Here is a 56988-nt window from a genome sequence, read left to right as displayed (position 1 = left end):
GTCCGATCTCGACACGGGGATCAAGCTCAGCGTCCGCGGCCGCATCAGCCATATGCGGACCGAGAGTTCCGAAGGCGGCAGTCCTTCTTGCTTCATCACGGTGACGGTCGATGAGTCGCCGCCGCGGACGATCGTATTCCTGGTGGAAAGCCGCTTGTTCCATGCGCTGCTGCCGCAGGATGCGGTGCGCATCGTCTACGCGCCAGTCAGCAAGACCATTCTGCATCTGCGGACCGACTCGTACAGCTACTCGCTGCGGGAGTCGGATCGGGCGCGATAGCTAGCGTTCGGCGCCGTCGCCTTGCTCGCGACGATTGGTACGGGTATCGCCCACACTTTCATTGATCGTCGACGTTTGGCGCGCTCCGGCGGTCGAGGTCGTGGATGCCTGCGCGGCGCTGCGATTACGGGGTCGTCGGTTTGTCGCCGGCAATGGCGATGCATTCTGGCGTGGGGTTCAGGCGTAGCGGCAACGGTCGTGCGAAACCTTCGCTGTGGCGGCGGTCGGCGCGACCTTGCTCTTTACAGTGCGCCGGGCCGGTTTGCGTCATGCGCGGGGCGCGTACCGGCCAGGCACTGCGATGTCCGATAAGTGTAGTCGTGGCCCCAGGTGCGGAACCCGGTGGTGTCGATGTGCAGATGGCGCGCATCGTAAAACCCGAGTCCGAAGCCATTCGCCGCGCCGTGACGACGCCAGAAAGCGCACAGCGCTTTCGTATCCGCATCGCGGGCGAGATCGAAATCGTAGGCACCGCCGCTCATGTGGCGACTGCGCGAACTGCCGCCTTCGCAGCGATTCAGGGGCGCATCGCGATAAGCGGACGCGATGTCGGCGCCTTCGAGCAGGCCCGCGGCGCGCAAGTCGGCGATCAACCGCAACGTGCGCGTCGTATCGGGCCACATCGGCTTCGGTGGCAGCGCGAATTCGGCCGCGCCGCAGCGTCGCCAGCGTCGTCCGGAACGCAGCATCTGCTGCATCGGCGGGAGATCGGCGAGGCCTTGCGCGCGCAAATAGCCCCGGTATTCGGCGACCTGCTCGCGGTGGCCGCCCGCGAGCCAGCGTTCGTAGCGCTCGGTGGGCGAGGGCGCGCGACAACCCGCGATCGCGGTCGCCACGAACAGCAACAAAAGCCGCGCCGCGACAAACCAAGTGCTCAAGCCGCGCGCGTTCTTTCGCAAGCTCCCTGTAGGCGCGACGCGAGTCGCGACCGCGACCTCGGAGCTTCGACGCAACCGCGAGGTCACGGTCGCGGTCGCGACTCGCGTCGCTCCTATAGTCGGGACAGTTGGATCCGCACCAGACGCGGTGTCAGCGATCCGTGTCGGACAGGCAGCGCCCCGGCTCACGCGCCGAGCACGAACCCCGCGACCACTTTGCGGCCTTCGCCGGCCAGCACGTTGAAGGTGCGCGCGGCGGCCGAATTGGTCATGGTTTCCAGGCCGACGCCGCGGCGCAGGCAGGCGGCCAGGGTCGCGGCGGGCGGAAACGCCTGCGCGGCGCCGCCGCCGAGCACGATCAGCTCCGGCTCCAGCGCGAACAGCGGTTCCAGGTCGTCGATGGTCAGGGCACGCACATCGCTCACCGCCCAGTCCTCGATCAGCCGGTTCGGAGCGAGCACGAAACTGCGCTGCAGCCGCCGGTCGTTGACCAGCGCGACCTGGCCGTCGGCCCCGCGCAGGAAGAATTCGTGGTCGGGGCGTTCCAGGGTCAGTTGCATGGGGCGGGGATTCGGGATTGGGGATTCGGGATTCGAAAAAGCGCGGCAGAAGGCGGTTTTAGCTGGCTGTGCGGAGTTCAGGCTTTCGACAAATCCCGAATCCCCCAATCCCGAATCCCGGCCGTCAAGACCGCGGCAACACGATCTGGCGCTTTTCCTTGCTCGGGCGGTACAGCACGGCGGTGTGGCCGATCCGCTGGACCAGGGCCGAGCCGGTCCGTTCAGCTATGTCGGCGATCATGGCGTCGCGGACCTCGCGGTCGTCGGCGCCGACCTTGACCTTGATCAGCTCGTGGTGCTCGAGCGCCTGGTCGATTTCGGCCAGCAGCGCATCGGTGATGCCCTTGCCGCCGACCTGCAGCATGGCCTTGAGGTCGTGGGCCTGTCCGCGCAGGAAACGGGTCTGGGCGGAGGTCAACAGGGTGGGCATCGGGTCACACGTACTAAGCGTAAAGGGCGCTCAGGGTATCATGGCCTCCCTAACCCCCACCGGGACGGCCGCCCGCTCATGGCGACCCGAAGCAAATCCAGCCAACGCTGGCTCAAGGAACACTTCTCCGACCCCTTCGTAAAGAAGGCCAAGGCCGAAGGCTTGCGCTCGCGCGCGGCCTACAAACTCGAGGAACTGGTCGAACGCGACCGCCTGCTCAAGCCCGGGATGATCGTGGTCGACCTGGGCGCCGCCCCGGGCGGCTGGTCGCAGTGGCTGCGCAGCGAGCTGGACCGGCTGAACCCGCGCCAGCCCGGCCGGGTCATCGCCCTGGACATCCTCGACATGCCCGGCCTGGCCGGGGTCGAGTTCATCCTCGGCGATTTCCGTGAGGACGAGGTCCTGGCTCAGTTGGAGACCAGCGTCGGCGGGCAACCGGTGGACCTTGTTCTGTCCGACATGGCCCCCAATATGAGCGGTGTGGACGCGGTGGACCTGCCGCGAGCGATGCACCTTTCGGAGCTGGCGATGGATTTCGCCGACCGGCATCTGAAGGTCGACGGCACGTTCCTGATCAAGCTGTTCCAGGGCGTGGGCTTCGACGATTACGTGCGCGAACTGCGCCGTCGCTACGCCAAGGTCTCGATCCGCAAGCCGGCGGCGTCGCGCAAGCGCTCGCCGGAGGTGTACGCGCTGGCGCAGGGCAAGAAGGCGGCGATGACCTGATCCATGACGATCGGGTGATTGCGCCGAGGGTCCCACCGGCCGAATCTCGGCAGGTGCGTGGCGCGGCTGTATGGCAATCTGGGCGTTACCGCCGGCGCACAAGGCGCCGGAGGACACGAGACTTCCCACTTCGGGTGGGGTCGCAGGGTAGGAAATACATGAACGATTTGGCCAAGAATCTGCTGCTCTGGGTGATCGTCGCCGTCGTACTGATGGTGGTGTTCCAGGCGTTCGGTCCGCGTACCGCGGGCTCGGAAGTGCTCGCCTACGACCAGTTCATCAACCAGGTCCAGACCGACCGCATCAAGGAGGTCAAGATCTCCGATGACGGCACGACGATCACCGGCAAGCGCAAGGACGACAGCACGTTCACGACCTACAGCACGCGCGACCCGTACCTGATCAACGACCTGATCAACCATAAGGTCGTCACCGAGCAGACCCCGCCGTCGAGCAGCCCCTCGCTGATCATGATCCTGATCAACGTGCTGCCGTGGCTGCTGTTCATCGGCATCTGGGTCTATTTCATGCGCCAGATGCAGCAGGGCGGCAGCAAGGGCGCGATGAGCTTCGGCCGTTCGCGGGCCAAGCTGCAGGGCGAGGACCAGGTCAAGGTGACCCTGGCCGACGTCGCCGGCTGCGACGAGGCCAAGGAAGAAGTCGGCGAGCTGGTCGAGTTCCTGCGCGATCCGTCCAAGTTCCAGAAGCTCGGCGGCAAGATCCCCCGCGGCGTGCTGATGGTCGGCCCGCCCGGTACCGGCAAGACCCTGCTGGCCCGCGCCATCGCTGGCGAGGCCAAGGTGCCGTTCTTCTCGATCTCCGGTTCGGACTTCGTCGAAATGTTCGTCGGCGTCGGCGCCAGCCGCGTGCGCGACATGTTCGAGCAGGCCAAGAAGCACGCGCCGTGCATCATCTTCATCGACGAAATCGACGCGGTCGGCCGTCATCGCGGCGCCGGCCTGGGCGGCGGTCACGACGAGCGCGAGCAGACCCTCAACCAGTTGCTGGTCGAGATGGACGGTTTCGAAGGCGGCGAAGGCGTGATCGTGATCGCCGCGACCAACCGTCCCGACGTGCTCGACCCGGCGCTGCTGCGTCCGGGCCGTTTCGACCGCCAGGTCGTGGTCGGCCTGCCCGACGTGAAGGGCCGCGAGCAGATTCTGCGCGTGCACATGCGCAAGCTGCCGCTGGCCGACGACGTCGAGCCGATGACCATCGCCCGCGGCACCCCGGGTTTCTCCGGCGCCGACCTGGCCAATCTTTGCAACGAGGCGGCCCTGTTCGCCGCGCGCGAGAACGGCAAGGAAGTGCGCATGGAGCACTTCGACAAGGCGCGCGACAAGATCCTGATGGGCGCCGAGCGCCGTTCGATGGCGATGAGCGAGGACGAGAAGAAGCTGACCGCGTATCACGAAGCCGGCCACGCCATCGTCGGCCGCGTCGTGCCCGAGCACGACCCGGTCTACAAGGTCACCATCATTCCGCGCGGCCGCGCCCTGGGCGTGACGATGTACCTGCCCGAAGGCGACAAGTACTCGATGAACCGCGTGGCGATCGAATCGCAGCTGTGCTCGCTGTACGGCGGCCGCGTCGCCGAGGAGTTGATCTTCGGCGTCGACAAGGTCACCACCGGCGCGTCCAACGACATCGAGCGCGCGACCAAGATGGCCCGCAACATGGTCACCAAGTGGGGCCTGAGCGACGAGATGGGCCCGATCGCCTACGGCGAAGAAGAAGACGAAGTCTTCCTCGGCCGTTCGGTCACCCAGCACAAGAACGTGTCCAACGAGACCGCGCGCAAGATCGACGAAGTGGTGCGCGGCATCCTCGACAAGGCCTACGGCCGCACCTCGGAAATCCTCAAGGACAACCTGGACAAGCTGCACGTGATGGCCGAGGCGCTGCTGCAGTACGAAACCATCGACGCGACCCAGATCGACGCGATCATGGCCGGCCGCGAGCCGGGTCCGCCGGCCGATTGGGCCAAGTCGGGCCGAGTGTCGAAGGACGACAACCGTCCGGGCGCGATCGGCGGGCCCGCGGCGCAGACCTAACCGAAGTTGCTGTCAACACCATCGAACAAAAACGCCGGGCACTCCCCGGCGTTTTTGTTTTTCCACACCGCCGTTTCCCCATTCCTTCCTGTAGGAGCGGCGCAAGCCGCGACCACGACACCCGCCCAACGACGCAGCCGCGAAGTCCGCCCCTAGAACGACAGCCACCGCCGCACATGGCCGGCCGGCGCCGCCGCGACTTGCGCGGTTGCCGCCACAAGCGCCCGGCCCGACCCGTGGCAAGCGGTTAGCATTCGGGATCTCCACGTCCCCCGGAACCGCCCATGTTCGACCTAGCCCCGACCCTGGACTGCAACGGCCGCCGCCTGCTGCTCGATCGCCCGCGCGTGCTCGGCATCGTCAACGTCACGCCCGATTCGTTCTCCGACGGCGGCGCCCACGACACCACCGACGCCGCGGTCGCGCACGGCCTCAGGCTGGCCGAAGAGGGCGCCGACGCGCTCGACATCGGCGGCGAATCCACCCGTCCCGGCGCCGACGAGGTGCCGCTCGAGGAAGAACTGCGCCGCACCATCCCGGTGATCGAACGCCTGGCGCGTGAAACCGCGCTGCCGATCAGCATCGACACCTCCAAGCCCGAGGTCATGCGCGCCGCCATCGATGCCGGCGCCGGCATGATCAACGACGTCTACGCCCTGCGCCGCGATGGCGCGCTCGACATGGCCGCGTCGCTGCGCGTCCCGGTGGTGCTCATGCACATGCAGGGCGAGCCGCGCTCGATGCAGCACGAGCCGAGCTACGACGACGTGGTCTCCGAAGTGCATCGTTTCCTGGCCGAGCGCATCTTCGCCGCCGAGATGGCCGGGATCGACAAGAAACGCATCGTGGTGGATCCCGGATTCGGATTCGGCAAGACCCTGCAGCACAACCTGACTTTGCTCGCGCAGCTCGAACGCTACGCCGAACTCGGCGTGCCGGTGCTGGCCGGGCTCTCGCGCAAACGCAGCATCGGCCAGCTCACCGGCCGCGACGATCCGCGCGACCGCGTAGCGGGCTCGGTGGCCGCGCACCTGATCGCGGCCCAGCGCGGCGCCAGGCTGCTGCGCGTACACGACGTCGCCGCGACCGTCGACGCGCTCAAGGTGTGGGCCGCCGTGACCGAACAGCAAACGCCCAAGCGCGCCGCATCGCCTTCGATGCCGAAGTGGCCGGACGACGAATAAGCCGGCGTCGCGAGTGCTCGGGCTTGTCGTCGATGAGGCCGGTCGCGGCGGTCGATCCACGGGCGGATGCACGCGTTGATGTGCGTGGCTAAAAATTAGCCAATATTGCGCATGCCTTGCGGCGCAACGCGTGGAACCCGATTCAAGGCGTATGTCCGCAGGCTTGTCCACAGGCGTTGTGGACATTGCGCCGGCCCGACGATCGTCGCACGTCGGATTCGAACATCGCCCTTTTTTGCACGCAGCCGCGAAACTTTGAGTGCCCCTGTAGGAGCGGCGTAAGCCGCGACCGCGACTTCGCACCTACGTCGTGGGCATGGTTCGCGGTCGCGGCTCACGCCGCTCCTACAGGGAGATACGAAACGCTTGACTGTGCTGGCGGAATTTGGGTTGCGACCCGATACCGGCCAGTGATCAAAATTTCGCCAAACTTATTCGACCCTTGCCCCACAAGGCGTGAAACCCGATTGCAAGGTGTGTATCCGCAGGTTTGCCCACAGGCAATGTGGACATTGCGATGGTCTGACGACGGTGGTTGTCGGACTAGACGCGCCCAGCCTTTGCCGCACACCTATCCGCGAAAACCCGAGCGCCCCCTGTAGGAGCGGCGTAAGCCGCGACCGCGACTTCGCACCTACGTCGCGGGCATGGTTCGCGGTCGCGGCTCACGCCGCTCCTACAGGGAGACACGAAACGCTTGACTGTGGCGGCGGAATTTGGGTTGCGGTCCGATATCGGCGAGTGATCAAAATTTCGCCAAACTTATCCGGCCCTTGCCCCGCAAGGCGTGAAACCCGATTGCAAGGTGTGTATCCGCAGGTTTGCCCACAGGGAATGTGGACATTGCGATGCGCTGACGCCGGTAGTTGTCAGACGAGACGCGCTCAGCCTTTGCCTCATACGTTTCCGCGAAAGCCCGAGTGCTCCCTGTAGGAGCGGCGTAAGCCGCGACCGCGACTTCGCACCAACGTCGCAACCATGATTCGCGGTCGCGGCTTACGCCGCTCCTACAGGGAGGTACGAAACGCTTGACTGTGCGGGCGGGATTTGGGTTGAGGTTCGATATCGGCGGATGATCAAAATTTAGCCAAACTTATCCGGCCCTTGCCGCGCAAGGCGTGAAACCCGATTGCAAGGTGTGTATCCGCAGGTTTGCCCACAGGCAATGTGGACATTGCGATGGTTTGACGCCGGTGGTTGTCGGATGAGACGCGCCCAGCCTTTGCCTCATACGTTTCCGCGAAAGCCCGAGTGCTCCCTGTAGGAGCGGCGTAAGCCGCGACCGCGACTTCGCACCAACGTCGCAACCATGATTCGCGGTCGCGGCTCACGCCGCTCCTACAGGGAGGTACGAAACGCTTGACTGTGCGGGCGGGATTTGGGTTGAGGTTCGATATCGGCGAGTGATCAAAATTTAGCCAAACTTGTCCGGCCCTTGCCCCGCAAGGCGTGAAACCCGATTGCAATGCGTGTATCCGCAGGTTTGCCCACAGGCAATGTGGACATTGCGATGGTTTGACGCAGGTGGTTCAGATGAGACGCGCCCAGCCTTTGCCTCATACGTTTCCGCGAAAGCCCGAGTGCTCCCTGTAGGAGCGGCGTAAGCCGCGACCGCGACCTCGCACTTGCGTCGCGGCCATGGTTCGTGGTCGCGGCTTGCGCCGCTCCTACAGGAGACACGAAACGCTTGACTGTGCTGGCGGAATTTGGGTTGCGACCCGATATCGTTGAGTGATCAAAATTTAGCCAAACTTATCCGGCCCTTGCCCCGCAAGGCGTGAAACCCGATTGCAATGCGTGTATCCGCAGGTTTGCCCACATGCAATGTGGACATTGCGATGGTTTGACGCCGGTGGTTCAGATGAGACGCGCCCAGCCTTTGCCTCATACGTTTCCGCGAAAGCCCGAGTGCTCCCTGTAGGAGCGGCGCAAGCCGCGACCGCGACATCACGCCTACGTCGTGGGTATGGTTCGCGGTCGCGGCTCACGCCGCTCCTACAGGGAGGTACGAAACGCTTGACTGTGCTGGCGGAATTTGGGTTACGACCCGATATCGGTGAGTGATCAAAATTTAGCCAAACTTATTCAGCCCTTGCTGTGCAAGGCGTGAAACCCGATTGCAAGGCGTGTATCCGCAGGTTTGCCCACAGGCAATGTGGACATTGCGATGGCTTGATGCCGGTGGTTGTCAGATGAGACGCGCCCAGCCGTTACCTCATACGTTTCCGCGAAAGCCCGAGTGCTCCCTGTAGGAGCGGCGTAAGCCGCGACCGCGACATCACGCCTACGTCGTGGGTATGGTTCGCGGTCGCGGCTTGCGCCGCTCCTACAGGAAGATACGAAACGCTTGACTGTGCTGGTGGAATTTGGGTTGTGACCCGACATCAGCGAGTGATCAAAATTTCGCCAAACTTATCCGGCCCTTGCTGCGCAAGGCGTGAAACCCGATTGCAATGCGTGTGTCCGCAGGTTTGTCCACAGGCGTTGTGGACAGGCGCGCACGGCCGCGGGGTCCGGCGAATCGCCGGCTCGGGAACGTTCGAAATGCTTGCATTCGCCAAGCGCTTCTGCATCGCGCGCCGCCATCGCGGCGATGCCGATCGGCGCGCGCACGTCAAGCGAAAATCGCTGGCGAAATTTTCGCCAAACCTCTTGCAATGCTTGTACCGCAACGCTTCGAAGGGGGTGATCTGGAAACTGTCCGCAGGCTTGTCCACAGGCTGTGTGGACAACCGTAACGGCGCGGTCAAAAAACCGACAAACAGTCTCCGGGCGTTGCGCCGCAAGGGCTCGATGGGCTTATCAACAGCCTTGTACGGGTGGTTCTCCACAGCTTTTGTGGGCAAGCGCGGCGGTCCCCCGCCGCGGTTGTCCACCGCTCGCGCCGGCCGATGCGGCGCTTTCGCCATCAACCGGGCTGTGCGAGTCTGCCGGCTGATTCCGCCGCCGCCCGCCAGCACCGCGCATGACCCCGCACCGCGAATGAACGTTTCCGCCGATCCACGCCCGCTCGCCATCGCCCTGATGGGGCCTACCGCCTCGGGCAAGACCGCGCTCGCGCTGGAATGGGCGCAGCGGCTCGATGCGGAGATCGTCAGCGTCGATTCGGCCCTGGTCTACCGCGGGCTCGACATCGGCGCGGCCAAGCCGTCGGCGCAGGAGCGCGCGGCGGTGCCGCATCACCTGATCGACGTGCGCGAGCCGTGGCAGCCGTATTCGGCCGCCGAGTTCGCGCTCGACGCGCGCCGCGCCATGGACGCGATCGCCGCGCGCGGGCGGATGCCGATCCTGGCCGGCGGCACCGGGCTGTATTTCCACGCCTTGTTGCAGGGGCTGTCGGAGATGCCGCAGGCCGATCCGGCGATGCGCGCCCAGCTCGGCATCGAGGCCGAGCAACGCGGTTGGGCCGCGCTGCACGCCGAACTGGCCCAAATCGACCCGCGCGCCGCGGCGCGCATCCACGCCACCGATGCCCAGCGCATCCAGCGCGCGCTCGAGGTCTATCGCCTGTCCGGCCGCGGCATCAGCCACTGGCGTGAGCAGGCGCCGCCGCCGCGATTGCCGTATCGGGTGCTCAAGCTGGTACTGGCGCCGGCCGAGCGCGCGTTGCTGCACGATCGCATCGAGCAGCGTTTCGATCGGATGCTGGAACAGGGCTTCCTCGACGAAGTCCGCCGTCTGCGCGCGCTGCCGCAGTTGCAGGCGCATCCGCAGCCGCTTGACCTGCCGGCGATCCGCGCGGTCGGCTATCGCCAGGCCTGGGAGCATCTGGACGGTGCGTACCCGGCGGCCGAGTTCCGCGATCGCGGCATCTACGCCACCCGCCAGCTGGCCAAGCGCCAGTTGACCTGGCTGCGCGGCGAACTTGACGCGCGCTGGTTCGATCCTTTGCGCGACGCGGCCGGACTGGAGCATGCGTTGAGGCTGTTCGCTGGCGCCCGGCTGCGCGGGGCGGGGCACGCCGCTTAGAATGGAGCGCGCAAACCCGGAACCGGGTCGCAATGTTTGCTTGGACTTGCGTTAACATCGGGCGGTCGCCCCTGTGGGGACAACAGCCGGCGATACGGGAGTACCTGCCTTCGGGGCACCGCAAGGGCAGGGCGCCGTTCCTAATAACTAGAACATGCTGGGGAACTAGAAGATGTCTAAGGGGCAATCCCTACAGGATCCTTTCCTGAATGCGCTGCGTCGCGAACGCGTACCGGTGTCGGTCTACCTGGTCAACGGCATCAAGCTGCAGGGCACGATCGAATCGTTCGACCAGTTCGTGGTGCTGTTGCGCAACACCGTCAGTCAGATGGTCTACAAACACGCCATTTCCACCGTCGTCCCCGCGCGCAACGTCCGCGTCGGCCCGGGCGGCGGCTATGTCCAGTCGGCCGACGGCAGCGACGGCGGCGACGAAGCGGAATGATGCGAGCCGCGGGCGGGGAGAATTGAGAAACCGGTGCGTCGCCTCCATCTGCATTAGTTCTCACTCTCCACTCGTTGCCCATACCCGATGTTCGAGCGTTCCAAGAAGGGCGAACACGCCCTGCTGATCCAGCCTCATGCCGGCGGTGCGCCGGATGAGGACCTTCTGGAAGAATTCGCCGATCTGGCGCGATCGGCGGGCGCCACGGTGGCCGCGGTCATCACCGCGCGCATCGACAAGCCCAATGCGGCGATCCTGATCGGCAGCGGCAAGCTCGACGAGGTCAAGGCCGCGGCCGACGCCAGCGGCGCCGACCTGATCCTGGTCAACCACCGGCTGTCGCCGGGCCAGGAGCGTAATCTGGAGAAGCTGCTGGAGCGGCGGGTGGTCGACCGCACCGGCCTGATCCTCGACATTTTCTCCCAGCGCGCGCACAGCGCCGAGGGCAAGCTGCAGGTCGAGCTGGCCCAGCTCAAGCACATGTCGACCCGGCTGATCCGCGGCTGGACCCACCTGGAGCGCCAGCGCGGCGGTTCGATCGGCCTGCGCGGCCCGGGTGAAACCCAGCTCGAAACCGATCGCCGGCTGCTGCAAAAGCGCCTGGAGCAATTGCAAAAGCGCCTGGACAAGGTCGAAGTGCAGCGCACCCAGATGCGTCGCGCGCGCATGCGCAGCGAGCTGCCGCGGGTGGCGCTGGTCGGTTACACCAACGCCGGCAAGTCAACCTTGTTCAACGCGATGACCGGCGCCGACGCGTATGCGGCCGACCAGTTGTTCGCGACCTTGGACCCGACCGTGCGCCGGATCGATCTGCCCGGTGGCGGCGCGGTGCTGGCCGATACGGTCGGTTTCGTGCGCGATCTGCCTCATGACTTGGTCGCCGCGTTCCGTTCGACCCTGTCGGAGGCGCGCGAGGCCGATCTGCTGCTGCACGTGATCGACGCCGCCGACCCGCTGCGCGACGAGCGCATCGCCCAGGTCGACGAGGTGCTGGCCGACATCGGCGCCGGCGATTTGCCGCAATTGCTGGTATTCAACAAGATCGACCGGCTCGACGATGTCGCCCCGCGCATCGACCGGCCGGGCGAGGGCAAAAACCGGGTCTGGGTGTCGGCCCGCGACGGCAAGGGCCTGGACCTGCTGCGCGAGGCGCTGGGCGAGGCCCTGCAACTGCGCCACGTCACCGGCAGCGTGCGGATCGCCTCGCAGGACGCGCGGCTGCGCGCGCGCCTGCACGAGCTCGGCGCGGTGCGCTCCGAACAGGCCGACGAGCACGGCTGGGTGGTCGAAGTGGACCTCGCGGTGACCGACGCAGAGCGCCTGTTCGCCCAGCCCAATGGCGAGGCATTGCGCCCCTTGCTTGAGACCGTTCAGGCCCCCACCTAGAATCGACAGGTTCGCGCGCGCTTGACCGCGCGCGTATCTCCGTGGCGCCCCACGCCACGGTCCGGTGCCGGCCCCGCCGCGGGCCGGTGCAGCAGGCGGAACATCGGATGTTCCGCCTGGCGTCCACTTCTTTAGGAGCAGGCATGGCCTGGAACACCCCCGGCAGTGACAATTCCGGCGACAACCGACCGTCGCGGCAACGCAAACCCCAAGGCCGCGGCCTCGACGCGCTGATCGATCCGCTGCGCGGACTGTTCGGCGGCGGAGGCGGCGGCATCCTGCGCTGGGTCGCGTTGCTGGTCGGCCTGTGGCTGGTGTTCAACTGCTTCGTGCTGGTGACCGAGCAGGAACGCGGCGTGGTCCTGCGCTTCGGCGTGTTCTCGCGTGTGCTGCAGCCCGGCCCGCACTTCAAGGCGCCGTGGCCGATCGAGAGCGTGCGCAAGGTCAATGCGACCCAGAGCAAGGCCTACAGCGAGACCGTGCCGGTGCTGACCCGCGACGGCAACATGGTCAACGTCGAGATCAACGTCCAGTACCGGATCGAGTCGCCGTACCAGTACCTGTTCGGTTCGCGCGAGCCCGAGGAAGTGCTCAAGCAGGCCGCGCAGAGCGCGGTGCGCGAGCAGATCGGCCGCTCCGACCTGGACACCGTGCTCGGCGCGCGCAGCGTGCTGACCACCCAGGTGCGCCAGCGTCTGCAGGGTTCGCTCAAGGATTACGAGACCGGCCTGACCGTCACCGAGCTCAACCTGCCCAACGCGCGCCCGCCCGACGAGGTCAAGGACGCGTTCGACGAAGCCCAGCGCGCCAACGCCGACAAGACCACCTCGATCAACGAGGCCCAGGCCTACGCCAAGAAGATCGTGCCGGAAGCGCGCGGTAACGCCCAGCGCGTCCGCACCACCGCCGAGGGCTACAAGACCTCGACCGTGGCCCGCGCCGAAGGCGAGGCGACCCACTTCTCGCTGCTGGTCGACCAGTACAAGAACGCGCCCGACGTGACCCGCAAGCGGTTGTGGCTGGATACCGTGCAGGAAGTGCTGAGCCAGAACCGCAAGATCGTCGGCGGCGATTCGCGCCAGGTGCTGTACGTGCCGATGGCCGATCGCAACGGCGTCGCGGTCACGCCCGGCCCGGTCAGCGTGCCGCTGACCCAACCTGAGTTGCTCAATCCGGTGACCGCGACCGAAAGCACCGTGCCCTATGTCGGCCGACCGACGCGCCCGAAGACCCGTGACGAGGTGATGCGATGAGAGTTCCCGCCCTGATTGCCGCGGGCGTCGCCCTGTTGTTGGCCCTGATGGGGTCGATGTTCGTGGTCAACGCCGGCCACAGCGCGATGATCTTCCGCCTGGGCACCGTGGTCCGCAGCGACCTCGGCCCTGGCCTGCATTTCAAGTGGCCGCTGATCGAAAGCCAGCGCGTGTTCGACCTGCGCCTGAAGATCCTGCCGGCCGAGCCCGAGCGTTACCTGACCGCCGACAAGCTCGACGTCAGCGTCGATTTCTTCGCGGTGGGGCAGATCAAGGACATGCGCCGTTTCTTCCAGGCCACCGGCGGCGACGAAAGCGTCGCGGCCGAGCGTCTGGCGCCGATCATCCGCGACTCGCTGCGCAACGAGATCAACTCGCTCAAGCTGCTCGACGTGGTCAAGGGCGATCGCGAAGCGGTGATCGGCAAGCAACTGGTCGCGATCAACAAGGGCGCGGCGACCCTCGGCGTGCAGATCAAGGACATCCGGATCAAGCGCATCGACCTGCCGCAGGACAGCAACGTGCTGGCGTCGGTGTACAACCAGATGAAGTCGCAGCGTCTGCAGGTCGCCAGCCAGTTGCGCGCCGAAGGTTTCGAGCTGGCCCAGGCCATCCGCGCCACCGCCGACCGCGACAAGACCGTGATCCTGGCCGAAGCCGAGCGCGACGCCCAGCGCCTGCGCGGCGAGGGCGATGCCGAGGCCACCCGCATCTACGGCCTGGCCGCGAACAAGGATCCGGCGTTCTTCGCCTTCCAGCGCAGCCTGGAGAGCTATCGCAAGTCGTTCGCCGACGGCCAAAGCGTGATCGTGCTGGACCGCGACGATCCGTTCCTGCAATACCTCAAGTCCGATCGCTGATCGGACATGGCCGGTGAACTGATACGAGCGCTGTGCCTGGTCGCGGTGCTCGAAGGCCTGTTCCTGTTCGTCGCGCCCAATGGCTGGAAGCGCGCGGCCGAACAGTTGCAGGCGCTGCCCGACAAGCAACTGCGCATCGTCGGCGGCATCGTGGTCGCGGTCGGGGTGATCGCGCTGTGGGTGTTGCGCAGCAGCTGACACTGGTCGCGTCGTCTCGATAGCCCCTGTAGGAGCGGCGCAAGCCGCGACCGCGACAACCACGGCTACGACGCGAGTACCGCGAAGCGTGCGCCCGCACCAGACGCTGCGATCCAAAGCTTGCGATCCAAGCGCGGTGTCGCGGTCGCGGCTTACGCCGCTCCTACAGGAGCATCGTGTTGGCGCTTATGCCGTCGACATCCGGCCATCGGGCCGATGGCTGTCGCCTTCGCCCGGGCTTGCATGACGCTCGCACGGCGGTTCGGATAACCCCCTGTAGGAGCGGCGTAAGCCGCGACCGCGACACCGCGGCAACGACGCAAGCACCATGACGCCAGCGCTTGCGCCAGGCGCTGCGATTGAAAGGTCACGACCCAGGCGTTGTGTCGCGGTCGCGGCTCACGCCGCTCCTACAGGGAGTAGCGGGTCAGCGTTTATGCCGTGAATACTCGGCTGTTGGCCTGGTGGTGGTCGCCTTCGGCTGCCCAGCCAATCGGCGCTTGCGCGCTCCACACCAAGCGCGACTCGCTCACCGTGACTAACCAACTCCCGACGCCGGTCATGCCGCCGTCGCGACCGCCATCACCCTAATGCCGCGGCAAACGCGAAACCTTCCCGCGCTGTCCCGGCTCGATCCCGGTTTCGTCCTGTCGCCATCGCACGCATGCGTCTAGAACCAGTCGCGGCAGGGATGCACGCGGCGACGGCAACGGCCGTTCGCGACGCGCGCATCGCGCCGCTTCCGTCGCGAGCGGCGACGTCAGGCCACGCGACTCGCCGCGTTCGCGGCGGGTCCCGTCGCCGCGTCGCGACGCATGCCCATGCAGCACCTACACGACCATGGAGTCGCGTCATGAAGGAATGCGTACCACTGCGGCGCACCGCGCTCGCGCTCGCCCTGCTGTCGCTGAGCGGATCGGCGCTCGCGGCGACCTGTCCGGCCTACAACCCGTCCAACAAAGCCAACAAGCTGTATCTGGTGTTTCCGACCGCGCCGATCGCCTACCCGTCGTTCGGCTTCTCGGCCGGCTCGGTGACCAACCCGGCGGCGGCGTTCAGCGCGGCCGACCTGCCGAGCTACACCGGCACCACCGCGGCCCTGCGCGGCGCGGTCAAGCACGTGGTCGAACTCGACTACTGCGAATTCAACGTCCAGGTGCTCGACACCACGACCCTGCCGCCGGCGACCTTCCCGCGTCGCAATATCGTCGCGGTGACGACCAAGTCCGACATCGCCGACGGCCTGTTCGGCCTGGCCCAGGCGGTCAACACCAACGACACCACCGCGGTCGACTATTCCTATGTCTGGGGCAAGACCTACCAGGACTGGACCGGCGGACCGGGCGGCGCGCTCAACGGCGCCAACTCGACCCTGGACCGCTGGGCCAACGCGATCGGCGGCACCGCCGCGCACGAGGCCGGGCATAACTACGGCCTGGCCCACAACACCATCGTCGGACCGGGCGAAGACACTTACAAACACCACGTGATGCCCGCCGGCGGCAGCCTCACCGCCGAGGACCGCGCCGGCTACCGGCGCCATTTCAGCGACAACGAATTCTCGATCCTGGCCGCCAACCTGGGCCTGTCGCTGCAGACCATGTGGAACTGGGACCTGGTCAATCCGAACGCCAATCCGGCCCATAGCCTGGAACTGCGCGTGCTGTATCCGCTCGCCACCGCGCCGACCATCGACTGGTTCTACGGCGGCTGCAACAGCCCGTGGATCAATCCGACGGTGATCGGCCCGATCGGTCCGTCCGAGACCTTCCAGGGCGGCACCTACTATCCTTACACCGTCAAATGGAGCACGCCCAACCCGAACTGGGCCACCGGCGGCTGCGTCGGCCTGCCGGGTCCTCCGGGCCAGGCGCCCGGCGGCGTGATGTTCCACATCGGCGCTTCGTTCGCGGGGGTGAACTTCAACCTGTCGACCTTGAACCCGATCGTGATCAAGGACATCACCCTGCGCGACAGCGCGAGCAATCCGCTGGCCTTGAACCCGCGCCTGCATGCCTTCGACGCCGGTACTCTCGACACCATCAACGGCAACCTCAACCTGGGCGTGTTCAACGTCGCCGGTCCCGCCGCGGTGCCGCTGCAACTGCAGAACCTGGAAGTGCGCGAACTGCCGCGCGTGCTGGCGCTGGACCAGATGGTCGCCAACGGCCGCATCGCCGATTTCACCGGCCAACCGTTCGAACCGTGGCCCAACACCACCCGCACCCTGGTGCGCGAAAGCACCCTGTCGCCGGGCAAGGGCCTGAGCGTGCCGATCGCCAAGCTGACCCAGGCGCGCCACGTGTACGAGGTGATCACCGCCGACGACTGCAAGCGCGCGCAGTCCGACAGCTTCCTCAACGGCCCCGATACCGCCGACTGCCGTCCGGGCACCAACATCGACCTGTTCCCGTCGACCACGGTCTACTTCACCGCCAACACGGTCGACCCGAACGCGACCTACTGGGACCCGGGCAAGCGCGCCTACGTCAAGGGTCCGCTGACCTCGCGTACTTACTACCAGCTCAGCGGTCGCCGTCTGGATCAGAACCAGAACGGCGTGGACGACTATGTCGACGCGCGCGCGCAACCGGCGCCGCAGACCCAGGAGAAGTAAACCGCGGCATCGCTTGAGGTCGCCGGGCGCGTCGGACCGCCCGGCGACGGCGGGCCCGGCGCAAGGCCGGGCCCGCGTTTTGCCGAGTGATCCGGACCGGGACTGTCGGGCCTCGATCGGGGCGCCGGCCCGGGCTTTGCGTGGCCTGTGCATGAACAAAGCCACGCGGATGCCGCCGATCGGCCAAGATCGGACCGTTTTGGGGTGGCCTTGGCCCCCCGAAGTCCGGATAATGCACAAAAGCCGGACGGGGCCATCCCCGCCGGCTTTTTTCCGTTCATGGCCCTGTGGCGCGGCATCGGCTGCGACTGGACCGGACGGACCTCGCGGCAACCGCCGCTTCAACAGCAAGCGCAGGAGTTTGGACTCATGGGTCAGTCAGTCGTCGTTCTCGGTGCCCAGTGGGGCGATGAAGGCAAGGGCAAGATCGTCGACCTGCTGACCGAGCGGATCGGTGCGGTGGTGCGTTTCCAGGGCGGCCACAACGCCGGCCACACCCTGGTGATCGGCGGCAAGAAGACCGTGCTGCACCTGATCCCCTCGGGCATCCTGCGCGAAGGCGCGCTGTGCCTGATCGGCAACGGCGTGGTGCTGAGCCCGGCCGCGCTCAAGAAGGAAATCGGCGAGCTCGAGGAAACCGGCGTCGAGGTGCGTTCGCGCCTGAAGATCAGCCCGGCCACGCCGCTGATCATGCCGTACCACATCGCGCTGGATCAGGCCCGCGAGAAGGCCGCCGCCGGCAAGGCCATCGGCACCACCGGCCGCGGCATTGGCCCGGCCTACGAAGACAAGGTCGCGCGTCGCGGCATCCGCGTCGCCGACCTGCATTACCCGACGCAGCTCGCCGAGCTGCTGCGCAGCGCGCTGGACTATCACAACTTCGTGCTGACCAAGTACCTCGGCGTCGACGCCGTGGACTATCAGCAGACGCTCGATGAAGCGCTGGCGTTCGGCGAATACGTCGAGCCGATGAAGTCCGACGTCGCCGGCATCCTCCACGACCTGCGCAAGCAGGGCAAGCGCGTATTGTTCGAAGGCGCGCAGGGTTCGCTGCTCGACATCGATCACGGCACCTATCCGTACGTCACTTCGTCCAACACCACCGTCGGCGGCGCGCTCGCCGGCACCGGCGTGGGCGCGGATTCGATCGACTACGTGCTCGGCATTGCCAAGGCCTACGCCACCCGCGTCGGCGGCGGCCCGTTCCCGACCGAACTCGACGACGAAATCGGCCAGGGCATCCGCGATCGCGGCCAGGAATACGGCGCCACCACCGGCCGTCCGCGCCGTTGCGGCTGGATCGACATCGTCGCGCTCAAGCGCGCGGTCGCGATCAACGGCATCACCGGCCTGTGCATCACCAAGCTCGACGTGCTCGACGGCATGAAGACCTTGAAGATCTGCATCGCCTACGAATACCGCGGCAAGCGCACCGAATACGCGCCGCTGGACGCGGCCGGCTGGGACGAATGCACGCCGGTGTACCTGGAATTCCCGGGCTGGGACGAAAACACCCACGGCATCACCGAATGGGACAAGCTGCCGCCGGCCGCGCGCGCCTACCTGCGCGCGCTGGAAGAACTGGCCGGCTGCCAGCTGGCGATCGTCTCCACCGGCCCGGACCGCGACCACACCATGGTGCTGCGCGATCCGTGGGCCTGAGTTCGCCGCGATAGTTGGTACGAAAAACCCCGCGAAAGCGGGGTTTTTTGTTGCGCGCGGATCGCCGCACGCGATGCGTCGTCAACGAGACATCGAAGCCTGCTGCGAAGGTTCGGCCGGGTTTTGCCGCGCGGTTTCGTTCTGCAGCGATTGAGTCAGGCGCTGCGATTCCTCGACCGGCGTCGCCATGGCTTCGGCGGTCGCGATGACGGCGCGATTGGCGTAAGGGTCCGGACTCGTCGAGCGCCCTTGCACGCAGATCAGTTCGCCGGCGGCGTGGTCGGCGGTGGCGCGATTGGGCGCGACCGCGACGATGTCGTCGAAGCCGTGTTGATACGCCAGGCGGCCGACGCAGGCGGCCACGCGTTCGCTGTTGCCGTTCCAGGCCATGCCCAGTCCGGCCTCCATTTGAGCGACCGCTGCATTCGACTGGTCGTGCAGGCGCACGGCGCGCGGATCGGACAGCGACGGCGCCGCATCGGCCGAGCCCGGCGTCGGTGCAGGTGTCGTCGACGGCGCCGCCGGTTTCTGCGACGGCTGCATATCCATTTCCGGGGCGGGGTGGTAGTTCTTGCCTCCGCGCCCCGCCTCGAATGCGTTCGCAGGCCGTACTTCGTCGATCCAATGTTCGCGATCGGCGTAGTCGTACCGGCGCAGCTTGTCCTTGGGGTCGAGCAGGTAATAGGCCACATCGGTGCGATCGCCGAACGCCGTCTGCGCGGCATCCCAGTCGGCGGGGTTGTTCTTGTCGTGGGGACGCGATGACGGCAATTGTTCCATCGCCTGCGCGGTGGATTTGTCGAACTGCATGTCGACATTTTTCTGCGTGTGGTTATGCACCACGGCGAGCACCTTGTCCTTGCCGCCGGCCGCCGCGATGGCGTCGCTCAGCGGCGCCGAGTTGTAGCTGCCCTTCGAGAACAATTGCGTGGTTTTCAATTCGTCGCCGTCCTTGTACACCACGGCGACGTATTCGACCTTTTCATGATCTTTCTTGGCCTCGATCTGCCTGGCCAGATCCTTGGCGAGTTCCTCGGTCTGGGCCAGGTCCGGGTTGGTGTTGTTCTGTCCGATCTTCGCCATGGCGGGCTCCTTGCATTCGATGGCTGGAATCAATCCAAAAACTCTACGGTTCCTTCGCGACGCACGATGAATTTCAGACGCGGCGAGCGCGCGATACTGCCGTCGTCGCGATCGACGAAACGCAGTTCGATCCAAGCGCCGCTGCCGCTGCAGGTCAGCCACGGACGTTCCTGGTAGGCCTCGGCGGGAATGCGGCGGTTGATCTCATCGATCCAGCGTTTGGCGAGCGGCTTGGCGCCGATGCGCAGTTCGCTCACTTGTGAGCGATAACCGTGATCGTCCACCCATTGGGTCGTGCCGGCGATGCGGAACTTGCCGGAAGGCGGGCAATCGAATTCGAATTCGTAGCGGGTCGTGGTTGCCGCGGTGTCTTCGCTCGGATCGGCGGTCGACGAGCGGGCGTCGACCGCTGCGCAAGCGTTGAGCGCCAATAGCGATAGCACAAGTACCGATCTTGCTGGAATCGATCCGCGCATGGGGCGTGCGTCCTTGGCCGTGCCGCTGGAAGGTGCGGCATCTTGAAGTGAACCCCGACCGGCATGGCCTGTCAACGAGACTTGGCCGGCTCAAGCCCGCGCCGGCGTTCTCCTCAAGGTCTGGGCACAAGGAGCGCGCCATGGCCGCGCATTCATCATTCGGCGTCAAACGCTGGCTGCCGTTCGCGGCGTTGATCGGAATCTACCTGTCGGCGGTCGCGCCCGCGCGCGGCGCGCAGTGCGACATGCGTTTGTCGTTTCAACAGGCCGACGGCAACGCGCGCGGCGGACGCACCGCGGTATGGGCCGATGCGAACGCGTCGTCGCTGTTGTTCGTCGAGGGCTTGAACGTCAACACCGACGGCACCCGGCGTTCGTACAGCGTCGACGATTTCTGGGGCGAGCGGCATGCGCTCAACAACTTGTGCAATGCGATGAGCGACGGCTGCGCCGGCTTGTCCAGCGCGCAACTGCGCGCGCGCCGCATCGCCACCCAGCAGGCCGCCGCCGCGGGCTGGCCGGCCGATCAATTGCGCGCGACCAGAATTTCGCCGTCGATCATTCCGTTCCGCAACGGCAAACCGTGTCCGCCGGTGGACGGTTTCCTGGTATCGGCCACGGCCTTGCACGCGCCGGTCGTCGCCGATGCCTGCGATATCGCCAACTACGTCGATGCATTGGTCACGCCGGCGCTGGTGATTCCCAAACGGCCGTCGGCATTCGCCGGCCGGGCGAAGATCGGCGATCTCGCGGTGGCGATGGTGCCGGGCAGCGGGCGACCGGTATTCGCGGTGATCGGCGATTCGGGTCCGTCGGGGCAACTCGGCGAGGCGTCGATCGCCTTGAACGGTCGCCTGCTCGGACGCGAGGCGGCGCCGCAAAATTATCTGGAGGTGCGCGGCAAGCCGCCGTTCGCGGGGCGCGGGTGGACCGTGCCGAAAGCGGTGGTGCTGATCTTTCCCGGCAGTGGCGATCGCGCGGCGCCGTTCATGACCCCCGAGCGGATCGATCCGGCGGCGATGCGACGGTTCGAGGCGTGGGGCGGGGTGGAACGGTTGTCGGCGTGTGTGGCCGATTATGAGCGTTGATGAGGTTTGGATTCGCGGCTCATGATTATTGCTGTTGCTGTTGCTGTTGCTGTTGCTTGGGCTTGAAGTAGCGTAGTTCATCCAGCGCTGCGAGGCTGGTAACTCGCGCTAGCACCAGCGCACCCGAAGGGCGGCGTGCAGGATGCACGCCGTGCGCCATCGGGACAGGGATGTCCCATGTGGCGCATGCCCGCGTCAGGAACGCGCGCGCGGGCCCTTGATTCAAAACAAGCGTTTTTCTTTGGCGCGTGTCATCCACGGCTGCAACACCGTTTCCAGATCGATATCGTCGCTCAGCAGACGATAGCGATCGTCGAGTTGACGCCGTCCCGCGGCGCTGTCGATCCAGTCGAGAAAGTATTCGTGGCGTTGCCGCGGCGTGTCGCCGCGCAGGCTGCGGCGATGGCGCGCGATCGCCAGTTCCAGCAGCAGGCTGCGTTGCCAGACAGCGCTCGCGCGTCGGGTCTATCGAATCGCATTGATGCGGAAGGATCGGGGTATCGTCGAAGGCCGGATGCCAAGCGGGCTGCCCCTCGCGGTGCAGCCCGCATCGAGCACAGGAACGCCAGCGTCACTCGCGGCAGTTGCGGCAGCTGGTGTAGACGCAGGACAGGCTGAGCAGATTGCTGGACAGGTCGGCCGGCTTGTCGTCGCTCAGATCGGGCGAGGCGATGCTTTCGACCAGCAGACGGTTGAGGAGGTCCTGTGAGATTTCCACATTCATGGGCATGAAACTCTCCTGAGCCGTGCGTGCTACGCAGCGTTCGCGGCGACGCGGGCGGGTTCGCGTGGCGTGGCGGTGCGATTGCTGGACGGTGAAGGTTGCAACTCTTCTGCACATCCGTCCGTATGCGTCAAACGCTCGACCGTGCGTTTTTCATCACGTTGACACCGGGCATCCGCACGCGGCATCACACAACGTCAGGTGCAACGGTCTATGCATGACGCCCGTCATCGTGGCGGGCCGCCAAGCGCACGCATCGTCGCTAGTCGCTCGCGTCCGCGACAGACAGCGACGGGCGACATGGGGCGCAATGAAATCCGATCGCGGCGCACGCGATCATTCGCCGCATCGCCGCACGCCTGCCATCTTCGACAGAGATGCTGATGCGCGAGCGACAGGCGCGATGTCGGCGCAGTGAAACCCGCGACGCCGCCGCGCATTCAGCTTGCCGTCCGTCCAATTTGACCGCCGACGCAGCTGAACTGTGACAGGCGTCATCCAGTGAGCACGGCATGTGCCGACAGGTTCTTGCTAGGCTCCCAAAGCCACGGTACGGAACCGTATGTGCTCGTCACTACGGCAGGGGAAAGCACCGTGCGCGTCGCTCGATCTCCCGCTATTGGCGGGGTGCGCATCACGTCCCGCCTGCCGGCGGGCTTAGGGGTAGTCCAGCAGGTGCTCAGGAGGAGTCCACAATGGCAGCGGTAGATATTCATGAAGTATTCGCCGATCCGGCGGTGGCCGATCTGGCCGAAGCCGTCGCCGACGGCGACGTGGCCGACATCCGGCGTCTGTCCGATGGCGTGGATTTGCGCAGCCACGGCGACAAGAACGTCACCTTGCTCGAATGGGCGGTGCTCAACAAACGTCTCGACGGCTTGAACGCCTTGCTCGACCTGGGCGCCGATCCGGCCGAACCGGGCATCGACGGCAGCACCGTCGTGCATCTGGCGGCGATGGCCAACGATCCGGCCTATCTCGATGCGTTGCTCGCGCACGGCGCCGATCCGGACACCGTGCATGCGCACACCGGCGCGACGCCGTTGAGCGCGGCGCTGATGGGCGAGCGGCCGGAGCAGTTCAAGCGCCTGCTGGCCGCGGGCGCCGACGTCAATCACGCCGACCGCATGGGCAACACCGCGTTGCACGTGGCCGGCAAGATCAATCAGCCCAATCACGCGTTGACGCTGTTGCAGGCCGGCGCCGACGCGCGCGCGCGCAACGCTCAGAACGTCACCTTCCAGCGTTATCTGTTCATGACCCCGGCCAAGCTGTTGAACCCGGCGACGCGGCAGGACCGCGAGGCGCTGATCGCCTGGCTGGGCGAACACGGCGTCGCGGTGGAAGGCTGACAGTGCGCAGGCGCCGCGCCGCGACAGCGCGGCCGGCGCGGCGATATTTTCGAAGCGAGCAGGAATTCCAAGGATTCAGGGAGATCGAAGCATGAGCCAGCAGTCCGTCCCACCCGCCAGTGGCGAGCCTTCGTTCGCGGATCAGGTCCGCGGCCTGGACGCCAAACCGATCGACAAGACGCTCGCCCGGATCATGGACGACCTCTACGATCAGGGCCCCGGCATCGACGGCTTCAAGCCGCTCAGCGCCGAACAGTTGCGCGGCGCGGGCATCGATCCGTCGACGCTGGAAAACAAGGATTCGGGCTTTCTCGCCCGGGTCTACGGCGACGACAAGGGCCATTACGTGCTGGCCTATTCGGGCACCGACGAAGGCAAGGACTGGCTGACCAATTTCCGCCAGGGCCTGGGTTTCGAGGATGCGCAGTACAACCAGGCGATCGCGCTGGCGCGCGAGGCCAAGGTCGCGTTCGGCGACGAGGTGGTGATCACCGGCCATTCGCTCGGCGGCGGCCTGGGCGGCGCGGCGTCGATCGCCAGCGGCATTCCGGCGGTGACCTTCAATTCCTCCGGCGTGCACGACAAGACCCTGGAGCGGCTCGGCATCGATGCCGACGCGGCCAAGGACGAGGTCAAGGACAATGGCCAGATCCGCCGCTATTCGGTCAAGAACGAAATCCTGACCGAGCTGCAGGAGCACAGCATCCCGCTGAAGTGGGCGATGCCCGACGCGGTCGGCCACAAGATCGAGCTGCCCGATCCGGACCCGCAGTCGTTCTGGAAGCGGATGATCCCGGGCAACGGCATCAAGCACGGCATCGACATCCACTACATCGACGCGGTGATCAAGGCGCAGGAGATGGCGTCGCCGGAAACCGCCCGCACCGGCATCAGCGCGAGCGATCCGACGCGTGCCGACATGCGCGGCAACTTCAACGCCGAAGTCGGCATCGCCGCGACGGCGGGATCGCGCGGCGAGGCGCAGACGACGGCGCAGTTGTCGCATCCGTCGCATCCGAACCACGGCCTGTACGACCAGGCGCTGCGCGGCCTGCACGGCATGGATGCCAAGGCGATGGATTTCCGCGGCGAGCAGGGCTATCGCAATGCCGCCACCCATGCGGCATTGGACGCGCGCGCCAACGGCATGGATCGGATCGATCACGTGGTGCCCGGCCGCGACGGCGGTGGTTTCTTTATCGTCCAGGGCGGCCTGGCCGACCCGGGCAGCCGTCGCGCCTTCGTCGATGAAGCGCGTGCGTTGTCGCCGCCGCCGCAGGTCGCCGCGCAAGCCCAGCCCGCGCCGGCCGAGACGCAACAGCAGCAGGAAACGCGGCGCGCGGTGATGAGTTGATCGGCATCGCTTGATACGAAATGCACGGCAGCCTTCGGATTGCCGTCGCTCTGGAACACAGCAAACGGCGGCCCTCGTGGTCGCCGTTTGCGTTTATCTCGTTCAGTTTTTGTAACCGCGCTTAAGTCGAGGGGTTCGGGAAATGCGGCGCCGGTTCGTCTGAACTAAAACGTCCATCCCCGAAAGGACTCGATCGCATGACGGACCGTGCCCTCGACGATCTGCCCGCATTGCGGGCCGAACTACTTGTTCCCGATTCCAGCAACCGCAACCGCCGCCGCGTCGCCGGCGACGGACTCAAGCGTTTTCCGCGCGATCCGGTGGTGCTGTACGCGTATATCGCCAGCCATGTCGGCGATGCAATTCAGTGGAGCGCGCCCGACGGCGACCGAAGCCGTTATCCGTGGACGCTGGGCCGCGCGTTGGCCAGCGCCTTCGAGTTGCTGGCCCAGCCGCCCGCCGCGACCGGCGCGATCCGTCCGGCGCTGCTGCGGGTGAGCAATGTCGCCGCCGCGCTGTTGGCGCTGGAAGACCGGCCCGATGCGGCGAGCCTGGAACAGGCCAGTCGGCGTCTGGATGCATACCGCGCGCTGCGCGATCATCCGTTGAGCGCTCACGAGAAGGCCGACTGGTTTCCCGACAGCCACTACCGCGCCGCGCGCGGTCGTCTACGCGCATGGCAGGCGGTGCTGAAATCGCCGCGCGAGGCCGATGAGGACTTCGCGTTCCTGTCCGATTACCTGGAAGCGCGCGACCTGCGTTGGGCGTTCGATCCGTTGGTGCTGTTGCCCGAGTTCCAGCATTGGGCGCTGCAGCGCATCCGCCGTGAGCGCGAGGCGCACGGCGTCCGGTCCGCGCGCGCGACGATTGAATTCGATTGCGTGGAGTCGTATCGCAACCACGCCACGGTGTCGGACAAGCAGATGCCGGCGTTGATCCTCGGCCGCCTGCTGGCCGCGCTCGTGGTCGGCCGGCCGAACCTGTTATCCAATGCTTGGCGTTTGAGTCAGTTCAAGTTGCCGTGCTCGTCCGCGTGCCTGCAGGCGCTGTTCGCGGCCGGGCTGGATCCGGATGCGAGTCTGAAAGATGGGCAGACCTTGTTGCGCGATGCGATCGGGAATGACGATGTGGATGTGGTGCAGGCGTATCTCGGTGCGGACGCGGGTGCTGCGTCATCTTGTGCGTCGATTGAGACGGCTTCGGTGCGTGGCGCGGGTGGGGCGATGGCTGCGGCGGTGGGGGTGCGGTCCAGTTCGACGGCCTGAGCGTGTTTGCTGGGTTATGTGTTGGTGATGATCTGTATTGATCGATCGTCGCGTAAATCATCGCCCACTTTGTAAAAGGGGGCGGGCGCCTGTCGTTGCTGCGATACAGGTGAAGCGAGCGGCGCTGGGGATTCGCTCTTGCTCTCGCGTTCACCCCACAACCCTCAAACCTTCCAAGACCCCACCGGCTGCCGCACCGCCACATTCAACCGATTCCACACGTTGATGTTGGCGATCGCGACGATCAGCGCCGACAGCGCGGTGTCGCTGTAATGACGCGCGGCCTCGGCCCAGATTGCGTCGGACACCGGCTCGGGCCGGTCGTTGATCCGGGTCAGTGCTTCGGTCAGCGCCAATGCGGCGCGCTCGGCGTCGCTGAAGTAGGGCGCTTCGCGCCAGGCCGCGACCGCAAACAGGCGTTCGTCGGTTTCGCCGTGCTGCTTGCCGATCTTCGCGTGCATGTCCACGCACACGCCGCAGCCGTTGATCTGGCTGGCGCGCAGTTCGATCAGGATCAAGGTGGCTTCGGCCACGCCCTTGTTCTCGACCGAGGCTTTGAGCGCCCACAGCGCCTTCATGGTGTCGGGCAGGATCACGGCAGGGTTGTGCATGCGAGGCGTGTGGTTCATGGCGGTGGCTCCGGGGTGGTGGGCGTTTGCAACGCGGGTCGTTATCGGTTCGACGAACGACCTGGCGCGGGTGTGACATCCGCCAACGATCACCCGGTACTCGCGACACCAGCCGCGCCATCGGGCGATGGCGCGACCCCGACGACGGCCTACTTGAGCCGTCGCAGCAGTTCCTTCGCCACATCCACCGCCGACGCCGGATTTTGCCCGGTGATCAATTCGCGATCGATCACCACGTTCGAAGTCCACGGCTGGGTGTTGCTGCGATAGCGCACGCCGGCCTGCTCCAGCGCGGTCTGCGGATAAAACTTCATCTCGCCGCCCTTGAGCTGCGGCTGGGCGATGGTTTCTTCCTGGTTGCTGATGACGGTGACTTGATAGCCGGCGTAGATCCAGTTCGGCGGCGCGCCAGCCTTGCCGGTCTGCGCCAGTCGCGCGCTGAACTGATGCGCCTGCGGCAAGGTGGACAGCAGCGCGATCGGGCCGTGGCAGACCAGCGCGGTGGTCTTGGTCTTGGCGTGGAAATCGCTCAGCAACCGGCCCAGCGCGGGGCTATCGAGCAGATCCTGCATCGGCGCGTGGCCGCCGGGGACATAGACCGCGTCGAATCGGTCGTAACCCAGTTGCTCGACCCGCGCCAGGCTCATCACCGGCGAGGTGTCCGGCGAGGTCAGCGCGAGTTTTTCCAGCAGGGCCTGATGCGTCTGCAATGCGACCGTGTCGCCGCCGAAGTACATCGCATCGACCGAGCCGCGGTCCAGGGTCGGCGCGCGGCCGAGCGGCGTGGCGAAGCTGACTTGATGGCCGGCGTCGAGCAACAGCTTGACCGGCTGCATCAGTTCGTTGAGATAGAAGCCGGTGGCGAATGTCTTGCCGTGCTTGAGCTCGAGTTGGTCGGCATCCGACAGCACCACCAGCACGTGGCCGGCGTGGGCGCTGCCGGCGGCGAGGATCAGCGCCAGCGAAGCGGCGAGGGCGTGAAAGGTTTTCATCGGAAGTTTCCTATGTGGTATGCGAGGTTCACGCCGAAGCGCGCGCGAGCAGGCTGTCGCGCAGGGCCGCGCCGACGCCACCGGCCGATTGCGGGTTCTGTCCGGTGATCAGGCGGCCGTCGACCACGACCTTCGCGGTCCAGTCCGGCGCCGGCTGGTGCAACGCACCGCGCTGGCTGAGCGTGCTCGCGAGCAGAAACGGCACCTCGTCGGCCAGACCGACCGCGCGCTCTTCGTCGTCGGTGAACGCGCTCACGCGTTTGCCGGCGACTAAGTATTCGCCGCTGGACAACGTCACGTTCACCAACGCCGCCGGTCCATGACACACCGCCGCAACGATGCCGCCGTTCTCATAGATCTCGCGCGTAACCCGTTGCGCTGCTGCACTTTCCGGAAAGTCCCACATCGCGCCGTGGCCGCCGGCGAAGAAGATCGCCGAGTAACGCGACGCATCGGCGTCGTCCAACTTCAAGGTCGTACGCACGGCCTGACGGAAGCTCTCGTCGTTCCAGTAGCGCGCGTTGATCGCATCGTCCACATCCAGGCCGTCAACCGGCGGCTCGCCGCCCTGGATCGAGGCGAACTCGACCGCGATGTCGGCGGCGTCCAGTTCGGCCAGCGGGTGGGTGACTTCGCCGAGGTAATAACCGGTCGCTTGGCCGGTCGCGCCCTTGAGCGCGTGGCTGGTCAGCACGAACAGCACAGGTTTGAGCGAGGCGGCGGAATTCGGGTTCATGGTCTTGGCCTGCGGGGAGTGAGCGGGCACTGTATTGCGCCCGTTGGCGGCGATAAACTCGGCCAAGAGCAAATAATTTGTTCTTTGGAGGCAAAGATGAGCCGTCGATTCGACCACCTGGGCGACGTGGAGGCCTTCATCGCGGTGATCGAGCACGGCTCGTTGACCGCGGCGGCGGTGGCCCTGTCGACCACGCCGTCGGTGATCAGCCGGGCGATCGTGCGGCTGGAAACCCGCCTGGGCACGCAACTGCTGCGGCGCACGACCCGGCGCCAGGGCCTGACCGAGGCCGGGCGCCTGTATCAGGAACACGCCCGCGCCGCGTTCGCGCTGATCGACGATGCCGAGCGCGCGATCCAGGGCCAGGACGGCGAACTCAGCGGACGCGTGCGCCTGAGCGTGCCGACCACCTACGGCCATTACCGCTTGCCCGCGGTGTTGCAACGCTATCTGCAGCGCTATCCGGGGGTGCAGGTCGAACTCAACATCGCCAATCGCAATGTCGATCTGGTCGCCGAAGGCTTCGACCTGGCGATCCGGCTCGGCGCGTTGCCCGACAGCGGGCTGGTCGCGCGCAAGCTCGAGGACGCTGCGCTGTGTGTCGTCGCCTCACCTTCGTATCTCGAACGCGCCGGCCTGCCGCGCGATCTCGACGATCTGTCCAAGCACGCCTGTCTGCCGTTCGAGATGCCGAGCACCGGCCGCATCGCGACGTGGTTGTTCCGCGACGGCGAACGCGATATCGACTGGACGCCGCCGTCGTCGCTGCGCGTGTCCGAAGACGTGCTCGGCGTGGTGTCGCTGGCCGAGCACGGCGCCGGCGTCTGCCAGAGCTACGACTTCATCGTCGAAGAACGCCTGCGCCGCGGCGTGCTGGTCGAACTGCTGCCGCAACTGCGCGGAAGGTCGCGGCCGTTCTCGCTGATCTACGCGCCGCATCGGCGTCTGTCGGCGGCCTCGCGCGCCTTGATCGACATGCTGACCGGCGAGGCCTAGGCACGGCGTGTCACGACGCGCCGCATCATCGCGACGCGGTGATGCGATCGCTGCGATTGCACACGACGTCACAGATCCAGACCGGGCACCACGACGCGATTGCTCCGGCGTGCGGCATCACGGCCGATGGATACGCCAAGGTGTGGTCGCGCATCCGCGCCGGAGTTTCCACAACGGCCGCTAAACCCGCGCCGCGTTGCCGGACTTATGGCCGAGCAAGTCGGCGGTTTTTTAAAGAACTCTTAAAGCCCGCTCGCTAGTTTCGCGGGAGTGCAGCCGCCGCCGTCGCACTGGTTCATTCCTCCCCCCACTTCAGGACGTCCCCCATGCGCCTCGTTCGCGTCGTAACGCCGTTCGTGCTTCTGCTTCCGTTCGCGGTATCGGCCCAGGTGCGGCAGGAGGGCGAGGAACGCGCGGATGTCGCGCCGTCCAACTGGAGCATCGGCGTCGCCGGAGGAATCCGCACCGAGCTGTACGCGGGCGAGGGCAACCACACCCGCGCGGTTCCGTTCTTCGGCTACGAGGGCGAGCGTTTCTATTTCCGCGGTATCAGCGCCGGCTATCACCTGATCCAGAACGAGAGCTTCGTGCTCGACGCGTTCCTGTCCGGCCGTCTGGACGCGATGGACGCCAACGACTTCGGCCGGCGCGAGCTGGCCCGCCGCGGCATCAATCGCGACTTGCTCGAAGACCGCGACGACAGCGTCGACGCCGGCGTGTCGGCGAGCTGGCGCGGCTCGGCCGGCGAAGTGCAGCTCGAACTCAAGGGCGACATCGCCGATGTCAGCGGCGGTTACGAGGCCGACCTGAGCTATCGCTACCCGATGAAGACCGCCGGCCTGCTGATCACGCCCACGGTCGGCGTGAGCATGCTGTCCAAGGATCTGGCCAACTACTACTACGGCACCTTGGACGAAGAAGTCGCGCGCGGCGTGGTCAGCTATCGCCCCGGCAGCGTGACCATTCCGTATGTGGGCGTCAGCCTGGCCAAGCCGTTCGCGGAGAAGTGGCGCTTCATCGCCAACCTGACCTATCAGGTGTTGCCCGATGAGATCAGCGACAGCCCGTTGATCGCCGAGGACACCGATGGCGTGGGCCAGGCGTTCTTCGGCGTGTCGCGCAGTTTCTGACGCGGGCGCCACGGCGGGCGCGAGGTTTCTTCAGCAGTTTCCTTCGCCGGCGTTTGTTTCGCGCGGCCGAACGCGGGCGCCTGAGCGGCGCGTATGTGCGCACCGCTCACGCACGATCGACGCGTAGCGCGCCGACCGTCACCGGCATCACTGAGCCAGGAGTTCATTGCGTATGCGACAAACCGCGGTTCCCCTGTCATTGCCGCAAGGCGCCGGCCTGATCGAACGCGCCTTCACCCGCCTGCTGATGCGCATGGTCCAGGTCACTGACGTCGAGGCGCCACAGCCGGATTTCCGTTTCATCACCCTGCAGGGCGATTCGCTCAGGCACTACGACTGGATGCCCGGCGACAAGGTCCAGATCAAGCTCGACGGCGGCCTGCAGACCCGCACCTACACCCCATTCGACTTCGATCCGCACAGCGGCCGCATGCGCATCGTCGGTTATTGCCACGGGCGCGGACCGGGCGCCGATTGGGTACGCGGCGCGCGCGCCGGCGAGGCGAGGGCGCTGTTCGGTCCGCGTGGTTCCTTGAACCTGCAGAACCTCGCATCGTGCACGGTGCTGTTCGGCGATGAGACTTCGTTCGGACTTGCCGCGGCCTTGCGCCGCGACGAACCGGGTTTGCATTGCGTGTTCGAAGTGGTCTCGCCGACCCAGTCGCGCGCGGTGCTGCACGCGCTGGGCCTAAGTAACGTACGCCTGATTGAGCGACGCGACGACGACAGCCATATGGATGAAGCCATCGATGCGGTGCGACGCAGTGCCGAGATCCGTACCAGCTTCGTGCTGACCGGACGCGCGCCGGCGATCCAGCGGATCGGTCGCGCGCTCAAGGCCCACGGCGTCGATGCGACGCAACTGCGCAGCAAGCCGTACTGGGCGCCGGGACGCAGCGGACTGGATTGAGCGCCGCGACCGCGACGACGTTCAGTACAGCGGCGTGCCCGCCTCGTAGGCGTCCACGAACGCCTGCCAGTCCAGTTGCGTCTGCGCCGCGTAATCGAAGGCGAACGCGCGCAGTTCCGACTTGAAGCCACTGCGGCTCGTCACCGCCTCGGTGACCTGTTTGTCGATGCTGTAGCTGACCACAGTGGCGTCGTAGTCCTGATCGGCCAGGGCATGCGCGCTCGCCAGCGCTTGGCCGACGTACTGCGCGGCGGTGTTGAACTTACCCGCGCTGTCGAGCTTGGCGACATCGAAGTCTTCCTGGAACGGCGACTTCTCGTGCACGTAGAAGGGCAGGCCGGCGATGCTGGCATGGCCGATCAATACCTCTGCATTGACGACCTGAGCCTTGGCCGTGCGCGCCACCCGCATGCCTTGATGACTTTCGTACGCCGAGGACGGCAGGCGCCCGGGCGCGGCGGTCGCCACCGCGCTGACCGCCTGCTGCTTGAGTTCGAGGATCACATCGTCCGAGGACGACGAGGTCGCGCCCTCGATCAGCACGTAATAACGCAGCTTGCCGAGGCTGCCGACCCCCGAGCCGAGTTTGCGATGCACGTCCTTCACCGTGTAATAGCTGCTCGGATAGCGCTTGGAGGCGGCGATCGAACCGACGTAGGCGGGCATCGCCGCGGTCACGTCGCTGTAGGTCGCCGCCGGCACCGCGATCAGGTTCGACAGGTTCTGGAAGCGTCGCGCCGTTCCGCTGAGCGCGGTGTATTTCGCCAGCAGGTTCGCGCGGCTCTTGCCGTCGGCCTGGTCGATGGTGTCGTCGACCACGCCGGTGGTGGTGTCCTTGTCCAGGCGGAAGCTGGCTTCGCCATTGCTGCCTTTGAACTGCGCCATCTGGTCGAGATAGGCGCCGAGCATAGTGTCGATCGCGGCGCCGATGTCGGCGTCGCTGCGACCGTTGTCGCGGCCGGCGAGGACCATGCTGGCGGCGAGCCGGCGCAGGTCCCACACGTACTGGCCGAGGTAGCCTTCGTCGAAATCGGCGACTTTGAACACGGCCTTGCCGCTGCTGTCGCGCGCGGCGTCGAAGTTGCCCAGGTGGGTGTCGCCGCCGATCCATGTAGTGCCGGTCTGCGCGGTCGCATACGCCGAGGCCGGACGGGTCGCCATGTCCTCGAAGAAGATGTGATCGCTGCCGCGATAGAAGTCGTAGGCGCTGCGCGCCATCGTCGCCAGCTTGGTATCGAGTTCGCCGCTCGCGGTGGCCGCATACGGATGGTTGTAGTCGCGGATCTGCGCGACCACCCAGCTGTCGCGCGCGCTGGCCGCGTCGGCGTGGCCGCCGACGGCGCAGGCGGCCAGGGTGAGGGCGAGCAAGGCGATGCGGGGTGTCGGCATGGGCGGGTTCCTGGGCGTGAGTGGGCCGGCCGAAGCGCGGCCGGCCCGCACAGTCCAGCATCGGCCTGTGTCAGCGATGCGTCGGTGCCGCGGAATCAATCGATGCGGCGCGAGCGATGCGACCTCATCGATCGAGTCGGAGTTAATTGACTCGGCGTCAATCGATCCGATACACCCGCGCCTTGGGCATGTCCTCGTCGACCTGCATGAACCAGCGCCCGGCAACGCCGGGGACCACGACGATCTCCGGCGTGACCATCGGCTTCTTCAGTTTCATGCTGCCCTTGAGCACCTTCCACTGCTGGCCGTTTTCCAGTTCGAACACGGTGCCCGGTTCCCAACCGCTGACATCGTGCTTGAGCCGGCTCTTGATCGGCTCATCGTTGAGGCCGATGAACTGACCCGTGCCGGGCGCGCGCACCGGCGGCGCGCCGGCGCCGACCTGCGGGCCGTCGCTGGCTTGCGGCGCCGGCTCGGCGACCGCTGCCGTGGACTTGGCGTCGGCTTCGCGCAGCATCCGGTTGAGCGTGGCCAGTTGCTCGGCCGACAGACCGACTTCGCGCAATTGCTCCGGCGTCAGCCGCTGCTCCAGTTCGACATACGGCGGTTTGGCCTGAAGCGGAGCGGACAACAGCAGGGTCAGCAGCAGAACCAACGTGAAATAACGCATTGCGGGAAGGGCCTTGATTGAGTGCGCTCGACAGGTCGGATCGCGGACCACGCGCAGCGGGATTCGATCAATTTATGGCTGTTTCGTGACAAATCGGAGACAGCGGGGCTGGAGGCTAGGTATCGGTGGTGCTGAAGTTTTTTTGTGGGATTGCTTTCAAATCCGATGTGCTTGTTTCAGATTGCGGCGATCCGAGCGAAAAGTGTCGAGGCGCAAGCCCCACCCACAAAAGATGCCGATGCGGCGAGGTCTGTTGTGGGAGGGCTTTCAAGCCCGACGCTCTGGTTTCAGTTCGCGAATCGGTTTGGATGTCGCGCGCTTTGATTGCTCACAACTTCCAGCCGATCACATTCCAGACCCACATCGCGTACGCGGTCAGCAAGTAGATCGCCACCACCAGGGTATGGCGCAGCCTGCGCCATACGCCGAAGTCCTTCGACCGCCACACCGGCCATAGCAGCGCGGCATCGAGCAGGCTCAGCAGCAACGGCAGCACACCCAGCCACAAGGCCAGACGCAGCAGGCCGGTCGGGTAGCTGTAGATCGCATCGTTGCCGGCCGAGACGATCTGCGCGAACGACACGCCGAATGCGATCGCGAACACCAGCCACGCGATCGCGGTGATCGTCAGCCAACGCGCGCCGCGATGCGCCGGCGAGGACGGATGCTTGGGCGATGCGCGCCGCCGCAGCCAGGCGCCGGTCAGCACGCCGAGCGAGGCGAGCACGCTCAATGCCAGCAAGCCGTACAGCGCATTCGCCGTATCGAACACACCGGCGCGCGCCAGCACATCGTGGCCGTACGGCGACACGAAGCCGGCCACCGCGCCGTTCTCGCGCAGGAACACCAACCGCCCCGGGCCTTCGACCGCGCGGAACACGTCGGCCTTTTCCTGCACCCAGCGCGAGGTCTCGCCACCGGCGGTCAAGGTCAGATAGCCGTCTTTCGTCACGCCGACATCGCCGTTGGACGCGGTCAGCAGTTTCTCGAACTGGCGATGGTTGCGGCGCTCGCTCAGGTATTTGCCCAGGTAGGGCGCGAGCGCGGTCGCCGCGTCTTTCGCCGGCTTCGGCAGCGCGGCCGGACGCGCGCGTTCGAAATAGTGCTGCAGCAACAGCGCCGGCAATTCCGCGGCCAGGCGCGCGCCGGTGTCGGTATTGGTCGACACGAACACGCCGAAGCCCAACTCGGGCACCGCGAGCAGATTGGAATGGAAGTACAGGGTCGCACCGCCATGTTCCAGGCCATGCACCTGGCCGTACTGACGACGGAAGAAACCGTAGGCCAGGCCGGTCGCGTCGGGCGCGTTGCGGAACAGCGGCGCGCCTTCCAGCTTGGCGAAGGCTTCGGCCGAAACGATGCGGCGGCCGTCGAGTTCGCCGCGATTGAGCAGCATGCGCAGATAACGGCTCATGTCGGCGGCATTGCTCGACACCGCGCCGGCCGGACCGACCTGGGCGATGTACTCGAAGCCTTTGGGTTCGAACCCGCCCGCGCTGCGCTGATGGCCGGTCGACCACAGACCCTTGAACGCGGCGCCCGAATCGCGCGGATCGCCCGCGCCGAGCGGTTCGCGGAAGGTGGTGCGGTGCATGCCCATCGGCGCGAGCAAGTCGCGTTCGATCAGGGCTTCGAACGGCACGCCGCTGACCTGCGACAACACTTCGCCGAGCAGGGTGACGCTGTAGTTGGAATAGACCGCGCGGGTGCCGGCCTCGCGCACGCGCGCGGGGCGATGCTTTTGCAGGTAGTCGTGCAGGCTCAGCGCTTGCTTCGGGTCCTTGGCGAACAAGTGGCCGAAGGCCGAGTCTTCGTAACCGGCGGTATGGGTGAGCAGATGGCGCAGCAGCACCGGCTTGTAACCGTCGTCGGGCAGTCTCAGCTCGGCCGGCAGGTAATCGTTGACCGGGGTGTCGAGCTTGAGCTTGCCGGCGTCGATCAGCTTCAGTGTTTCCAGATAGGTGAAGGTCTTGGACACCGAACCGATCCGGAACAAGGTGCGATCGGCGCTGACCGGACGCGGCGGGTCCTGCGAGGCCACGCCATAGCCGCGCAACAGCAGCGGCCCTTGCGCGTCGACCACCGCGACGGTGACCCCGGCGATGCCGAAGCGGCGCTGGTAGGACTCGACGACGCCGTCGACATACGCCGCCAGTTCCTGCGGGTTGAGCCGCGCGGGCGCGGATTCGGCAACGGCGGGCGCGACCGCGGGCATCGCGGCCGCGGGCGGGGCCGGCGACAACGGCGCCGGCTGCGCGTGCGGGGCGCCGATGCCGGCGACCAGCAACAGCGAGCCGGCGAAGGATTTCAGACGCGACAATTTCATGGACGTCCTCCAGAGGAATGAGCGAGGGGTGGCGCCGCGGTCGGCGGACGCAGGCGCCCGCTACACAACAGCCAAAGACCCCAGGTGAGCAACGGCACTACGTAGACGGCGAGCAACAGATAGGACAGGCCGCGGTAACCCTGGGCGATCAGGGCGACCAGGCCGAAGCGGTCGGCGAGGAAGATCGAACCGATCAGCAAGGCCGCGGCGATCGCCAAACGCGCGCGCTTGGGCAGCGCGTCGCCGCGCCGCGCGCGCCACACCGCGGCCACGCGTTCGTTGATCGCATGCACCGCGCCGGTTCCGCTTTCCAGCAAGGCCGAGAAGATCATCAATTGGAACACGCCGTGCAGCAACGGCATCTGCAGGCGTTGCAGCAGGAAATCCGAGGGCAGGGCCTCGTCGGTGATCCGCGGGTAGTAGGCGATCATGCACACGAAGAACAGCAAAGCCGGCAGCATCGCCAGCGGTCCGGCGATCAGGCCGGCGGCGAGCGCGTCGCGACGGCCGCGGAAGTGGCGCGCGATCGGCAGGATCACCACCGCGCCGATGATGTTGTACCCGGCATAGGTCAGGCCGTTGAGCGCCCAGCCCTCGCCGCTGTGCGGCAGGGCGAAGTTGGCCGCGATGCGATCGCCGAAGCGCGACAAGGCCAGCAGCACGAACAAGGCGTAGATGCCGTACAGAAAGAACGAGACCCACTTGAACAGACGTTCGACCGCTTCGTTGCCGAAGCTGACGAACGCGGCGATGCCGACCATCAGGCACAGGCTGCCGGCGAGCGCGGGCCAGCCGAACATGGCCGCGCCGATCGCGCCCGAGGCCGCGCCGAACACCGCCAGCAATACGATCAGCAAGGCCAGGTAGGCGAACTCGAACAAGCCCCACAACGGCCCGAGCAACTGCTTGAAGAAACTGCGGTAGTCGTAGGCGTGGGCGGTGTGGGCGAACACGAAGGTCGCCATGCACACCACGCTCCACAGCGCCATCGCCAGCAGCATGCCGGCGACGCCGCCCCAGGGTCCGCTGGGCAGGAAGAATTCGGCCAGTTCGCGCCCGGTCGCATAACCGCCGCCGATCACCACCGCCTTGAATGCGAAGCCGGGCAGCAGATAACGCTGGAACCACGAGGCGCGCTGGGTCGGATCGCTCATGATGCGCGGCCTTCGCGCGGCGTGTTCACGGCGACGTATCCAGGCAGGCGCGCGCCAAGGCGCGCAGGGCCGCGCCGCCGCGGATCGGATCGGCCACCGGCAAACCCAGACGCGCGCTTTCGCTGGCGATCAGCGTCTGCGCGTCTTGTTCGCTCAATTGCGAGGTGTTCAAGCTGATGCCGGCGCAGCGGATCGCCGGATTGGTGCGGCGGCCCAGCGACAGATTCAGTTCGATGGTGTCCTCGATGCTCGGCAGCCGATAACCCGGATAACCGAGCATCTCGCGGCGGCCGGGCTCGTGGCAGACCACGATCGCATCGGGCTGACTGCCGTGCAGCAACGCCAGCGACACGCCGGCGTAGGCCGGATGCGACAACGACCCCTGGCCTTCGATTACGTCCCAATGCGCGGGATCGGCGTCGGGGCTGAGCCATTCGGCGGCGCCGGCGGCGAAGTCCGACACCACCGCGTCCATCGGCAAGCCGCGTCCGGCGATCAGGATGCCGGTCTGTCCGCTGGCGCGGAAGTCGGCATCGACACCGAGTTCGCGCAGCGCGCTGGCCAGGCTCAGCGCGGTGTATTTCTTGCCCAGCGCGCAGTCGGTGCCGACGGTCAGAACGCGCTTGCCGCTGCGCTTGCGTCCGCTCGCGGCCGGCAGCGACGGCGGTGGTTCGCGCACGTCGATCAGGCGCCGGCCGAGGCGCTGCGCCTGTTCGCGCAAGGCAGGGATGTCGCTTAGTCGCATATGCATGCCGCTGATCAGGTCCAGTCCGTTAGCCAAGGCATCGAGCAGGGCCGGCATCCAGTGATCGGGAATCACCCCGCCGACATTCGCCACCCCGATCACCAGCGCGCGCGCGCCGGCTTCGCGCGCTTGCGACGGCGTCATCGCCGGCAGGCCCACGCTGACGCCGGCCCCGTGCAAGCGCTGTTCGCCGACGCAGCGCTCGGGCGCCCAGTCGCGCAGGCCCAATGCGGTCTTCGCGTAGGCCGGGTGGCTCACGTCGCCGAGAAACAACAGATAAGGCTGGGGCAGATCGAGCGATTCGAAAGGGGGCGTAGCGGTTGCTGCGAAAATCGACATGCGGACATTCCGTTGTGAGGTCGGGCCGTGGCGAGGGACGGTCGCCGGTGAGGCTGCGAATGAGAGCGGCGAGCGCCGCTCGGGTTCGATGACTGATGCACCGCGATCAAGGGATGCGTGGTTCGCGGCGCGCGTTGCGTTCAGAACCAAACATCGAATTCCAGCCCGATCGTGCGCGGCTGGATGCGGTTGGCCTGCCACTCCACGATCGCGCCGGTGGTGGCGCTGGTGACCGGGCCCAGCGAGGTGATGTCGCGTTCGTTGGTGAGGTTGCGCACGTACAGGCGCAGCGTCCAGTGGTCGTGCGACACGTCGGCGTTGAGGTTGAGCTGTCCGCTCGCCGGCAACGGCGCGGCGTTCGGGTTGTGATCGACATTGGTCTTGCGCTTGCCGATCCACTGGTAACCGGCGCCGACATGGCCGTTGAAACCGGCGCCCCACTGGAAGTCGTAATCCGCGCTCAGCGCCGCCGTCCAGCGCGGAATGCCCGGCAGAGTGTCGCCGGACAGCCCTCGCAGCGAAGGCGCGTCCTCCATCAGGGAGGCATCGGTGAACGAACCGTTGAAGCCCACGCGCAGGTTCGGCGTGAGCTTGAACGCCGAGGTCAGCTCCACGCCGCGGCTGCGCGCCTTGCCGCCGTTGGCCGAGTAAGTCAGTCCATCTTGAGTGGACGCAGACAATTGGATGTCCTTCCAGTCGATCAGGAACGCGGCCAGGTCGATCGACGCGCGCTGATCGAGGAACAACGATTTCCAGCCGAATTCGTAATTGACCAGGCTGTCGGAATCGACCGAGGGCGGCACGCCCGGCAGTGCGACGTTCGGGCCGCCGGGACGATAGCCGCTGGCGATGCGCGCATACAGCAGGCTGTCATTGTCCAGATGCCAGCGCGCGCCGAGCAGGTAGGTGGTGACCTCCTCGGACGACTGGCCGGTGGTGGTGCCCAACGCAAGCAAGCTGCCGGCGGTGGCGATCTGCTTGAAGTCCTGATCGTTGCTGGCGTAACGCAGGCCCGCGGTGATATCGAAGCGTTCGCTGAACTTGTAGGTGAGGTTGCCGAACAGCGCGCGTTCTTTATACGTCGAGGGCAAGTCGACGATCGCCAGCGGGTCGAGCCCGGCGACCGGCGCGCCGGCGAAGGAACGCGCGCTGAGTTCCTGGTGGTTGGCCGAGGTCTCATGGGTGTAGAACGCGCCGAGCATCCATTCGATGCGTTCGTCGGATTTGGATGCCAGGCGGAACTCCTGAGTCCATTTCTTCAGGTCCAGGCTGAGCGGAAACGTCGACACGCCCTCGGGCGCGCCGAACAACGGAAACAACGGGCCGTAGGTCTTGCTCTGATCGTTGAGTTGGTAGGTCTTGGTCCTGGAATAGCTGGTGGCCGAGACGAAGTCGGCCCACTGCAGGTTCCAGTCGACGGTGGCGGCGAAGAAATCGACCTTTTTCTCGAAGCGCTCGCTGGCCGGCTTGTCGGTGCCGTCCAGGCCGAAGCGCGGACGGCGGTTCGCATCGAGGATGGACAGGCTGTTGTCGTCGGCGTCGACCGTCTGATGCAGGCCGGTGAACTTCACGCTCAGATCGTCGCTGGCCTGCCACAGCAGCGAGACGTGACCGCTGCGCTGGCGCGTGTCGTTGATGTCCTTGCGGCCGGTAAACGCGTTGTCGACCCAGCCCGGAGTGAACTCGTTGGCGAACGAGGCGCGCAGCGCGAGTCTGCCTTCGATCAGCGGCGCGTTGATCCCGGCGCGCACATTCCAGCCGTTACCGCCGGCACCGTCGATGCTGGACACGCCACCGCCGAGACGGCCTTCGAAACTGTCGAGATCGGGATCCTTGAGCACGTACTTGAGCAGTCCGCCCATCGCGCCGGCGCCGTACAGCGTGCCTTGCGGGCCGCGCAGCACTTCCACGCGCTGGATATCGTAGGGCAGCAGATCGAGCACGAAACCGCTGGAGCGGGCGAAGTTGCTGCTCGATCCCAGCGGCGTGTCGTTGAGGTAAGTGCCGACCACCGCGCCCGGGCCGAGGGTCGGAATGCCGCGCAGCGACACCGCGGTCTGGCCGGGCGTGCCGCGATCGGTGATGGTCATCGCCGGCAGGTAGCCGTTCAAATCCGCCAACTGGGTGACGTGCTGGTTTTCCAGTTGCTGCTCGCTAACCACGCTGATCGAGGCGGGCACCTTGCGCGCGTTCTCGGTGCGCTTCTGCGCGGTGACGGTGACCGCTTCCAGGGTCGCCGACGGTTGTGCGCTCGGGCGCTCGGGCGTTTTTTCCCCGGACGCATCCGATGCGGTCTGGGCCAGGCCGGCGCCCGACCACGAGGTCAGGGCGAAGGCGATCGCCAGGCCCAGGCCATGGCGTGCGGTGTGGCGCGTATCGAGCTGCGGCATGGTTCTCTCCCCGAAGGCGGTCGTGACGATGCTTGAACGTGGTGTCGCGTTAGTCGGTTATCGCGTTGGGCCGGGCCGGGCGCTCATCGCCAGACCTGTCCGAGCAAGCGGCGGAAGTTGCCGCCGAGCACCGCCTCGATATCGCCGTCGCTGTAGCCGCGGCGGATCAGCGCTTCGGTCAGCTCAAAGATCTTGGTCGGGCGATCGAAGCCTTCGATGTCGATGCGTTCGCGAAATCCGTAGCTGGCCTTGTACGAATCGCGCAGTGCCTTGAGCTGATCCGGCGGCAATGCGTCGTAGCCATAGAGGTCCGCGTCCGAGCCGATGCCGACATGTTCGATGCCGACCAGCTTGGCCACGTGGTCGATGTGATCGACCATGCTGTCGAGCGTGGTCGGTTCCTTGGCGCTGACGAACATGCGCACACCGGTGATGCCCATCACCCCGCCCTTGACGGCGAGCTTGCGGATCGCCTCGTCGGTCTTCAGGCGCGGGTGGTCGTTGAGCGCGCGGCAGTTGGAGTGGGTGATCGCGATCGGTCCCTTGGCCAGTTCGATCGCGTCCAGGGTGGTGCGGTCGCCGCAATGCGAGACGTCGATCAGCAGGCCGACCTTCTCCATTTCGCCCAGCACGCTGACGCCGTAGTCGCTCAGTCCGCCATCCTCGCGCTCGGTGCTGCCCGAGCCGATCACGGTCTGGCTGTTGTAGGTCAACTGCGCGCAGCGCAAGCCCAGGCCGCGGAAGAACGCGACGTCGTCCTTGCTGCGGAAGTGTTCGGCGTTCTGCACGCCGGCGATCACCGCGATCTTGCCCGTGGCCTTGGCGCGATCCAGATCGGCGGCTTTGTCGACCAGACAGAACAGGTCGCTGTGGCGGGCGATCCAGCCGTTCCAGCCGGCCAGATGCTCGGCGACGCGTTCGCGCGCGTCCGAGCCACCCAGTCCCCACGAGTTATGGAACACGTCGATGCCGCTGGCGCGGAAATCGGCGAGGTGTTGGTCGCTCAGCGGCAGCGCGTACGCGTCCGCGCGCAGGTCCAGGCGCAGCGGCGCGAGCATGTCGATCACCAGCGCGCGTTCGACGATGGCGCGGGCGCGCGGCGAATACTTGGTCGTGGTCGGATGCGCGTTCGTGCCTGGATTTGCGGCCGGTTTGGCGGCGGCCAGGGCGTGCAAGGGCAGGGCCAGAGTCGCCGCGGCGGCGGAGGCCTGGAGCAGACGGCGGCGGCTGAGTCGTGCGGTGTCGAGGGTCATGGTCGCGGGCCTGGTCGGTGCTGCGGTGGAGGGTCGGGGTTGCGGTCCGAAGCGGACTTATTCGAGTCGAATGGGTTCAAGACGCAGACGCGCGGATAGCGGTATCGGAATCGTGTTCGCGGTCGGCGACACCGCTGCCCCAGACCTGCGAGGGGCAATCGATATAGCCGTCGCGATAGACGACCGTGTGCGCGCGGTCGCCGGCGAGAAACACCGGGCCGTCGAGATCGACCAGATCGCACGCCTGCGCGAGCACGAACGCCGGCGCGGCGGCCCAACTGGTGCCGAGCATGTTGCCGACCATGGTCTTCATGCCGAGCGCGCGCGCGCGTTCGACGATCAGCAGCGCCTCGGTCAGGCCGCCGCATTTGTCCAGCTTGATGTTGATCACATCGACCCGGTCACGCAGCGCGTCGACCTCGTCCAGCCCCTGGACGCTTTCGTCGGCGGCGATATCGATCGGGCAATCGAGTGCGTCCAGATCAGCTTCGCGACCGCGCGCGAACGGTTGCTCGAGCAGGCTCACGCCGTGATCGACCAGCGCCGCGACCAGCGGCGCGATGCTGTCCAGGCGATAGGCCTGATTCGCGTCGACGCTCAACGTGGTATCGGGGCGCGCGCGGCGCGCGGCGCGGATGCGTTCGATATCGGTGTCCAGGTCGCCGTCGAGCTTGAGCTTGAGCGCGCGCGCCTGCGCATAGGCCAGGGCATTGGCGGCGACGGTCGCCGGATCGTCGGCGCCGAGGGTGAAGGTGGTGATGCGCGGCCGCGGCTGCGGCATCCGCGCCAGCGCCCACACCGGGCGGCCTTCGCGCTGCGCCTGCAATTCCCACAGCGCGCAGTCGAGCGCGTTGCGCGCGCCGCCCGCGGGCAGCAATGCGCGCAGTTGTTGCCGGTCGATGCCGTCCTCGATCGCGTCGCGATGCGCTTGCAGCGTGGCGTGCATCGTTTCGGGACGATCGTCGAGGTAGTAGACGCCGCTGGCTTCGCCGCGGCCGCGGCAACGCGCGTCGCTGAGGATCGCGGTCAGCGCCGGCATCGCGTCGAAGCGATGGCCGGCGATGCGGAACGCCGTTTTCAACGGCAGCGGTTCGATCGCCAGCGCGAGCTGCAGACGGGGTGGGGCGGCGAGCTTCGGCATTGCGCACTCCACGAATGGGGGTCGGAACGGATCTCGGCGGGTTCGGGCGGCCAGCCTCGCAGCGGGCCGGAAAGCCCGTTCGGACTGGGCGTCAGGTCGGGCTGAGCCGTTTGAGGGCGATTTTCAGAATATGAAAATTATTTTTCAATTTAGTCAAGTTTGCTCGGGCGAGTCGCTGCGGCGAGGGGCAAATAAGGGCAAAAACCCCGGCATTGGCTTGTGCAATGCAGCATTCGCGAGGGCGCGTCTGCGTGATGCCTCAGTGCCCGTGGCTGTGGCGCAGGCGGCCTGGAGCGCCGCCGACGGACGCGACCTGAAGTTCGACTTCGACACCCTGTCGGCCGGCATGTATCCGACGGCTCGGCTCGCGCGTGCGCGACGCCGTCGAATGGCGAGCCAGGCAAGCACGATCTGCCGCGTATCGGGCTTGGCGCGATCCGGCCGCTGACGCGAGGCTGTCATCGGCGCACGTCAGGCTGACGCGGCAACGCCGCGCCTGCCGGGAACTTCGACACCATGGTCACCTTGTCCGCAGTCGCCTATTTCCTCAGCCGCCATCCGTTCTGGTCCTTGCTGCTGCTCATCGCCGGTTGCAACGGCGTGGCCTTGCTGCTGAGCCATTGGACCGGCAGCAGGCGCTGGCTGTGGCTGTGCGCGATCGGCGTGGCGGCCGGGATCGCCAATCTGCCGGGCGGCCGCCATCTCAATGCGTTGTTCCTGCATGCCTACGGAACCGCCGGCAGCGCGACTGTCGTCGGCATCGATGAGGTTCCGATCAGCTACAGCGAGCAGGCCGTGTTCGCGTATCGCGCGGTGCTCAGGACCGCCGATGGCGCCGATGTAAACGTCGACTTCGACACCTTGAATGTCGCCTTGTACCCGGTCCGCGCCAGCGATCTGTTGCCGCCGCCGGGCGAGCCGTTCGCGGTCCGTTATGTGCCGGGTTTCGAGCGCAATATCGCGATCATGGTCGATGAGTCCGAATACGGGCGCCGCCATCGCTTGAACCAGGATCGCGAGCCGGTGCGGCGCACCGCGGCGCAATTGGTCGTGAGTCCGCGCAATCCGCGCTTCGTCGCCGAGTATCGCGATGCGGTGCGGACGTTCTTGCGAGCGCATCGCGATGCGCTCGATCCGGCGGAGGTGCGCGCGCTGGAAGACTCGGTGTCGGCGTCGGCGGCCGCTCGCTGAGGGTGGCGCTGTCGACGAGTGCGAACGGCCGCGCGCGTTGCGCGATCGGCGTGGCGACGGGATGATGGGTTCGTTGCGCGACGAGCCGTTGCGCACTTCTCGAATTCGAGCCCCACGATGATCGGCCCATTGCAGACCCTGCTCGCCGAACTGGAACGCGATCCGTCGTGGCAGGCGCCCGCGCGATTGCGCGAACGCGCGCAGGCGCTGGACCGGATCGAGCGCGCGATGCTGTATCTGCCGACCGTCGCGGCCGGAAGCGTCGAGCCCAATCAAACCTTGCTCGATCTCGCCCAGGCCTTGCAGGCCCAACTTGAAGCGATCGATCAGGATGTGTGCCGCGATCTGCGCGAAGACCTGCGAAGCGGTGCCGGCGCGCGACGGCTGTTGCAGTACGCGTCCGATGGCGCCGGCTTCGATGCGGCGGCGGTCGAATCCGACGGCGACGCCTACGATCACCTCGATGCGCTGCTGAGCGGCGTATTACAGTTCGAACCGCCGCAGGCCGACGGCATCGAACCGGCCGCGGAGATGGTGTTCTACCAACCCACGCCCGCGCGGCATATCTTCGATCTGATCGCGCGGCTGCGTCTGGATGCGCGCGATTTGCTGATCGATCTGGGCGCGGGCCTGGGCCACGTACCGCTCATGGTCGCCGCGTGCACGCCGGCGCGCAGTCTCGGTGTCGAGCTGGAGGCGGCCTATGTCGAGATCGCACGCCGCAGCGCGCGCGGTCTGAATCTGGACCGGGTCGATTTCGTCCAGGCCGACGCGCGCAAGGCCGATCTTTCCGCGGGCACGGTGTTCTATCTGTATACCCCGTTCACCGGCTCGGTATTGCGCAGCGTGCTCGACAGCTTGCGCGGCATCGCGCTGGCGCGTCCGATCCGGGTCTGCAGCCTGGGGCCGTGCACCTCGACGATCGCCGCCGAGCCGTGGTTACGCAGCGACGACGATCCGCGCGGCGATCGCATCGTGGTGTGGCGCAGCGTTCGCACGCACGAGGCTTGAGCCGTGCGCAGTGGCAGGTCGAACAGGCTTGGCTGAGGGGGCGACTGCGGCGCGTTCACGCAGTGGAATCTTGCTTTGGATGGCCCGGTCGCGCGCGATATGGCGTTCACCGGCAGCAGAATCATAGCGCAACTCGCCCGGACCGGCGCTGAAGTGCCGCGCGCCGGACCGCGCCGAAATCGCCTTGGTGGCGCTACCATGCCGGCTCGTTTTCGGATGTCCCGCTCGGGGCGCCTTGATGCGGCCGACTGGGGAGTCCGCCGCCAGCGATTGAATCTGTCTCGCGACCCGCGCTGTCGATTCGCCCGTGAGTCTGTGCATCGGCGGCCCGCACGTCCGTGGCCCTGCGTACCCGACCCACGATGCCGGTTCGATTCGGCACTGCAAATGTTTCCCTGCCCACAACGACTGGAGGAACCATGGCCTCGATCAACATGCCCTATGCGCAGTCGAACGATCCGGCGGTACGCCGCTGGTGGTCGCAGTTGTCGGACGCCAGCAAGCGCGACTTGTCCAACAGCTGGCATCGCGATGAGCGCGAGGACCCGCTGGCCAGGACGGCCCGGCGAGTGGCCGGGTTTCTGACCGATCACCTGCGCGAGCGGGCGAAGGAAGATCGGTGCTGGGAGTCGCAGGATTTTTACGAACATCTGGTAGCGCACGAGGTTGAGCCGTTCTTCGGTGGCGTCCCCGTATTCAGACCTTGGAGCATTCTGGATCACGGCATGCTGTGGCCGGTCGATATCCAGAGCAACGGGCAATTGGGAATACGACTGGGCGCGTGCAGCCGCGAGAAGTTGGCGCTGCTGGCGATGCGCGATGGCGGTGAATGATCGTCACGCCGATGTAAGCGATCAGTCGAATCCATTCGATACGCCAACCACGTTCAAGAACATCGGCGGATGACTGAGTACTCCGCGGCGGCCCTTAACAGGGCCGCCGCCGACTCACGACGCCGACGGCTTGCAATCGGCCGACACCGGCGTGTCGTCGGGAGTGACGCAGACCGTGAAGCCCGGCTTCATGTCGAGCGCCGCGCGGATGGTGCCGGCCTTGACCACGAAGCGTTCGACGATGCGATCGGAGCACTCCGGTTTGCCGCCGTCCGGCTTGGTCGCCGCGCTCGCTAGCGCATTCGCGGGTTCCACTGCGCCGGGGGCTCGCGGACATACCTTGCGGAACAGGCTGTAGTGGCATAGCCCGCTGCGGCTGGCGATGCATCCGAAGCGAGCGCTGCGTTCGTCGATCTTGACCTTGCTGTGGATGATGTCGACGCCACCGTCGTTCTCGCGATGCACGATGGTGTTGCCGCCAAGGTCGCAGCCCACCAGTACGAACGAGTAACACAGGACGGCGATGAGCTTGCGCATGATCGATCTCGGTTAGATGGGCGAGGCGGGACGCAATGGAACCGTCACATCGTGCGGAACAGCGCCATGAACGGCTGGCTCACGCTCAGCGTCTCGGGCCGGTTGCGCAGCCGCACCGTGCCCTTGCCGCTTTCGTCGCGGACGATGCCGGCGATGGCCTTGAGATTGACGATGGTCGAACGATGGATCTGCTTGAAGGTGTTGGTGTCGAGCACTTCCAGCAGCTCGCGGATGGGTTTGCGCAGCAGCGCCTCGCCCTCGGCGGTGACCACGGTGGTGTACTTGTTGTCGGCGCGGAAATAGGCCACGTCGTCGATCAGGATCAGCCGGGTTTCGCGGCCGGCGCTGGCGGTGAGCCAGGTCAGCGGCGGCTTGTCGCTCGCCGTGGCGCGCTGCGCGGCGAGGCGTTGCGACAGCACGGTGAGCGCATCGGCTTCGCCTTGGCTCCCGCCGAAGCCCGCGCTGCGCGCCTGCAAACGTTGCACGGTGACCGCGAGCCGCTCGGGCGTGACCGGCTTGAGCAGGTAGTCGATCGCGCCGTGTTCGAACGCATCGATCGCGTACTGATCGTAAGCGGTGACGAACACGATCTGGGTCCGTGGGCTGACGTCGGTCGCGGCGACCGCGACGTCCAGACCGCTCAGGCCGGGCATGCGGATATCGAGGAAGGCGACGTCGGGACAATGCTCGGCCAGCGCTTCGAGCGCGACCGCGCCGTCCTCGCATTCGGCGACGATGCGCAGGTCCGGCCAGGCGCTGCGCAAGGCTTCGACCAGGGCTTGGCGCAGCAGCGCTTCGTCTTCGGCGATCACCGCGGTGAGGGGCTTAGGCATGGTCGGTTTCTTCTTGTTGCAGGGACGGAATGGTCAGGGTGGCGGCGACGCCGTTGGGGAAGTTGGCGACGATCGACAACGCGGCGCCGCCGCCATAAACCAGATGCAGACGTTCGCGCAGGTTGCGCAGGCCGATGCCGGTGCCGGCGGTCTGCGCATTGAACCCCAGGCCGTCGTCGGCGACGGTGATCGCGATCGAATGCTCGCCGCGGCGCGCGAGGATCCACACCGTGCCGCCGCCGGGCTTGGGTTCCAGCCCGTGCTTGATCGCATTCTCGACCAGGGTCTGCAGCATCATGGGCGGCAGCGGCAGGGCGCGCAGTTCCTCGGGCACGTCCAGTTGCAGGCTCAGGCGCTCGCCCATGCGCAGCTTGAGTATTTCCAGATAAGCGCGCGAACGGTCGAGTTCGTCGCCCAGGGTGGACAGCGAGTCCTCGGTGCGCGGCAGCGAACGACGCAGGAAATCGATCAGATGGCCGAGCATTTCGTCGGCGCGCGGCGGATCGTTGCGCGCCAGGTACTGCGCGCTGGCCAGGGTGTTGTAGAGGAAATGCGGTTCGACCTGGGCATGCAGCAGGCTCAGCTTGGCGACCGCGAGTTCCTTCTCGACCACGGTGCGGGTGACCGCGGCGCGTTCGTGGCGGCGGCGCTCGGCGACGCGGCGGGTGATCGCGCGCACCAGGGCCTCGGCGTTTTCCAAGTTGGTGCCTTCGTCGACCCGGAACCAGTCGCTCCAGGCGCCGGTATCGGGTTCGCAGATCAGAGTAATGCGGCTGGTGCCTTCACCCGGAGCGACGGTGGCGAGGATCTGGTTGCGGGTGGTGCCGAGCCACCAGTGGTACAGGGTGACCGGGCTCAGCGGGTGGCGCCCGTGCAGGCCGGGGCGATGCACCTTGGCGCGCACCTGCAGGCTGTCGCGCGCGCTTTCCAGCTCGAAGGTGCGCGGCAGTTCGCGCACCGCCGCGTCGAGCAGATCGAAGGCCTCGTCGGCATCGAACGGCATCTCGATCTGGCGGCGCTGGCGGTTGGACAAGGTGCTGGCGTTGACCTCGCCGGCGATCAGGCGCACCCGGCGCAGATGCGAGAACGCGTGGGTGATGACGATGGCGACGACGATGAGCGCGAGCAGGAACAGCGGGCTGGTGTCCTCGTGCGCCAATGCCGGCACCGCCGAGGCGAACATCGCCAGCAGCACGAACAGGCCGAACCAGGCGGCGGCGAGGCGGGCGACGAAGAAGAAACTCTTGATCACGTTGAAGTCCGGGTGGAGGCGTGGAACCGAGCATAGTGGGCGACGCGTGCGGGGAAAGCGGCTTGCGACCGGGACGACGATACGGCGATGGAGCCGGTGTTGCGCAGTGTGAATCCGGTGCGGTCGCGCGTGGGGTCGGGGGAATTGCGGCCGCCGCGGCCGCCGCCCCCGGCAACGCCCGCGTTCGCGCCGCCAAGGCGAACTCCACGGCAATATGGGCAAGCGCGTGGCGCAAGGTCGAACGAAATTACTGCGAGGCCGTTTCGAAACCAAGCCCGATACGAATCGCGCTTGCTTGTCGATGAACACGCGCGGCGACTAAGCTCGACGACGATATGCGGCCTGGCGACGTGTTCCGATGCACGGATGCGGCAGGCCGACGACAGCAATCGTCAGGAGAGAGCATGGACCGACGTCGATTCTTCGCCCTGGGCGGCTGGGCCGCGACGCTGCCGATGCTGGCGCATATGGGCTCGGCGCAGGCCAAGGCCGATGCGCCGCGCGCGGCGGGCAAACGCGTGGATTTCACCAGCGACGGCCTGGGCCTGGACCCCGGCGAGTACGCCAGCCTGTTGCACGACACCGTGGCCGCCGGCGCGGTCGGCGCGGACTATTACTCCAACGGCGGCATCGTCGCCGAGCTGGAGCGCAGCTTCGCGGACATGCTCGGCAAGCAGGCGGCGATCTTCCTGCCGACCGGCACGCTGGCGAACCAGATCGCGATCCGCAAGCTCGCCGGCAACGACCGCCGCGTGCTGGTCCAGGCCGAAAGCCATCTGTACAACGACAGCGGCGATTGCGCCGAAGTGCTCAGCGGCTTGAATCTGATTCCGATCGCGCCGGGCCGAGCCACCTTCGAGCTGGCGCAGGTGCGCGACTGGGTCGAACGCTCGGCCGGCGGTCGGGTCGCGATGAAGGTCGGCGCGATCTCGATCGAAAACCCGGTGCGGCGCATGGATCACCGCATGTTCGAATTCGCCGAACTCGAACGCATCAGCGCCTACGCGCGCGAGCAGGGCATCCGCCTGCACCTGGACGGCGCGCGCCTGTTCAATCTGCCGCTGCATTCGGGCAAGAGCGTGCGCGAACACGCCGCGCTGTTCGATACCGTGTACGTCTCGCTGTGGAAGCATTTCAACGCCGCGTCCGGCGCGATCCTCGCCGGCGATGCGGCCTTCATCGACGGCCTGTACCACACGCGCCGCATGTTCGGCGGATCCTTGCCGCAGGCATGGCCGCAGGTGGCTCTGGTGCCGCGTTACGCGCCGGGCTTCGAAGCCGACTACGCGAACGCTTGGCGCGTGGCCGAGCAATTGATCGCTCTGTTGCAGGCCGACCCGCGCTTCAGCGCGCGCCGCATCGCCGACGGGACTTGCCGGTTCGTGTTGAAGGTCGCGGGCGTAGAGCCGGCCGTGCTGGCCGAACGCGCGGCGAAGCGCGGGGTGATCCTGCCGCGCGCTCATCCCGGCAGCGGTGAGCTTGCGATGCAGGTCAATCCGACCTTGTTGCGGGTGCCGGCGGCGCAGCTGGCGCGATGGCTGATCGAGGCCGCGAACGGTTGAGGTAGCGGCCGCCGACTTGCTGAAGTGGAGAAGTAGGCGCTGGTTCGCGGCGACAATATCGTCGCCGATGCCATCGCCGCTGTGCCACGCCGTGGTTCGTAATAATCCAAGGGCCTCGCGATTGCGAGGCCCTTTTTTATTCAGCGCAACGACGCACCGGCGCGGGTGCTCGTTGGCTCAAGCCGATTCCGGCGCAGACAGCATTTCGGCTTCGTAACGCTGCAGCAACCGGTTCAAGCGATTGGCGGTATCGACGATGCCGGCGTCGGTGTAATACGGCGGCAGTTCCGCGATCGGCGTCGGAAAACTCGCGTTGGTGACCAGCAGATTGGTCATCTCGCAGCCGTCGTGTTCCAGGTCGTACAGTTCCCATTCGTCGGCCTCGACCTGGTTCGGGTCCCAGTAGCGGACCAGTTTCCATTCGCCCGAACGCACGCAGCGTACGTGGTTGGGCTGCCGCACCGGGCCGGGCGCGAGTTGCGGTACCGGGCCGTTGAACGGCAATTTGCTGCTGCCGTCGCGAACCACGTCGACCATCTCCAGGAAGATCTTGAATTCGCGGTCCGAATGCACCTGGTGCGGATCGGCATCGCCGTGCAGGCGCTCGGTGATTTCGTCGTCGGTGACGAACAGGATGCCTTCGCGTACCTGGCCGTCGGGTTGCGTTGGTTCGCTCTGGGTGCCGCGGATCACAGGAGTCAGATCGACACCGGGGAACGGCGGCACCGGCCGGGTCTGGCGCAATTCTTCGCCGATGCGCGCGACGTCCTGTTCGCTCAGGCCGGCCAGGCCGAGCAGGGTCGGCACGATGTCGACGTGGCTGGTCAACGCATCGATCTGGCGCATGTCGGGCTCGGCGTTGAGCTTCGCGGACTGGATCACCACCGGTACGTGCAGCGCTTCCTGATACGCGGTATGCCACTTCTCGATCATGTAGTTGTGGGCGCCGCCGTATTCGCCATGGTCGGCCATGAACACCACGATGGTGTTTTCGCGCTGGCCCGATTCGTCGAGCGCATCGAGCACGCTGCGGATATGGCCGTCGACCAGATGCTGCAACCACGCGTAGTACTGCACGAACCGCAGCGCCGCGTTGTACGGATCGGCGGTCAGCTGGAACGGAATGCCCGACAGCAAGGCGGCGTTGACCGCATCCAGTCCCGCCTGTTGTTGCGCCGACAGTCCGGTCTTGGACGCGAGCGCGAGGCCCATCTTGTAGGCGTAATCGAACTGGCAGGCCGGTTTGTTGGTCAGCGGATCGTCCAGGCTCGGCGGGACGTTGGCGTTGTCCTGCGGGAACGCGAGCGGATTGAGGTTGAGGCTCAAGGTGCCGGCGGTCGGCGTGTTGCTCCAGGTCCCTTGGGCCGGAACCATCAGCGGGCCGATTGGTTTTGCGTTGGGGTCGAGTCCGCGCGGCAGGCCCGGATAGGTCGCGATGTCGTGCGGATTGGCGAACGAGGCGACCGCGAGCCACGGCTTGGGTTCGGTGCTCGGGTCCGGCGTCAATGGCTTGCTTTGATCGTGCTGGGCGAGCTGGCGGTTGTATGCCAGCCCGAGGCCCTGGCCGCGCAGGAAGCCGCAGACCAGATCGCGGAAACCGACATCGCGGTACGCACCGAGGTTGTTGATGCTGGAGCCGTGCGGCTCGGGCCAGGACAGTTCCCAATCGTCGAAGCCATATTTTTGCAATGAATGCTCGGGCGGATTGCTGACGTGCCACTTGCCGAAGTAATGGGTCTTGTAGCCCGCGCCGCGGAACCAGTGGCCGAGGGTCGGGATGCCGTCGGCGGCCAGCCATGGAAACGCCGCGGCGTCGCCGTTCTTGAACAGCCCGTCGGTCTGGGTCACGCCGGTGCGCGCGCCGTACTGGCCGGTCATCAAGGCGCTGCGGCTGGGAATGCAGGCCGAGGAGGCGATGGTGTGTTTGCGCAGCACCACCGAGTGCTTGCGCAGCGACCACAGGCCGGGGAAGTACGGGCGGTAGTCGTTGTCGGCGTCGGGTTCGCCCTGGAAGCCGACGATGTCCTTGAGGTCGTCGACGAAGCCGCCTTGGGGGCCGTAGGCGTATCGCGGGAAGCGCAGTTGGTCGACGAGGATCACCAGAATGTTGGGTTTGCCGGTGGCGTCGGGTTCGGTGGATGCGTCGGGCGTGGCGGATGGGTTGGGCGGGCTGGCCATGGGACCCCTGCTTTGTCGGGTGATGTCGCGTGACTGCGGTGCGGGTCGCGCGGCGGCGGAGTTGAGACGTCGGATTCGACATAAGCAATGACGCGGATCGGTCGTCTTGGCGGCCACGGTCGCGATAAGCGCGATTTTTCTCGTGTCTTTTTAAGCAAGGTCAAGGGCTTCCGCCCGCCTGCGGGCGGAAGCTGTTGATCTTGCTTTCAAGAAAGCAGAAGCCAACGCTGCAGTATCTGTTCGCTACTGCCAGCGGCAATTATCAAAACCACTCAGCCCGCATCTCATAAGCACTAGGCTCCGCCTCCCCCACCAACCGAGCCGCCAACTCAATCTGCGGCAACTCAGTAGCAAAGAAAAAACGACAAGCCTGCAACTTACCCAGATAAAACGCCGTATCGGCGGCACTGGCCCCCGCCAGGCCCCGCTGCGCGATAGCGGCCTGACGCAACCACAGCCATGCGATCGTCAGATGCCCAAGCAAAGTCATATAGTGCCCGGCATTGGCCAACGCCAACCTCACCTCGCCCGCCGCCATGCGCCGACCCACCGCCAGCGTCGTCTCCCCGGCCAACTTCGCGCCCGCCTGCAATTGAGCGGCCAACGCGGCCAGCTCCGGCAGCGAGCCGGCATCGGCGCAGGTCGAACCGATCTCCCGCAGCAACAACTTCAACGCCGCGCCGTCGTGCATCATCGCCTTGCGTCCGAGCAGGTCCAGCGCCTGTATGCCGTTGGTGCCCTCGTGGATCGGGTTGATGCGGTTGTCGCGATAGCACTGCTCGACCGGATACTCGCGGGTATAGCCGTAGCCGCCGAGAATCTGGATCGCCAGCTCGTTGGCCTTGAGCGAATAGTCCGAGCCCCAGGCCTTGATGATCGGCGTGAGCAAGTCCAGCAGCAGATGGCTTTCGTTGCGCACGGTCTCGTCCGGGTCGCGACCCTGGTCGACCAACAGCGCGGTGTAGAAGCCCAGCGCCTGCGCGCCTTCGACCCAGCACTTCTGCTGCAACAGCATGCGCCGCACATCGGCGTGCTCGATCAACGCCACCGGCGCGGAGCTCGGGTCCTTCTGATCGGGATGGCGGCCCTGATGCCGCTCGCGCGCGTATTGCAACGAATACAGATAGCCCATGCTGCCTTGCTGCACCGCGCCCAGGCCGACGCCGATGCGTTCCTCGTTCATCATGTGGAACATGTAACTCAGGCCCTGGTGCGGCTGGCCGACCAGATAGCCGTGGCAATCGCCGGCCTCGCCGAACTTGAGGAAGGTGTTGACGCTGCCGCGCTGGCCCATCTTGTGATTGAGCCCGGCCAGGCGCACGTCGTTGCGTTGCGCGCGGGTGCCGTCGTCGTCGACGCGCCAGCGCGGCACGATGAACAAGCTGATGCCGCGCACGCCGGCCGGGCCGCCCGGAATCTTCGCTAGCACCAGATGCACGATGTTTTCGCCGAGCTCGTGATCGCCGGCCGAGATCCACATCTTCGCGCCGCTGAGGCGATAACTGCCGTCGGCCTGCGGCTCGGCGATGGTCTTGATGTCGGCCAGCGAGGAACCGGCCTGCGGTTCCGACAGGCACATGGTGCCGTAGTAGCGACCGTCGACGATCGGTTTCATATACAGACGTTTCTGCTGCTCGTCGCCATAGGCTTCGAGCAGGTTGGCCGCGCCGCGCGCCAACGCCGGGTAGGCCACGGTCGAGGGATTGGCCGCGGAGAACATGCAGTCGCACACCGCGCCGATCACGAACGGCAGTTGCATGCCGCCGTCGTCGTAATCGGCCAGCACCGCCATGAAGCCGGCTTCGTTGAACGCGCGCAGACCTTCGCCGATCTCGGGGATCAGTTCGACCTTGCCGTTGACCATATGCGGTTCGTGCAGATCGCTCTTGCGGTTGTGCGGCAGGAACTTGCTGACCGCGAGCTGGTGCGCCAGCTCGATCGCCGCGTCGAAGGTTTCGCGGCTGTGCTCGGCGTAGCGGGGGTAAGCGGTCACGGTGTCCACGCGCAACAATTCGTACAGCATGAAATCGAGGTGGCGGCGGTCGATCAGGGGGCTGGAGCTCATGGCGGCGATCTGGCTGGGAGTGAGTCATTTATGCGATACGACTCATATGGCGTCAAGTTGTTGATTCGACTAAGCTGCGCGAATGCCCAAATCCGCATCGAAACCGGCTCCGTCGAAGCAGGCTCCATCGAAGCAGGCCCAATCGAAGCAGGCCCAATCGAAGCAGGCCCAATCAAAGCGGGCCTCGTCGAAGCCGGCTTCGTCAAAACTGGCTCCGTCAAAGCGGCCCGCATCGAAACCGGCCGCCTTGACCCGCCTGGGCCAAGCCCTGCGCGAACCCGGCGCGGCGCGGGTCACGCCGCTGGACCTGTTCCGGCTGGCGCGGCGCGGCTGGGTCGACGGCGAGCGGCTCGACATCGGCGCATTGGCCGCGCAACTGGGCATCGGCCGCGCCACCGCGTTCCGCTGGGTCGGCAGCCGCGAGCAATTGCTCGGCGAAGTGATCTGGTCGCTGTGCGAACCGTTGCTCGATCAGGCCGCGGCCGCCTCGCACGGACGCGGCGCCCAGCGCGTCGCGGCGACCTGCGAGTACGCGATCCGGGCGATGCTGCGCTACCGCCCGCTACGCCGCTTCATCGAACTCGACGCCGAATTCGCTCTGCGCCTGATGACCTCCAAGCACGGCCCGCTGCAAGCGCGGGTCATCGACAAGGTGCGCGGCCTGCTGCAGTTCGAAAGCGAACGCGGCGCGCTCGAGTTGCCGTTGAACATCGACACGCTCGCCTATCTGGTGGTGCGCCTGGCCGAGTCGTTCATCTACGCCGACGTGATCAGCGACCAGCGCGTCGACCCGGCCGATGCCGGGCTCGCGATCGAGTTGCTGCTGTCGGGGCGGGTCGAGCAACGCGTCGCCGCGCCCGCCAGGAAAAAAACCGCCGCGCGCGCCAAGCGCTGATCGTCGGCTCGACGACAGGATCGCAATCGGCATCGGATATCGGCGCTGAGCGACCGCGCGATGTGAAGAGCAGATCACGACGACACGTCACCGCGCTTGCCGCGCTACCGCGCGTGTCCGGTTTGCAATCGATAATCCGTTTGCGGCGGGAGTGCGAAATCGAGCGGTTTTCACCTGTAATCACGACGCGATAAACAGCGATTGTGTGCGCGATTTCATGAATTCAACGCTTGCTCCTGATGCACAAGAAAGCCACCTTGAAGCTTGACGAGTTGTGCAGTTAATCAGCTTAACGCCACGTAGACTCGGACCTCTATTGAGGGCTTTCAATGGATTATCTGGGAGCGCTGGCGAAGCTGGGCGTGTGGTTCGCGGTGTATCCGCTGGGAGCATGGACGCTCGCCTCGATCGGACATGAAACCCGGGGTCTTCGTTCGCATGCGCTGATCGTGCTGTGCGTGGGCAGCGCGGTGGCGACGCTGGCGATGATGGCGTTGGCCTTGGCCGGATTGTTTTCGCCGTTGTGGATCGGCATCGCCGGTTGGTTGGCGACTGGCCTGTGGTGTTGGCGGGCGCGGCCCTGGATCGGGCTCGCGCAGCGGATACGGATGCACGCGAAGCCGCGCGTCAGATCGCTCGGCCTTGTCGCCGTCGCCGCGATCGTCACGACGGCCGGTGTGCTGTATGCGTTCTTTCCCAAGGAAAGCCTGCTCGGCGAACGCGATGAAGGCATCTATGCCCAGCATGCGCTGCATCTGCTGCGCACCGGCGGGTCGGCCATCGATCTGCGCGCGCTCGGCATTGCCGACGATCCCGCTATCGTCGCGATTGAACAGGGGCGGGCGCTCGAATTGCCGGGTATTTATCCGACCTCGCAGCGATGGACCTTCCAGTTTTCGGCGGCGACGCCGGTGTGGATGGCGATGCTCGGATCGGTGCTCGGGCCGCAGGGAATATTCCGCTTCAATGCGATCGTCGGCGTACTCAACTGTCTGGCGTTCTATGTTCTGGCTCGGCGCATATTGAAGCCGTCGCAGCGCGTCTGGGCGATCGCCGCGCTGGTGGTGTATGCCTTGCAACCGGCGCAGGTGTGGATTTCCAGGAACAGCCTGAGCGAGCCGTTCTGCAGTTGGTTCGTGCTCAACGGCGCGTTGCTGGCGATGATCGCCTTGACCAAGCGCTCGCGCGTGCTTGGAACTAGCGCCGGCGCGTTGATCGGCATGGCCGGTTTCGTGCGCATCGACGCGGTGATTTTTCCGCTGGCGATCGTCGCGGCCTGGCTGGCGGCAGTGGCGGTCGATCGCGGTCGCCGCAGCGAGCGGTTCAACCCGGCGTTGCAGGAAATCGCATTCGGCTGCGCCGCGGTCACCGCGCTGGCGCTCGGCTATTTTCTCGCCTTCGTGCAGCCCTATCTGATCGGGCTGGCGGATGTGGTGCTGGGCGCGATTATCGCGACCGCGCTGTGCGCCGGTCTGGCGCGCGCGTCGCAGACCAGCGCAGCGATGCGTATTCCACGGCGTTTCGCCGAACTTGGCGCATGGCCGGTCGCGCTGGCGATGGTGGCGCTGTTCGTCTATGCGATGTGGATACGTCCGCATCTGCAGCCGTATGCCTTGATCGAATCGAAGCTGGTGCCGCAGTTGAACGGGCTGCGCGACTATCGCGAAGCGAGTCTGGTCAATGTCGCCGCGTATCTGTCGCTGCCAGTGGCGATCGCCGCGGGCATCGGCGCGGCCTTTGCGGCGTGGTCGGCATGGCGCGGGACGCCAGGTTCGGTCAAGACCTGGGTGCTGGTGTTTCTGCTGGTGCCGACCCTGGTCTATCTGTGGAAGCCGATGGTGTCGCCCGACCATATCTGGGCGACGAGGCGTTGGGCGCCGGCGGTATTCCCGGCCTGCGTGGTGTTCGCCGCGCTGGGTTGCGCGGCCTTGTCGCGGCGGTGGCGCGGGCGGTATGCGTACACCGCGGTGGCCGTGCTCAGTCTGGC

At 66.3% G+C, this 56988-nt stretch carries 49 protein-coding genes (2 of these 49 cut by a window edge); 27 read left to right on the top strand and 22 right to left on the bottom strand.

Going from position 1 to position 56988, the window contains the following annotated elements; genetic code table 11:
- Positions 1-280, top strand: partial view of a hypothetical protein gene (locus tag AC3A4T_RS02340; RefSeq protein WP_487673900.1) — the end only. It extends 926 nt beyond the left edge of the window; only the last 280 of its 1206 coding nucleotides appear in the window; its start codon lies beyond the left edge, outside the window; it ends in the stop codon at positions 278-280.
- A gap of 242 nt (positions 281-522) precedes the next feature.
- On the opposite strand, the gene AC3A4T_RS02335 is transcribed toward AC3A4T_RS02340, so the two are convergent.
- The 3 genes from AC3A4T_RS02335 to yhbY form a co-directional block, all read right to left on the bottom strand.
- Entirely contained in the window at positions 523-1347 is an 825-nt protein-coding gene (locus tag AC3A4T_RS02335) for a D-Ala-D-Ala carboxypeptidase family metallohydrolase (RefSeq protein WP_487673899.1), read from the bottom strand.
- Complete coding sequence (locus AC3A4T_RS02330; protein ID WP_487673898.1) at positions 1344-1718, bottom strand: Mth938-like domain-containing protein; 375 nt, start codon at positions 1716-1718, stop codon at positions 1344-1346. Before AC3A4T_RS02330 ends, AC3A4T_RS02335 begins: the two co-directional genes overlap by 4 nt.
- 124 nt (positions 1719-1842) lie before the next feature.
- Positions 1843-2148 (bottom strand): ribosome assembly RNA-binding protein YhbY, encoded by a 306-nt coding sequence (yhbY, locus tag AC3A4T_RS02325; protein WP_487673897.1) that lies wholly within the window; start codon positions 2146-2148, stop codon positions 1843-1845.
- Positions 2149-2226: 78 nt separating this feature from the next.
- Here yhbY and rlmE point away from each other — a divergent pair, with 78 nt between their 5' ends.
- The 11 genes from rlmE (at position 2227) to AC3A4T_RS02270 (ending at position 18502) form a co-directional block, all read left to right on the top strand.
- Complete coding sequence (gene rlmE, locus AC3A4T_RS02320) at positions 2227-2874, top strand: 23S rRNA (uridine(2552)-2'-O)-methyltransferase RlmE (RefSeq protein ID WP_046657431.1); 648 nt, start codon at positions 2227-2229, stop codon at positions 2872-2874.
- Between the two features lie 158 nt (positions 2875-3032).
- Complete coding sequence (ftsH, locus tag AC3A4T_RS02315) at positions 3033-4928, top strand: ATP-dependent zinc metalloprotease FtsH (RefSeq protein ID WP_036114102.1); 1896 nt, start codon at positions 3033-3035, stop codon at positions 4926-4928.
- 284 nt (positions 4929-5212) lie between these two features.
- Positions 5213-6112: a dihydropteroate synthase gene (gene folP, locus AC3A4T_RS02310; protein ID WP_487673896.1), complete on the top strand. Its 900-nt coding sequence runs from the start codon at positions 5213-5215 to the stop codon at positions 6110-6112.
- Between the two features lie 2982 nt (positions 6113-9094).
- Positions 9095-10081: a tRNA (adenosine(37)-N6)-dimethylallyltransferase MiaA gene (gene miaA / locus AC3A4T_RS02305; RefSeq protein WP_487673895.1), complete on the top strand. Its 987-nt coding sequence runs from the start codon at positions 9095-9097 to the stop codon at positions 10079-10081.
- 172 nt (positions 10082-10253) lie between these two features.
- Complete coding sequence (hfq, locus tag AC3A4T_RS02300) at positions 10254-10526, top strand: RNA chaperone Hfq (RefSeq protein WP_036114113.1); 273 nt, start codon at positions 10254-10256, stop codon at positions 10524-10526.
- 87 nt (positions 10527-10613) lie between these two features.
- Positions 10614-11912: a ribosome rescue GTPase HflX gene (hflX, locus tag AC3A4T_RS02295; protein ID WP_487673894.1), complete on the top strand. Its 1299-nt coding sequence runs from the start codon at positions 10614-10616 to the stop codon at positions 11910-11912.
- 143 nt (positions 11913-12055) lie between these two features.
- A complete protein-coding gene (gene hflK / locus AC3A4T_RS02290) occupies positions 12056-13165 on the top strand; it encodes an FtsH protease activity modulator HflK (protein WP_487673893.1) in 1110 nt (369 codons plus the stop codon).
- A complete protein-coding gene (hflC, locus tag AC3A4T_RS02285; RefSeq protein ID WP_487673892.1) occupies positions 13162-14025 on the top strand; it encodes a protease modulator HflC in 864 nt (287 codons plus the stop codon). Before hflK ends, hflC begins: the two co-directional genes overlap by 4 nt.
- Positions 14026-14031: 6 nt before the next feature.
- On the top strand, positions 14032-14223 hold the full coding sequence (locus AC3A4T_RS02280; protein ID WP_036114125.1) for a DUF2065 domain-containing protein: 192 nt from the start codon (positions 14032-14034) through the stop codon (positions 14221-14223).
- Positions 14224-15076: 853 nt separating this feature from the next.
- On the top strand, positions 15077-16840 hold the full coding sequence (locus AC3A4T_RS02275; protein WP_487673891.1) for a hypothetical protein: 1764 nt from the start codon (positions 15077-15079) through the stop codon (positions 16838-16840).
- Between the two features lie 369 nt (positions 16841-17209).
- Positions 17210-18502 carry an adenylosuccinate synthase gene (locus AC3A4T_RS02270; protein WP_487673890.1) on the top strand — a complete coding sequence of 431 codons (1293 nt, stop codon included), beginning with the start codon at positions 17210-17212 and terminating at the stop codon, positions 18500-18502.
- Between the two features lie 81 nt (positions 18503-18583).
- Here the strand turns inward: AC3A4T_RS02270 and AC3A4T_RS02265 are convergent, their stop codons facing one another.
- Entirely contained in the window at positions 18584-19585 is a 1002-nt protein-coding gene (locus AC3A4T_RS02265; RefSeq protein ID WP_487673889.1) for an XVIPCD domain-containing protein, read from the bottom strand.
- A gap of 29 nt (positions 19586-19614) precedes the next feature.
- Positions 19615-20028 (bottom strand): hypothetical protein, encoded by a 414-nt coding sequence (locus tag AC3A4T_RS02260; protein WP_487673888.1) that lies wholly within the window; start codon positions 20026-20028, stop codon positions 19615-19617.
- A 173-nt stretch (positions 20029-20201) separates the two neighbouring features.
- On the opposite strand from AC3A4T_RS02260, the gene AC3A4T_RS02255 reads away from it, so the two are divergent.
- On the top strand, positions 20202-21149 hold the full coding sequence (locus tag AC3A4T_RS02255) for a hypothetical protein (protein WP_487673887.1): 948 nt from the start codon (positions 20202-20204) through the stop codon (positions 21147-21149).
- 571 nt (positions 21150-21720) lie between these two features.
- Here AC3A4T_RS02255 and AC3A4T_RS02250 read toward each other — a convergent pair.
- Positions 21721-21879, bottom strand: a complete 159-nt coding sequence (locus AC3A4T_RS02250; RefSeq protein ID WP_487673886.1) for a hypothetical protein — start codon at positions 21877-21879, stop codon at positions 21721-21723.
- Between the two features lie 689 nt (positions 21880-22568).
- Between AC3A4T_RS02250 and AC3A4T_RS02245 the strand changes: the two genes are divergently transcribed.
- The 3 genes from AC3A4T_RS02245 to AC3A4T_RS02235 all read left to right on the top strand — a co-directional run bounded on the left by AC3A4T_RS02245 (position 22569) and on the right by AC3A4T_RS02235 (position 25844).
- On the top strand, positions 22569-23225 hold the full coding sequence (locus tag AC3A4T_RS02245; RefSeq protein WP_487673885.1) for an ankyrin repeat domain-containing protein: 657 nt from the start codon (positions 22569-22571) through the stop codon (positions 23223-23225).
- A gap of 91 nt (positions 23226-23316) precedes the next feature.
- Positions 23317-24579, top strand: coding sequence for a Tle-like phospholipase domain-containing protein (locus AC3A4T_RS02240; RefSeq protein ID WP_487673884.1), 1263 nt, complete (start codon positions 23317-23319; stop codon positions 24577-24579).
- A gap of 197 nt (positions 24580-24776) precedes the next feature.
- Entirely contained in the window at positions 24777-25844 is a 1068-nt protein-coding gene (locus AC3A4T_RS02235) for a hypothetical protein (protein WP_487673883.1), read from the top strand.
- A gap of 164 nt (positions 25845-26008) precedes the next feature.
- On the opposite strand, the gene AC3A4T_RS02230 is transcribed toward AC3A4T_RS02235, so the two are convergent.
- The 3 genes from AC3A4T_RS02230 to AC3A4T_RS02220 form a co-directional block, all read right to left on the bottom strand.
- Positions 26009-26473, bottom strand: a complete 465-nt coding sequence (locus tag AC3A4T_RS02230; RefSeq protein WP_487673882.1) for a carboxymuconolactone decarboxylase family protein — start codon at positions 26471-26473, stop codon at positions 26009-26011.
- A 149-nt stretch (positions 26474-26622) separates the two neighbouring features.
- Positions 26623-27465, bottom strand: coding sequence for a type 1 glutamine amidotransferase domain-containing protein (locus AC3A4T_RS02225; RefSeq protein ID WP_487673881.1), 843 nt, complete (start codon positions 27463-27465; stop codon positions 26623-26625).
- A 28-nt stretch (positions 27466-27493) separates the two neighbouring features.
- Positions 27494-28201: a type 1 glutamine amidotransferase domain-containing protein gene (locus tag AC3A4T_RS02220; protein ID WP_487673880.1), complete on the bottom strand. Its 708-nt coding sequence runs from the start codon at positions 28199-28201 to the stop codon at positions 27494-27496.
- 96 nt (positions 28202-28297) lie between these two features.
- Between AC3A4T_RS02220 and AC3A4T_RS02215 the strand changes: the two genes are divergently transcribed.
- From AC3A4T_RS02215 to AC3A4T_RS02205, 3 genes are all read left to right on the top strand, one after another.
- Positions 28298-29197: a LysR family transcriptional regulator gene (locus tag AC3A4T_RS02215; protein ID WP_487673879.1), complete on the top strand. Its 900-nt coding sequence runs from the start codon at positions 28298-28300 to the stop codon at positions 29195-29197.
- A 326-nt stretch (positions 29198-29523) separates the two neighbouring features.
- On the top strand, positions 29524-30327 hold the full coding sequence (locus tag AC3A4T_RS02210) for a MipA/OmpV family protein (protein ID WP_487673878.1): 804 nt from the start codon (positions 29524-29526) through the stop codon (positions 30325-30327).
- Between the two features lie 172 nt (positions 30328-30499).
- Positions 30500-31237, top strand: a complete 738-nt coding sequence (locus AC3A4T_RS02205; RefSeq protein ID WP_487673877.1) for a siderophore-interacting protein — start codon at positions 30500-30502, stop codon at positions 31235-31237.
- Positions 31238-31258: 21 nt separating this feature from the next.
- Here AC3A4T_RS02205 and AC3A4T_RS02200 read toward each other — a convergent pair whose 3' ends face one another.
- Positions 31259-32626 (bottom strand): DUF2252 domain-containing protein, encoded by a 1368-nt coding sequence (locus tag AC3A4T_RS02200; RefSeq protein WP_487673876.1) that lies wholly within the window; start codon positions 32624-32626, stop codon positions 31259-31261.
- Between the two features lie 157 nt (positions 32627-32783).
- On the bottom strand, positions 32784-33296 hold the full coding sequence (locus AC3A4T_RS02195) for a hypothetical protein (protein WP_487673875.1): 513 nt from the start codon (positions 33294-33296) through the stop codon (positions 32784-32786).
- A gap of 144 nt (positions 33297-33440) precedes the next feature.
- Here AC3A4T_RS02195 and AC3A4T_RS02190 point away from each other — a divergent pair, with 144 nt between their 5' ends.
- Entirely contained in the window at positions 33441-33620 is a 180-nt protein-coding gene (locus AC3A4T_RS02190) for a DUF6053 domain-containing protein (protein ID WP_487673874.1), read from the top strand.
- A gap of 4 nt (positions 33621-33624) precedes the next feature.
- On the opposite strand, the gene AC3A4T_RS02185 is transcribed toward AC3A4T_RS02190, so the two are convergent.
- The 6 genes from AC3A4T_RS02185 to AC3A4T_RS02160 all read right to left on the bottom strand — a co-directional run bounded on the left by AC3A4T_RS02185 (position 33625) and on the right by AC3A4T_RS02160 (position 42644).
- Positions 33625-35622 (bottom strand): serine hydrolase domain-containing protein, encoded by a 1998-nt coding sequence (locus AC3A4T_RS02185; RefSeq protein ID WP_487673873.1) that lies wholly within the window; start codon positions 35620-35622, stop codon positions 33625-33627.
- Positions 35619-36776: a YkvI family membrane protein gene (locus AC3A4T_RS02180; RefSeq protein WP_487673872.1), complete on the bottom strand. Its 1158-nt coding sequence runs from the start codon at positions 36774-36776 to the stop codon at positions 35619-35621. Before AC3A4T_RS02180 ends, AC3A4T_RS02185 begins: the two co-directional genes overlap by 4 nt.
- Before the next feature lie 25 nt (positions 36777-36801).
- Positions 36802-37860 carry an N-acetyltransferase DgcN family protein gene (locus AC3A4T_RS02175; protein WP_487673871.1) on the bottom strand — a complete coding sequence of 353 codons (1059 nt, stop codon included), beginning with the start codon at positions 37858-37860 and terminating at the stop codon, positions 36802-36804.
- Positions 37861-38000: 140 nt separating this feature from the next.
- A complete protein-coding gene (locus AC3A4T_RS02170) occupies positions 38001-40250 on the bottom strand; it encodes a TonB-dependent receptor (protein WP_487673870.1) in 2250 nt (749 codons plus the stop codon).
- 83 nt (positions 40251-40333) lie between these two features.
- A complete protein-coding gene (locus AC3A4T_RS02165) occupies positions 40334-41503 on the bottom strand; it encodes a dipeptidase (RefSeq protein WP_487673869.1) in 1170 nt (389 codons plus the stop codon).
- 76 nt (positions 41504-41579) lie between these two features.
- Positions 41580-42644 (bottom strand): dipeptide epimerase, encoded by a 1065-nt coding sequence (locus tag AC3A4T_RS02160; RefSeq protein WP_487673868.1) that lies wholly within the window; start codon positions 42642-42644, stop codon positions 41580-41582.
- 130 nt (positions 42645-42774) lie between these two features.
- Here AC3A4T_RS02160 and AC3A4T_RS02155 point away from each other — a divergent pair, with 130 nt between their 5' ends.
- The 4 genes from AC3A4T_RS02155 to AC3A4T_RS02140 all read left to right on the top strand — a co-directional run bounded on the left by AC3A4T_RS02155 (position 42775) and on the right by AC3A4T_RS02140 (position 45679).
- The gene (locus AC3A4T_RS02155; RefSeq protein ID WP_487673867.1) at positions 42775-43092 is read left to right on the top strand and encodes a hypothetical protein; all 318 of its coding nucleotides are present in this window, start codon (positions 42775-42777) and stop codon (positions 43090-43092) included.
- 68 nt (positions 43093-43160) lie between these two features.
- A complete protein-coding gene (locus AC3A4T_RS02150) occupies positions 43161-43835 on the top strand; it encodes a hypothetical protein (protein WP_487673866.1) in 675 nt (224 codons plus the stop codon).
- Positions 43836-43952: 117 nt separating this feature from the next.
- A complete protein-coding gene (locus AC3A4T_RS02145; RefSeq protein ID WP_487673865.1) occupies positions 43953-44846 on the top strand; it encodes a methyltransferase domain-containing protein in 894 nt (297 codons plus the stop codon).
- A gap of 419 nt (positions 44847-45265) precedes the next feature.
- Positions 45266-45679, top strand: coding sequence for a hypothetical protein (locus tag AC3A4T_RS02140; RefSeq protein WP_487673864.1), 414 nt, complete (start codon positions 45266-45268; stop codon positions 45677-45679).
- A 114-nt stretch (positions 45680-45793) separates the two neighbouring features.
- Here AC3A4T_RS02140 and AC3A4T_RS02135 read toward each other — a convergent pair whose 3' ends face one another.
- Genes AC3A4T_RS02135 through AC3A4T_RS02125 form a run of 3 tightly spaced genes read right to left on the bottom strand, consistent with a single transcriptional unit; the run spans position 45794 to position 48301 of the window.
- Entirely contained in the window at positions 45794-46216 is a 423-nt protein-coding gene (locus AC3A4T_RS02135) for a hypothetical protein (protein ID WP_487673863.1), read from the bottom strand.
- Between the two features lie 44 nt (positions 46217-46260).
- Complete coding sequence (locus AC3A4T_RS02130) at positions 46261-47049, bottom strand: LytR/AlgR family response regulator transcription factor (RefSeq protein ID WP_487673862.1); 789 nt, start codon at positions 47047-47049, stop codon at positions 46261-46263.
- Entirely contained in the window at positions 47042-48301 is a 1260-nt protein-coding gene (locus AC3A4T_RS02125; protein WP_487673861.1) for a sensor histidine kinase, read from the bottom strand. The genes AC3A4T_RS02130 and AC3A4T_RS02125 overlap by 8 nt, the downstream gene beginning before the upstream one ends.
- Positions 48302-48705: 404 nt before the next feature.
- On the opposite strand from AC3A4T_RS02125, the gene AC3A4T_RS02120 reads away from it, so the two are divergent.
- Positions 48706-49863 (top strand): threonine aldolase family protein, encoded by a 1158-nt coding sequence (locus AC3A4T_RS02120; RefSeq protein ID WP_487673860.1) that lies wholly within the window; start codon positions 48706-48708, stop codon positions 49861-49863.
- Positions 49864-50040: 177 nt separating this feature from the next.
- Here AC3A4T_RS02120 and AC3A4T_RS02115 read toward each other — a convergent pair whose 3' ends face one another.
- Positions 50041-52041: a sulfatase-like hydrolase/transferase gene (locus tag AC3A4T_RS02115; RefSeq protein WP_487673859.1), complete on the bottom strand. Its 2001-nt coding sequence runs from the start codon at positions 52039-52041 to the stop codon at positions 50041-50043.
- 262 nt (positions 52042-52303) lie between these two features.
- Complete coding sequence (locus tag AC3A4T_RS02110; protein WP_487673858.1) at positions 52304-54106, bottom strand: acyl-CoA dehydrogenase; 1803 nt, start codon at positions 54104-54106, stop codon at positions 52304-52306.
- A 247-nt stretch (positions 54107-54353) separates the two neighbouring features.
- Here AC3A4T_RS02110 and AC3A4T_RS02105 point away from each other — a divergent pair, with 247 nt between their 5' ends.
- Together AC3A4T_RS02105 and AC3A4T_RS02100 are read left to right on the top strand one after the other, a co-directional pair.
- Positions 54354-55001: a QsdR family transcriptional regulator gene (locus AC3A4T_RS02105; protein ID WP_487673857.1), complete on the top strand. Its 648-nt coding sequence runs from the start codon at positions 54354-54356 to the stop codon at positions 54999-55001.
- 329 nt (positions 55002-55330) lie between these two features.
- A protein-coding gene (locus AC3A4T_RS02100; protein WP_487673856.1) for a hypothetical protein crosses the window boundary here: on the top strand, positions 55331-56988 show its 5' portion. Its footprint extends 403 nt past the window's final position; 1658 of the gene's 2061 nt are visible here — the first part of the coding sequence; it begins with the start codon at positions 55331-55333; its stop codon lies beyond the right edge, outside the window.

The sequence above is a fragment of the Lysobacter sp. Soil_N_51 genome (assembly GCF_057655755.1).
Note: the sequence above shows the minus strand (reverse complement) of the source record. Positions and strands in the feature narration are given on the sequence as shown.

Excerpts from the sequence above, each read along its gene's own strand:
- AC3A4T_RS02265 (WP_487673889.1), bottom strand. The coding sequence starts at position 19,585 with ATGGCGAAGATCGGACAGAACAACACCAACCCGGACCTGGCCCAGACC.
- AC3A4T_RS02250 (WP_487673886.1), bottom strand. The coding sequence starts at position 21,879 with ATGCCCATGAATGTGGAAATCTCACAGGACCTCCTCAACCGTCTGCTG.
- AC3A4T_RS02135 (WP_487673863.1), bottom strand. The coding sequence starts at position 46,216 with ATGCGCAAGCTCATCGCCGTCCTGTGTTACTCGTTCGTACTGGTGGGC.
- AC3A4T_RS02150 (WP_487673866.1), top strand. The coding sequence starts at position 43,161 with ATGGTCACCTTGTCCGCAGTCGCCTATTTCCTCAGCCGCCATCCGTTC.
- AC3A4T_RS02160 (WP_487673868.1), bottom strand. The coding sequence starts at position 42,644 with ATGCCGAAGCTCGCCGCCCCACCCCGTCTGCAGCTCGCGCTGGCGATC.
- AC3A4T_RS02205 (WP_487673877.1), top strand. The coding sequence starts at position 30,500 with ATGCGACAAACCGCGGTTCCCCTGTCATTGCCGCAAGGCGCCGGCCTG.
- hflC (WP_487673892.1), top strand. The coding sequence starts at position 13,162 with ATGAGAGTTCCCGCCCTGATTGCCGCGGGCGTCGCCCTGTTGTTGGCC.
- AC3A4T_RS02170 (WP_487673870.1), bottom strand. The coding sequence starts at position 40,250 with ATGCCGCAGCTCGATACGCGCCACACCGCACGCCATGGCCTGGGCCTG.
- AC3A4T_RS02245 (WP_487673885.1), top strand. The coding sequence starts at position 22,569 with ATGGCAGCGGTAGATATTCATGAAGTATTCGCCGATCCGGCGGTGGCC.
- miaA (WP_487673895.1), top strand. The coding sequence starts at position 9,095 with ATGAACGTTTCCGCCGATCCACGCCCGCTCGCCATCGCCCTGATGGGG.
- AC3A4T_RS02195 (WP_487673875.1), bottom strand. The coding sequence starts at position 33,296 with ATGCGTTATTTCACGTTGGTTCTGCTGCTGACCCTGCTGTTGTCCGCT.
- ftsH (WP_036114102.1), top strand. The coding sequence starts at position 3,033 with ATGAACGATTTGGCCAAGAATCTGCTGCTCTGGGTGATCGTCGCCGTC.
- AC3A4T_RS02330 (WP_487673898.1), bottom strand. The coding sequence starts at position 1,718 with ATGCAACTGACCCTGGAACGCCCCGACCACGAATTCTTCCTGCGCGGG.
- yhbY (WP_487673897.1), bottom strand. The coding sequence starts at position 2,148 with ATGCCCACCCTGTTGACCTCCGCCCAGACCCGTTTCCTGCGCGGACAG.
- AC3A4T_RS02280 (WP_036114125.1), top strand. The coding sequence starts at position 14,032 with ATGGCCGGTGAACTGATACGAGCGCTGTGCCTGGTCGCGGTGCTCGAA.
- AC3A4T_RS02120 (WP_487673860.1), top strand. The coding sequence starts at position 48,706 with ATGGACCGACGTCGATTCTTCGCCCTGGGCGGCTGGGCCGCGACGCTG.
- folP (WP_487673896.1), top strand. The coding sequence starts at position 5,213 with ATGTTCGACCTAGCCCCGACCCTGGACTGCAACGGCCGCCGCCTGCTG.
- AC3A4T_RS02130 (WP_487673862.1), bottom strand. The coding sequence starts at position 47,049 with ATGCCTAAGCCCCTCACCGCGGTGATCGCCGAAGACGAAGCGCTGCTG.
- AC3A4T_RS02215 (WP_487673879.1), top strand. The coding sequence starts at position 28,298 with ATGAGCCGTCGATTCGACCACCTGGGCGACGTGGAGGCCTTCATCGCG.
- AC3A4T_RS02230 (WP_487673882.1), bottom strand. The coding sequence starts at position 26,473 with ATGAACCACACGCCTCGCATGCACAACCCTGCCGTGATCCTGCCCGAC.
- AC3A4T_RS02155 (WP_487673867.1), top strand. The coding sequence starts at position 42,775 with ATGAAAATTATTTTTCAATTTAGTCAAGTTTGCTCGGGCGAGTCGCTG.
- AC3A4T_RS02185 (WP_487673873.1), bottom strand. The coding sequence starts at position 35,622 with ATGAAATTGTCGCGTCTGAAATCCTTCGCCGGCTCGCTGTTGCTGGTC.
- AC3A4T_RS02275 (WP_487673891.1), top strand. The coding sequence starts at position 15,077 with ATGAAGGAATGCGTACCACTGCGGCGCACCGCGCTCGCGCTCGCCCTG.
- AC3A4T_RS02140 (WP_487673864.1), top strand. The coding sequence starts at position 45,266 with ATGGCCTCGATCAACATGCCCTATGCGCAGTCGAACGATCCGGCGGTA.
- AC3A4T_RS02145 (WP_487673865.1), top strand. The coding sequence starts at position 43,953 with ATGATCGGCCCATTGCAGACCCTGCTCGCCGAACTGGAACGCGATCCG.
- AC3A4T_RS02255 (WP_487673887.1), top strand. The coding sequence starts at position 20,202 with ATGGCCGCGCATTCATCATTCGGCGTCAAACGCTGGCTGCCGTTCGCG.
- AC3A4T_RS02220 (WP_487673880.1), bottom strand. The coding sequence starts at position 28,201 with ATGAACCCGAATTCCGCCGCCTCGCTCAAACCTGTGCTGTTCGTGCTG.
- AC3A4T_RS02270 (WP_487673890.1), top strand. The coding sequence starts at position 17,210 with ATGGGTCAGTCAGTCGTCGTTCTCGGTGCCCAGTGGGGCGATGAAGGC.
- hflX (WP_487673894.1), top strand. The coding sequence starts at position 10,614 with ATGTTCGAGCGTTCCAAGAAGGGCGAACACGCCCTGCTGATCCAGCCT.
- AC3A4T_RS02115 (WP_487673859.1), bottom strand. The coding sequence starts at position 52,041 with ATGGCCAGCCCGCCCAACCCATCCGCCACGCCCGACGCATCCACCGAA.
- AC3A4T_RS02210 (WP_487673878.1), top strand. The coding sequence starts at position 29,524 with ATGCGCCTCGTTCGCGTCGTAACGCCGTTCGTGCTTCTGCTTCCGTTC.
- AC3A4T_RS02235 (WP_487673883.1), top strand. The coding sequence starts at position 24,777 with ATGACGGACCGTGCCCTCGACGATCTGCCCGCATTGCGGGCCGAACTA.
- AC3A4T_RS02200 (WP_487673876.1), bottom strand. The coding sequence starts at position 32,626 with ATGCCGACACCCCGCATCGCCTTGCTCGCCCTCACCCTGGCCGCCTGC.
- AC3A4T_RS02240 (WP_487673884.1), top strand. The coding sequence starts at position 23,317 with ATGAGCCAGCAGTCCGTCCCACCCGCCAGTGGCGAGCCTTCGTTCGCG.
- rlmE (WP_046657431.1), top strand. The coding sequence starts at position 2,227 with ATGGCGACCCGAAGCAAATCCAGCCAACGCTGGCTCAAGGAACACTTC.
- hfq (WP_036114113.1), top strand. The coding sequence starts at position 10,254 with ATGTCTAAGGGGCAATCCCTACAGGATCCTTTCCTGAATGCGCTGCGT.
- AC3A4T_RS02175 (WP_487673871.1), bottom strand. The coding sequence starts at position 37,860 with ATGTCGATTTTCGCAGCAACCGCTACGCCCCCTTTCGAATCGCTCGAT.
- AC3A4T_RS02165 (WP_487673869.1), bottom strand. The coding sequence starts at position 41,503 with ATGACCCTCGACACCGCACGACTCAGCCGCCGCCGTCTGCTCCAGGCC.
- hflK (WP_487673893.1), top strand. The coding sequence starts at position 12,056 with ATGGCCTGGAACACCCCCGGCAGTGACAATTCCGGCGACAACCGACCG.
- AC3A4T_RS02110 (WP_487673858.1), bottom strand. The coding sequence starts at position 54,106 with ATGAGCTCCAGCCCCCTGATCGACCGCCGCCACCTCGATTTCATGCTG.
- AC3A4T_RS02180 (WP_487673872.1), bottom strand. The coding sequence starts at position 36,776 with ATGAGCGATCCGACCCAGCGCGCCTCGTGGTTCCAGCGTTATCTGCTG.
- AC3A4T_RS02225 (WP_487673881.1), bottom strand. The coding sequence starts at position 27,465 with ATGAAAACCTTTCACGCCCTCGCCGCTTCGCTGGCGCTGATCCTCGCC.